This is a genomic window from Streptomyces albiflavescens, assembly GCF_014645835.1.
Classification (GTDB): Bacteria; Actinomycetota; Actinomycetes; order Streptomycetales; family Streptomycetaceae; genus Streptomyces; species Streptomyces albiflavescens.
On record NZ_BMMM01000007.1, the window covers coordinates 1 to 55,146 of the forward strand.

At 70.5% G+C, this 55,146-nt stretch carries 56 protein-coding genes (1 of these 56 only partly in view); 27 read left to right on the forward strand and 29 right to left on the reverse strand.

What is annotated here, in order from left to right; all coding sequences use genetic code 11:
* Positions 1–351 precede the first annotated feature (351 nt).
* Entirely contained in the window at positions 352–993 is a 642-nt protein-coding gene (locus tag IEY95_RS19765) for a DNA-3-methyladenine glycosylase (RefSeq protein WP_189187385.1), read from the reverse strand.
* Positions 994–1,190: 197 nt separating this feature from the next.
* On the opposite strand from IEY95_RS19765, the gene IEY95_RS19770 reads away from it, so the two are divergent.
* From IEY95_RS19770 to IEY95_RS19780, 3 genes are all read left to right on the forward strand, one after another.
* Entirely contained in the window at positions 1,191–1,976 is a 786-nt protein-coding gene (locus IEY95_RS19770) for a sporulation protein (protein WP_189187386.1), read from the forward strand.
* A gap of 40 nt (positions 1,977–2,016) precedes the next feature.
* Positions 2,017–2,556: a YbhB/YbcL family Raf kinase inhibitor-like protein gene (locus IEY95_RS19775; protein WP_189187387.1), complete on the forward strand. Its 540-nt coding sequence runs from the start codon at positions 2,017–2,019 to the stop codon at positions 2,554–2,556.
* Positions 2,557–2,714: 158 nt separating this feature from the next.
* Positions 2,715–3,221, forward strand: a complete 507-nt coding sequence (locus IEY95_RS19780; protein WP_189187388.1) for an HNH endonuclease — start codon at positions 2,715–2,717, stop codon at positions 3,219–3,221.
* Positions 3,222–3,278: 57 nt separating this feature from the next.
* Here the strand turns inward: IEY95_RS19780 and IEY95_RS19785 are convergent, their stop codons facing one another.
* From IEY95_RS19785 to IEY95_RS19795, 3 genes are all read right to left on the reverse strand, one after another.
* A complete protein-coding gene (locus IEY95_RS19785; protein WP_189187389.1) occupies positions 3,279–4,214 on the reverse strand; it encodes an SPFH domain-containing protein in 936 nt (311 codons plus the stop codon).
* A 130-nt stretch (positions 4,215–4,344) separates the two neighbouring features.
* Positions 4,345–4,779, reverse strand: a complete 435-nt coding sequence (locus IEY95_RS19790; protein WP_189187390.1) for an NfeD family protein — start codon at positions 4,777–4,779, stop codon at positions 4,345–4,347.
* Positions 4,780–4,901: 122 nt separating this feature from the next.
* On the reverse strand, positions 4,902–5,693 hold the full coding sequence (locus IEY95_RS19795) for an ABC transporter ATP-binding protein (RefSeq protein ID WP_189187391.1): 792 nt from the start codon (positions 5,691–5,693) through the stop codon (positions 4,902–4,904).
* Between the two features lie 121 nt (positions 5,694–5,814).
* Here IEY95_RS19795 and IEY95_RS19800 point away from each other — a divergent pair, with 121 nt between their 5' ends.
* Entirely contained in the window at positions 5,815–6,603 is a 789-nt protein-coding gene (locus IEY95_RS19800) for an Rv1486c family protein (protein ID WP_189187392.1), read from the forward strand.
* A 309-nt stretch (positions 6,604–6,912) separates the two neighbouring features.
* Here IEY95_RS19800 and IEY95_RS19805 read toward each other — a convergent pair whose 3' ends face one another.
* The 4 genes from IEY95_RS19805 to IEY95_RS19820 form a co-directional block, all read right to left on the reverse strand.
* Positions 6,913–7,152, reverse strand: coding sequence for a chaplin (locus IEY95_RS19805; RefSeq protein ID WP_189187393.1), 240 nt, complete (start codon positions 7,150–7,152; stop codon positions 6,913–6,915).
* 197 nt (positions 7,153–7,349) lie between these two features.
* Entirely contained in the window at positions 7,350–7,595 is a 246-nt protein-coding gene (locus IEY95_RS19810) for a chaplin (protein ID WP_189187394.1), read from the reverse strand.
* A 202-nt stretch (positions 7,596–7,797) separates the two neighbouring features.
* Positions 7,798–8,439: a response regulator gene (locus IEY95_RS19815; protein WP_189187395.1), complete on the reverse strand. Its 642-nt coding sequence runs from the start codon at positions 8,437–8,439 to the stop codon at positions 7,798–7,800.
* Positions 8,432–9,577 (reverse strand): GAF domain-containing sensor histidine kinase, encoded by a 1,146-nt coding sequence (locus IEY95_RS19820; protein ID WP_189187396.1) that lies wholly within the window; start codon positions 9,575–9,577, stop codon positions 8,432–8,434. Before IEY95_RS19820 ends, IEY95_RS19815 begins: the two co-directional genes overlap by 8 nt.
* A gap of 187 nt (positions 9,578–9,764) precedes the next feature.
* Between IEY95_RS19820 and IEY95_RS19825 the strand changes: the two genes are divergently transcribed.
* The 3 genes from IEY95_RS19825 (at position 9,765) to IEY95_RS19835 (ending at position 12,685) form a co-directional block, all read left to right on the forward strand.
* Positions 9,765–10,460: an SDR family NAD(P)-dependent oxidoreductase gene (locus tag IEY95_RS19825; RefSeq protein ID WP_189187397.1), complete on the forward strand. Its 696-nt coding sequence runs from the start codon at positions 9,765–9,767 to the stop codon at positions 10,458–10,460.
* A complete protein-coding gene (locus IEY95_RS19830) occupies positions 10,457–11,578 on the forward strand; it encodes an S-adenosylmethionine:tRNA ribosyltransferase-isomerase (protein ID WP_189187398.1) in 1,122 nt (373 codons plus the stop codon). The genes IEY95_RS19825 and IEY95_RS19830 overlap by 4 nt, the downstream gene beginning before the upstream one ends.
* Before the next feature lie 300 nt (positions 11,579–11,878).
* Positions 11,879–12,685 carry a transglycosylase SLT domain-containing protein gene (locus tag IEY95_RS19835; protein ID WP_189187399.1) on the forward strand — a complete coding sequence of 269 codons (807 nt, stop codon included), beginning with the start codon at positions 11,879–11,881 and terminating at the stop codon, positions 12,683–12,685.
* Positions 12,686–12,764: 79 nt separating this feature from the next.
* Here the strand turns inward: IEY95_RS19835 and IEY95_RS19840 are convergent, their stop codons facing one another.
* Complete coding sequence (locus tag IEY95_RS19840) at positions 12,765–15,266, reverse strand: ABC transporter ATP-binding protein/permease (protein WP_189187400.1); 2,502 nt, start codon at positions 15,264–15,266, stop codon at positions 12,765–12,767.
* A gap of 241 nt (positions 15,267–15,507) precedes the next feature.
* Between IEY95_RS19840 and IEY95_RS19845 the strand changes: the two genes are divergently transcribed.
* Both IEY95_RS19845 and serB read left to right on the forward strand, forming a co-directional pair.
* On the forward strand, positions 15,508–17,370 hold the full coding sequence (locus IEY95_RS19845) for a streptophobe family protein (RefSeq protein WP_189187401.1): 1,863 nt from the start codon (positions 15,508–15,510) through the stop codon (positions 17,368–17,370).
* Between the two features lie 280 nt (positions 17,371–17,650).
* Entirely contained in the window at positions 17,651–18,862 is a 1,212-nt protein-coding gene (gene serB, locus IEY95_RS19850) for a phosphoserine phosphatase SerB (protein ID WP_189187402.1), read from the forward strand.
* 63 nt (positions 18,863–18,925) lie between these two features.
* On the opposite strand, the gene IEY95_RS19855 is transcribed toward serB, so the two are convergent.
* From IEY95_RS19855 to IEY95_RS19865, 4 genes are all read right to left on the reverse strand, one after another.
* Positions 18,926–19,444, reverse strand: a complete 519-nt coding sequence (locus tag IEY95_RS19855) for a SixA phosphatase family protein (RefSeq protein ID WP_189187403.1) — start codon at positions 19,442–19,444, stop codon at positions 18,926–18,928.
* Between the two features lie 101 nt (positions 19,445–19,545).
* A complete protein-coding gene (locus IEY95_RS19860) occupies positions 19,546–19,761 on the reverse strand; it encodes a hypothetical protein (protein WP_189187404.1) in 216 nt (71 codons plus the stop codon).
* A 168-nt stretch (positions 19,762–19,929) separates the two neighbouring features.
* Positions 19,930–20,046: an SGM_5486 family transporter-associated protein gene (locus IEY95_RS50170; protein ID WP_268240483.1), complete on the reverse strand. Its 117-nt coding sequence runs from the start codon at positions 20,044–20,046 to the stop codon at positions 19,930–19,932.
* Between the two features lie 31 nt (positions 20,047–20,077).
* The gene (locus IEY95_RS19865; protein ID WP_189187405.1) at positions 20,078–21,442 is read right to left on the reverse strand and encodes a CynX/NimT family MFS transporter; all 1,365 of its coding nucleotides are present in this window, start codon (positions 21,440–21,442) and stop codon (positions 20,078–20,080) included.
* Positions 21,443–21,544: 102 nt separating this feature from the next.
* On the opposite strand from IEY95_RS19865, the gene IEY95_RS19870 reads away from it, so the two are divergent.
* On the forward strand, positions 21,545–22,252 hold the full coding sequence (locus IEY95_RS19870; protein ID WP_189187406.1) for a FadR/GntR family transcriptional regulator: 708 nt from the start codon (positions 21,545–21,547) through the stop codon (positions 22,250–22,252).
* Here IEY95_RS19870 and IEY95_RS19875 read toward each other — a convergent pair.
* The 3 genes from IEY95_RS19875 to fabG all read right to left on the reverse strand — a co-directional run bounded on the left by IEY95_RS19875 (position 22,236) and on the right by fabG (position 24,210).
* Entirely contained in the window at positions 22,236–22,580 is a 345-nt protein-coding gene (locus tag IEY95_RS19875) for a hypothetical protein (protein ID WP_189187407.1), read from the reverse strand. The genes IEY95_RS19870 and IEY95_RS19875 overlap by 17 nt on opposite strands.
* Positions 22,581–22,732: 152 nt before the next feature.
* Positions 22,733–23,500, reverse strand: coding sequence for an enoyl-ACP reductase FabI (gene fabI, locus IEY95_RS19880; RefSeq protein WP_189187408.1), 768 nt, complete (start codon positions 23,498–23,500; stop codon positions 22,733–22,735).
* Between the two features lie 5 nt (positions 23,501–23,505).
* Positions 23,506–24,210, reverse strand: a complete 705-nt coding sequence (gene fabG, locus IEY95_RS19885; RefSeq protein ID WP_189187409.1) for a 3-oxoacyl-[acyl-carrier-protein] reductase — start codon at positions 24,208–24,210, stop codon at positions 23,506–23,508.
* 207 nt (positions 24,211–24,417) lie between these two features.
* On the opposite strand from fabG, the gene IEY95_RS19890 reads away from it, so the two are divergent.
* The 3 genes from IEY95_RS19890 to tyrS are packed head-to-tail and all read left to right on the forward strand — an operon-like array spanning position 24,418 to position 28,683.
* Positions 24,418–25,980: a TldD/PmbA family protein gene (locus IEY95_RS19890; protein WP_373294495.1), complete on the forward strand. Its 1,563-nt coding sequence runs from the start codon at positions 24,418–24,420 to the stop codon at positions 25,978–25,980.
* On the forward strand, positions 25,977–27,371 hold the full coding sequence (locus tag IEY95_RS19895) for a metallopeptidase TldD-related protein (protein ID WP_189187411.1): 1,395 nt from the start codon (positions 25,977–25,979) through the stop codon (positions 27,369–27,371). The genes IEY95_RS19890 and IEY95_RS19895 overlap by 4 nt, the downstream gene beginning before the upstream one ends.
* Before the next feature lie 43 nt (positions 27,372–27,414).
* Positions 27,415–28,683, forward strand: coding sequence for a tyrosine--tRNA ligase (gene tyrS / locus IEY95_RS19900; RefSeq protein WP_189187412.1), 1,269 nt, complete (start codon positions 27,415–27,417; stop codon positions 28,681–28,683).
* A gap of 99 nt (positions 28,684–28,782) precedes the next feature.
* Here the strand turns inward: tyrS and IEY95_RS19905 are convergent, their stop codons facing one another.
* Positions 28,783–29,058 carry a GlsB/YeaQ/YmgE family stress response membrane protein gene (locus tag IEY95_RS19905; RefSeq protein WP_189187413.1) on the reverse strand — a complete coding sequence of 92 codons (276 nt, stop codon included), beginning with the start codon at positions 29,056–29,058 and terminating at the stop codon, positions 28,783–28,785.
* Positions 29,059–29,303: 245 nt separating this feature from the next.
* On the opposite strand from IEY95_RS19905, the gene IEY95_RS19910 reads away from it, so the two are divergent.
* Positions 29,304–29,714 (forward strand): DUF3099 domain-containing protein, encoded by a 411-nt coding sequence (locus tag IEY95_RS19910; RefSeq protein WP_189187414.1) that lies wholly within the window; start codon positions 29,304–29,306, stop codon positions 29,712–29,714.
* Positions 29,715–29,925: 211 nt separating this feature from the next.
* Positions 29,926–30,180: a hypothetical protein gene (locus IEY95_RS19915; RefSeq protein ID WP_189187415.1), complete on the forward strand. Its 255-nt coding sequence runs from the start codon at positions 29,926–29,928 to the stop codon at positions 30,178–30,180.
* A 59-nt stretch (positions 30,181–30,239) separates the two neighbouring features.
* On the opposite strand, the gene moaA is transcribed toward IEY95_RS19915, so the two are convergent.
* From moaA to IEY95_RS19930, 3 genes are all read right to left on the reverse strand, one after another.
* A complete protein-coding gene (gene moaA, locus IEY95_RS19920; RefSeq protein WP_189187416.1) occupies positions 30,240–31,229 on the reverse strand; it encodes a GTP 3',8-cyclase MoaA in 990 nt (329 codons plus the stop codon).
* Positions 31,230–31,399: 170 nt separating this feature from the next.
* Positions 31,400–33,019 (reverse strand): monocarboxylic acid transporter, encoded by a 1,620-nt coding sequence (locus IEY95_RS19925; RefSeq protein WP_189187417.1) that lies wholly within the window; start codon positions 33,017–33,019, stop codon positions 31,400–31,402.
* Positions 33,016–33,372, reverse strand: coding sequence for a DUF485 domain-containing protein (locus IEY95_RS19930; RefSeq protein WP_189187418.1), 357 nt, complete (start codon positions 33,370–33,372; stop codon positions 33,016–33,018). The genes IEY95_RS19925 and IEY95_RS19930 overlap by 4 nt, the downstream gene beginning before the upstream one ends.
* A 374-nt stretch (positions 33,373–33,746) precedes the next feature.
* Here IEY95_RS19930 and IEY95_RS19935 point away from each other — a divergent pair, with 374 nt between their 5' ends.
* From IEY95_RS19935 to IEY95_RS19955, 5 genes are all read left to right on the forward strand, one after another.
* Positions 33,747–35,273 carry a S8 family serine peptidase gene (locus tag IEY95_RS19935; RefSeq protein ID WP_189187419.1) on the forward strand — a complete coding sequence of 509 codons (1,527 nt, stop codon included), beginning with the start codon at positions 33,747–33,749 and terminating at the stop codon, positions 35,271–35,273.
* A 98-nt stretch (positions 35,274–35,371) separates the two neighbouring features.
* Positions 35,372–36,898, forward strand: a complete 1,527-nt coding sequence (locus IEY95_RS19940; protein ID WP_189187420.1) for a S8 family peptidase — start codon at positions 35,372–35,374, stop codon at positions 36,896–36,898.
* Between the two features lie 75 nt (positions 36,899–36,973).
* On the forward strand, positions 36,974–37,504 hold the full coding sequence (locus tag IEY95_RS19945) for a hypothetical protein (protein ID WP_189187421.1): 531 nt from the start codon (positions 36,974–36,976) through the stop codon (positions 37,502–37,504).
* A 22-nt stretch (positions 37,505–37,526) separates the two neighbouring features.
* On the forward strand, positions 37,527–38,951 hold the full coding sequence (locus IEY95_RS19950; protein WP_229703172.1) for a CoA transferase: 1,425 nt from the start codon (positions 37,527–37,529) through the stop codon (positions 38,949–38,951).
* 305 nt (positions 38,952–39,256) lie between these two features.
* Positions 39,257–40,273, forward strand: coding sequence for a CopD family protein (locus IEY95_RS19955; RefSeq protein WP_189187422.1), 1,017 nt, complete (start codon positions 39,257–39,259; stop codon positions 40,271–40,273).
* 3 nt (positions 40,274–40,276) lie between these two features.
* Here IEY95_RS19955 and IEY95_RS19960 read toward each other — a convergent pair whose 3' ends face one another.
* The 8 genes from IEY95_RS19960 to IEY95_RS19995 all read right to left on the reverse strand — a co-directional run bounded on the left by IEY95_RS19960 (position 40,277) and on the right by IEY95_RS19995 (position 48,033).
* Positions 40,277–41,320, reverse strand: a complete 1,044-nt coding sequence (locus tag IEY95_RS19960; RefSeq protein WP_189187423.1) for a zinc-dependent alcohol dehydrogenase family protein — start codon at positions 41,318–41,320, stop codon at positions 40,277–40,279.
* Between the two features lie 40 nt (positions 41,321–41,360).
* On the reverse strand, positions 41,361–42,047 hold the full coding sequence (locus IEY95_RS19965) for a lysoplasmalogenase (RefSeq protein WP_189187424.1): 687 nt from the start codon (positions 42,045–42,047) through the stop codon (positions 41,361–41,363).
* Positions 42,044–42,916 carry a sterol desaturase family protein gene (locus IEY95_RS19970; RefSeq protein WP_189187425.1) on the reverse strand — a complete coding sequence of 291 codons (873 nt, stop codon included), beginning with the start codon at positions 42,914–42,916 and terminating at the stop codon, positions 42,044–42,046. Before IEY95_RS19970 ends, IEY95_RS19965 begins: the two co-directional genes overlap by 4 nt.
* A gap of 122 nt (positions 42,917–43,038) precedes the next feature.
* Positions 43,039–43,749 (reverse strand): VIT1/CCC1 transporter family protein, encoded by a 711-nt coding sequence (locus IEY95_RS19975; RefSeq protein ID WP_189187426.1) that lies wholly within the window; start codon positions 43,747–43,749, stop codon positions 43,039–43,041.
* A gap of 84 nt (positions 43,750–43,833) precedes the next feature.
* A complete protein-coding gene (locus IEY95_RS19980) occupies positions 43,834–45,060 on the reverse strand; it encodes an amidohydrolase family protein (protein WP_189187427.1) in 1,227 nt (408 codons plus the stop codon).
* Positions 45,057–46,340, reverse strand: a complete 1,284-nt coding sequence (locus IEY95_RS19985) for an amidohydrolase family protein (RefSeq protein ID WP_189187428.1) — start codon at positions 46,338–46,340, stop codon at positions 45,057–45,059. The genes IEY95_RS19980 and IEY95_RS19985 overlap by 4 nt, the downstream gene beginning before the upstream one ends.
* Positions 46,341–46,351: 11 nt before the next feature.
* On the reverse strand, positions 46,352–47,236 hold the full coding sequence (locus IEY95_RS19990; protein WP_189187429.1) for an SDR family NAD(P)-dependent oxidoreductase: 885 nt from the start codon (positions 47,234–47,236) through the stop codon (positions 46,352–46,354).
* Positions 47,236–48,033 (reverse strand): acetoacetate decarboxylase family protein, encoded by a 798-nt coding sequence (locus IEY95_RS19995; protein ID WP_189187430.1) that lies wholly within the window; start codon positions 48,031–48,033, stop codon positions 47,236–47,238. The genes IEY95_RS19990 and IEY95_RS19995 overlap by 1 nt, the downstream gene beginning before the upstream one ends.
* A gap of 123 nt (positions 48,034–48,156) precedes the next feature.
* Here IEY95_RS19995 and IEY95_RS20000 point away from each other — a divergent pair, with 123 nt between their 5' ends.
* The 7 genes from IEY95_RS20000 (at position 48,157) to IEY95_RS20030 (ending at position 54,544) form a co-directional block, all read left to right on the forward strand.
* Positions 48,157–48,774 (forward strand): TetR/AcrR family transcriptional regulator, encoded by a 618-nt coding sequence (locus IEY95_RS20000; protein ID WP_189187431.1) that lies wholly within the window; start codon positions 48,157–48,159, stop codon positions 48,772–48,774.
* 200 nt (positions 48,775–48,974) lie between these two features.
* Positions 48,975–49,202 (forward strand): hypothetical protein, encoded by a 228-nt coding sequence (locus tag IEY95_RS20005; RefSeq protein ID WP_189187432.1) that lies wholly within the window; start codon positions 48,975–48,977, stop codon positions 49,200–49,202.
* 199 nt (positions 49,203–49,401) lie between these two features.
* The gene (locus IEY95_RS20010) at positions 49,402–50,403 is read left to right on the forward strand and encodes a DEDDh family exonuclease (RefSeq protein WP_189187433.1); all 1,002 of its coding nucleotides are present in this window, start codon (positions 49,402–49,404) and stop codon (positions 50,401–50,403) included.
* Between the two features lie 245 nt (positions 50,404–50,648).
* On the forward strand, positions 50,649–50,882 hold the full coding sequence (locus tag IEY95_RS20015; RefSeq protein ID WP_054232337.1) for a metallothionein: 234 nt from the start codon (positions 50,649–50,651) through the stop codon (positions 50,880–50,882).
* A 140-nt stretch (positions 50,883–51,022) separates the two neighbouring features.
* Positions 51,023–51,814, forward strand: coding sequence for an SURF1 family cytochrome oxidase biogenesis protein (locus tag IEY95_RS20020; protein WP_189187778.1), 792 nt, complete (start codon positions 51,023–51,025; stop codon positions 51,812–51,814).
* A gap of 82 nt (positions 51,815–51,896) precedes the next feature.
* Complete coding sequence (locus tag IEY95_RS20025; RefSeq protein WP_189187434.1) at positions 51,897–53,783, forward strand: glycoside hydrolase family 15 protein; 1,887 nt, start codon at positions 51,897–51,899, stop codon at positions 53,781–53,783.
* A 5-nt stretch (positions 53,784–53,788) separates the two neighbouring features.
* On the forward strand, positions 53,789–54,544 hold the full coding sequence (locus tag IEY95_RS20030; RefSeq protein WP_189187435.1) for an SDR family oxidoreductase: 756 nt from the start codon (positions 53,789–53,791) through the stop codon (positions 54,542–54,544).
* Between the two features lie 89 nt (positions 54,545–54,633).
* Here the strand turns inward: IEY95_RS20030 and amaP are convergent, their stop codons facing one another.
* On the reverse strand, positions 54,634–55,146 hold the 3' portion of the coding sequence (gene amaP, locus IEY95_RS20035; RefSeq protein WP_189187436.1) for an alkaline shock response membrane anchor protein AmaP. The gene runs 75 nt beyond the window's last position; 513 of the gene's 588 nt are visible here — the last part of the coding sequence; the start codon falls outside the window, past its right edge — the gene reads right to left on this strand; the stop codon is at positions 54,634–54,636.

Sequence of the window (55,146 nt, forward strand, 5' to 3'; positions counted from 1 at the left end):
TCTTTTTCCGATCCGATTTCCTCGGTGCTTTCCAGGTTTCCGCTTTCGCGTTTCCCTTTCCGGCGGGCCCGACTCTATCAGACTCTTTCGTGTCCGATTCCCGGTCGGCGGGTTGTCTTTCGGCCTTTGAGCGCTTTCGCCTCGCGGCCTTTCGACATTCACTACGTTAGCCGATTCCCTCCGCAACTCATAATCGAGTTCCGCGAGTTTGAATTCAGGCATGCGGGCACGCCGAATTCGCCCCCGCCGAGGGGAAGTCGTAGGTAGTGGGTTGGCCACTCTCGGCTGCTGGCTGAACGCCGTAACCGGTTCAAGCGGCTCGGGCTACATTACGGATCCCCCAGGGACGCGTCAAGTTGAGCGACGGCGTGGCGCATGGGCCCGATAAGGGCTCACCGTCGGGTCGTTGGCGATCCAGTAGCGCCATGGGTGGACGCCCCCGTCGCCGGCCACTCCTGTGCGGGGACCACTGCGTACCTGGTCGGAGTGGACGGGGGTGCCCGTCAGGAGGGTCAGTGGGGAGCCCACGGGGGCGCATGCATCCGTGCCGTCGAGCGACTGGTCCACCCCGAGTGCCGTGGCGAGGCGTGCGGGCCCTTTGGCCAGTTCCTTGTCATTTCGGGCCGAGAGTCGACGTTTGCGGGCCAGTTCGACGCCCTCGATGACCTCGCCGGCCCGAAGCAGGACCGCGCTGGCCCGGCCCTCCGGACCGCACACCAGGTTCATGCAGTGCCACATGCCGTACGTGAAGTAGACGTACACGTGGCCTGGCGGACCGAACATCACCTCGTTGCGGGGTGTGCGGCCGCGATAGGCGTGGGAGCCGGGGTCGTTCGGGCCGTCGTACGCCTCGACCTCTGTGAGACGGAGTTCGATCGGACCGTCCGGGGTGGTACGTACGAGGATGCGCCCCAGGAGGTCGGGGGCGACGTCCAGCACGGGGCGGTCGAAGAACTCGCGCAGGAGGGGCGTACGGTCAGGGGCCGCGATCATGGCGTACGAGCGTAGTCCACCGGTCCGGAGTAGTTCTGAGTAGTCCGGACGGATGCTTGTCGGTGGGGTGGCCAGGGGTCCTCTCTCTTGGAAGGGTGAGGACGCGGAACCGGCCGCGGTCGGATCGCGTTTGTAGGGATCAAGGAATACAGACGGACACGGCAGAGGGAACAGGCGCTGCCTGGGGAGGAAGTGACATGGGGTTCAAGCGACTGCTGGCGAGCATGGGGGCCGGTGGGGCTTCGGTCGAGACGGTGCTGACGGAGGTCAACACCGTTCCGGGCGGCGTCGTCCAGGGTGAGGTGCGGATCCAGGGCGGGTCGGTGAACCAGGCGATCGAGGGTCTGTCGGTCGGTCTGCAGGCCAAGGTCGAGGTCGAGGGCCACGACGACCAGGAGTACAAGCAGGACATCGAGTTCACCAAGCTGCGGCTCGGTGGCGCCTTCGAGCTGCAGGCGGGCGCGGTGCACGCGGTGCCGTTCGGTCTGGAGATCCCGTGGGAGACGCCGATCACCATGATCGACGGGCAGAGCCTGCGCGGGATGCACATCGGTGTGACCACGGAGCTGGAGATCGCGCGCGCTCTGGACTCCGGTGACCTGGACCCGATCAACGTGCACCCGTTGCCGGCGCAGAAGGCGATCCTGGACGCCTTCATTCAGCTGGGCTTCCGCTTCAAGAACGCGGACATGGAGCGCGGTCACATCCGTGGTACGCGGCAGAAGCTGCCGTTCTACCAGGAGATCGAGTTCTTCCCGCCGTCGCAGTACCGCGGGCTGAACCAGGTGGAGCTGAGCTTCGTCGCGGACGACCGCGCGATGGACGTCATCCTGGAGATGGACAAGAAGCCGGGCCTGTTCAGTGAGGGCAGCGACTCGTACCGGTCCTTCCAGGTGGGGCTGCACGACTACCAGGGCACGGACTGGGCCGCGTACCTGAATCAGTGGCTGTCGGAAGTCGGCAGCAAGCGCAGCTGGTTCTAGGCTACGGACGCAGGTAGTCGGCCGAATCGGAGGTTGAGACGTGACTGAGGCGAAGAGGGCCCCGCTTCCCCATGACTTCCATCCGCCGGTGCCGTCGTTCACCGTGGTGAGCGACGACATCGCGCCGGGTGCGGTATTGGCGGACGCCCAGGTGTACGCGGCGGGCAACACGTCGCCGCAGCTGCGCTGGGAGGGCTTCCCTGCCGCTACGAAGAGCTTCGCGGTGACGTGCTTCGATCCGGATGCCCCGACGGGCAGCGGGTTCTGGCACTGGGTGCTCTTCGACATCCCGGTGTCCGTCACGGAACTGTCGGCGGGTGCGGGCAGCGGCAAGTTCGAGGGGCTTCCCGAGGGCGCCGTGCACGTCCGCAACGACTACGGGTCGAAGGACTTCGGCGGGGCGGCGCCGCCGCCCGGGGACGGACCGCACCGGTACGTCTTCACGGTGTACGCCGTCGACAGCGAGAAGCTCGGGCCGGACTCCGGGGTGTCACCGGCCGTCGTGGGCTTCAACCTGCGGTTCCACACACTGGCGCGTGCCCAGCTGATCGGCGAGTACGAGAATCCGTCGAAAAGCTGAGCGAGCCAAGCGTTCACTGAACGTTTGCCCGCCTCTGGTCTTGGAAGTGATCAGAGGCGGGCATTTTTTATTGCGTTGTCCATCTCGGCGCGCCCGGCCAGAGTTGATCCAAGCCCGTCCGCCAGGGGGTGGGCCGGTGCACACGGGAGGTGGGCTGGATGCGGGACACGCTGGTACTGAACGCGAGCTTTGAGCCGCTGTCGACGGTGACGTTGAACCGAGCCGTCGTTCTGGTGCTGCAGGACAAGGCCGTCGTGGAGCAGGCCCACCCCGAACTCCGTATGCGCGGAGCAGCGCTCGACATACCCGTGCCCCGGGTGATCAGGCTCTGCCGTTATGTCCGGGTGCCGTTCCGAAGACAAGCGCCGTGGTCGCGCCGCGGTGTGCTGGTACGCGACCGGCACAGGTGCGCGTACTGCGGTCGGCGCGCCACGACCGTGGACCACGTGGTACCGCGGGCGCACGGCGGCCAGGACTGCTGGCTGAACACGGTCGCCTCGTGCGCGGAGGACAACCACCGCAAGGCGGACCGCACGCCGGAGCAGGCGGGTATGCCGCTGCTGCGGCAGCCCTTCGAGCCGACGCCCGCGGACGCGATGCTGCTGGCGCTCGGCCAGGACGACTTCGACTCGCTGCCGGAGTGGCTGGCACAGCCCGCGGCCTAGCTCGTACGAGGATGGGGCCCATCTCCCGGCGGAGGTGGGCCCCATCGTCGTACGACATCAGTCGGTGACGGACGGCTTCTCGCGGCGCTCGGTGCCTCCGTTGCCCGAACCGCCGCCCATGGAGCCGAAGTTGCCCATGGCGCCACTCAGGCCCTTGAGGGCGTCGCCGATCTCGCTGGGCACGATCCAGAGCTTGTTGGCGTCGCCTTCGGCGATCTTGGGGAGCATCTGGAGGTACTGGTACGAGAGGAGCTTCTGGTCCGGGTCGCCGGCGTGGATGGCCTCGAAGACCGTACGGACGGCCTGGGCCTCGCCCTCGGCCCGCAGAGCGGCCGCCTTGGCCTCGCCTTCGGCGCGCAGGATCGCGGACTGCTTCTCACCTTCGGCGGTGAGGATCTGCGACTGGCGGATACCTTCGGCGGTGAGGATCGCGGCGCGCTTGTCACGGTCGGCGCGCATCTGCTTCTCCATCGAGTCCTGGATGGAGGTGGGCGGCTCGATCGCCTTGAGCTCGACGCGGTTGACGCGGATGCCCCACTTGCCGGTGGCCTCGTCGAGGACGCCGCGAAGGGCCGCGTTGATCTCCTCGCGGGAGGTCAGCGTTCGCTCCAGGTCCATGCCGCCGATGATGTTGCGCAGCGTGGTGACGGTGAGCTGCTCGATCGCCTGGATGTAGCTGGCGACTTCGTACGTGGCCGCGCGGGCGTCGGTCACCTGGTAGTAGATGACCGTGTCGATGTTGACGACCAGGTTGTCCTGGGTGATCACCGGCTGCGGCGGGAACGGCACGACCTGTTCGCGCAGGTCGATGCGGTTGCGGATGGAGTCGATGAACGGGACCACGATGTTCAGGCCGGCGTTCAGGGTGCGCGTGTAGCGCCCGAAGCGCTCGACGATGGCGGCGCTGGCCTGTGGGATGACCTGGATGGTCTTGATCAGGGCGATGAAGACCAACACCACCAGAATGATCAGGACGATGATGACCGGTTCCATCGTTGCTCCCCGTACCCTTCTCCGCTCGGTAATTCCTGAAGATCTTATGGCAGTTGAAGATCTTGCTGGACGAGTCTGACAGACCGCCGTCTGCAGCGTGGGGCGTTCGGTTCACTTGCGTCGTGGGAGGTCACATGACGATCGCCGTAGCTCCGTCGATGTCCACGACGTCCACTTCCTGGCCCACCTCGTAGGCCTGTCCGGCGTCGAGGGCACGTGCCGACCAGATCTCTCCGCCGAGTTTGATCCGACCACCACCCGAACCGTCCACCCGTTCCAGGACGATGGCCTGCTTGCCCTTCAACGCCTCTACGCCCGTGGCGAGTTGGGGCCGCTGGGCGCGGTGCCGAGCGGCGACGGGTCGTACCACGGCGATGAGGGCGACCGAGACGACGGCGAAGACGAGCACTTGGAGGACCACACCAGCGCCGAGGCCCGCAGAGACCGCGGCGGCGACGGCGCCCACGGCGAGCATGCCGAACTCCGGCATCGCGGTCACGACGAGCGGGATGCCGAGCCCGGCTGCCGCAACAAGCCACCACACCCACGCGTTGATGTCGTTCACGTGGTCATGGTAGGACCGCGCTCCTCTGTCGGACAGGGCGCGCGATCAACTGGGACACGCCCGGTCCGCGGCGCGGGGTGCGGGCGCTCCGCGGCTCACAGGGGTCGGGGGCTCTTAGGCGTTCAGGCCATCGGCAGGCCCTGCGCGGTCCAGCGCTCGCCGACCTGTTCGACGACGAGCGGGAGGCCGAAGCAGAGGGAGAGGTTGCGCGAGGTGAGTTCGAGCTCCAGCGGGCCCGCGGCGAGCACCTTGCCCTGACGGATCATCAGGACGTGGGTGAAGCCGGGGGCGATCTCCTCGACGTGGTGCGTGACCATGATCATGGAGGGTGCGATCGGGTCGCGGGCGAGTCGGCCGAGGCGACGGACGAGGTCCTCGCGCCCGCCGAGGTCGAGGCCCGCGGCGGGTTCGTCGAGCAGGAGCAGCTCGGGGTCGGTCATCAGGGCGCGGGCGATCAGGGTGCGCTTGCGCTCGCCCTCGGAGAGGGTGCCGAACTTGCGGTCCAGGTACTCGCTCATGCCGAGGCGGTCGAGGAAGGCGCGGGCGCGCTGCTCGTCGACGTCCTCGTAGTCCTCGTGCCAGCCGGCGGTCATGCCGTACGCGGCGGTCAGCACGGTCTGCAGCACCGTCTGACGCTTGGGGAGCTTCTCCGCCATGGCGATGCCGGCGATGCCGATGCGCGGGCGCAGCTCGAAGACGTCGACCTTGCCGAGGGTCTCGCCGAGGATGGTGGCGGTGCCCTGGCTGGGGAAGAGGTAGCTGGAGGCGACGTTCAGAAGGGTCGTTTTTCCGGCACCGTTGGGGCCGAGGATGACCCAGCGCTCCCCCTCCTTCACCGACCAGGAGACCTGGTCCACCAGAGCCCGGCCCTCGCGGACCACGGATACGTCCACCAGCTCCAGTACATCGCTCATGAGCGCGTTGTCTCCCATTGCAGTCTCGGCCGTCGCTTACGTCTGTGGACGCAGCCCCCAGGGAAAACCTACGCCACCGGTCGGTCGCTCCCATCCATCGGTCGGTCCTTAGGGTGGGGGCATGCTCTCGGAACCACGCTCAGGACGGTTGGCCGCATGGGGAAATGCCCTTTTGGCCGGACTTATTTCGCCGGATGACGCGGTACTCGCCATCGTCGGCGAGGACGCGGTGCACCGGGTCGAGGGGCTGCCGGGCGAATCGGGGCCCGTGGGGCTCACACTCGCCCTCGGCCGTCTGCGCGCGCTCGGGGCGACCGGGCTGCGGGTCGCGCTGCCCGCGCCGGGGCATCCGCTCGGGCTGAGCGGGCCGCCGGACTTCAACACGCGCGCCCTCGATGCCGAGGAGGCCGTCGTCTGTCATGGCGCTGCGCTGGGTCTGGTGCCTGAGGTGCACGAGGCGGGGCCTGACGGCGATGTGCACGTGGAGGTCGTCTGGCACTGCCTGCCGGTACGGCAGGCGCCGCCCGCCGATGTGCCCTCGCTCGGGGAAGCCGAGCGGGAGCTGGCGGAGGCGTTGCGCGAGGCGACGGAGGTGTTGTCGCGGCTGGATGTGGCGGGGTCGGGGCCGGTTGCCGAGGCGGCGATCGACGCGTATCGGGCTCGGGCGGAGCGGGGGCGGGAGGTTCTCGCTCCCGGGTATCCGCCGCGGGCGGTGCGGGTGCTGGAGCTCGCTCAGCGGGTGGGGTTGCTGATCTCCGTCGCGTACGAGAACGGGCACGGTGGGGCGGTGAGCGCCTCGGAGATGGCGGCTCGGGCGGAGGCCTTGCGGCCGGTGGAGCGGACGGCTCGGCGGGCACAGGTGGCTGCCTACAACGCGTTTGTGGAGGAGCGGGAGCGCGGGGCTCGCTGAGCGGTGTTCCCGTCGCCCCCGGGTGGGGGCTGAGCTCGGGGTGGGTGCGCGCTCACCGGCGCTCACCAGGGCCCGCTCCCTGCGGGACGGGTGCCGACACGGCGGCACGATCACCCACAGCCACGACGGCTGCGGCGGCACCCGAAACCCACCTCACGCCGCCGCGCCGCTGCGGGTGGGCCGGCCCCCCTTGCGGCACACAGGCCCACAGCGTCGGCGGCTGCGGCTGCGGCTGCGGCTGCGGCGGGCGACGTGGAAAGGCCCCGCGAACTGTTTCCCTTCGCGGGGCCCCTTTGCAGCTGGTGCGGGTCAGTCGTTGGTGGCCTGGCTGCCGAAGGCCGGGTTCAGAAGGCCGACGACGTTGACGGTGTCGCCAACGGCGTTGACGGGGACGTGCACCGGGGCCTGGACGACGTTGCCCGAGGCGACGCCCGGGGAGTTCAGGGCCGCGCCGTCGGCACCCGAGTTGGCAACGGCGGCACCGGCGGAAGCGCCCGCGGCGATACCGGCGACAGTGATGGCCAGAGCGGCCTTCTTGGCGATGTTCATGGAAAGCGTTCCTCCTGCGTGTACGGGTCCGACCCGGCCGCGGGTCGTACGCTGAGCAACGTCGGGGAGATCGCTGACGGCACGGGATGCCGCCCCAAAGGGCCCGTTCGGTTCAGTCGGGCGATGAGGCGACAACCTGACCGGCCTCCCAGGGGATCCCTGGAAGGCCGGTGGTCATGACGGTTCCGGTACGGAACTCAGCGGTTGACGCCTAGGTTGCCGAAGGCCGGGTTCAGAGCGCCGATGACGTTCACGCTGTTGCCGACCGCGTTCACGGGGACGTGCACCGGGACCTGGATGAGGTTGCCCGAGACGACGCCCGGGGAGCCCTCGGCGTGACCGCCCGCCCACGCACCGTCGGTGGCGGAGGCCATACCGGCACCGGCGGCAACCAGGCCGCCGGCCACCATCGCGACAGCAGTGGCCTTCTTCAGGTTCTTCACTTCGAAACCCCTCCTTGCGATCACTGCGGCAAGTCGCCGCAGCACGCATGGAGAACGGCCGAGATCCACGGAGGATGTGCCATCTGGGGGACATACACCCGACGGTATGAATCTCATCCCGGAGCGGAACCCTCCGAATTGCCGCCGCCGATGTGCCCCAGGAGTGCGCTGGAGCGCGGATCCGTCGCGTATCCGCTGGTGATCAGCCCGCCACGCCATGCCGTACGGCCCAGAGCGCGGCCTGGGTCCGGTCGGCGAGGTCGAGTTTCATCAGGATGTTCGAAACATGCGTCTTGACGGTCTTCTCGGAGAGGACGAGCGCGCGGGCGATCTCGCGGTTGGAGCGGCCGTCCGCGATCAGGCCGAGCACCTCGCGCTCCCGCTCGGTGAGCGAACCGCCTCTCCCCTGCCCCGAGTTGGCCTCCTCCTGGGACAGCAGCGCGCCCGCGACCTCGGGCTGCAGCAGGATGTGCCCGGCGTGCACAGAGCGGATGGCGCCCGCCAGGGCGTCGGGGTCCACGTCCTTGTACACATACCCGGCGGCGCCCGCACGCAGGGCCGGGACGACCGTGCGCTGCTCGGTGAAGCTGGTGACGATCAGCACGCGCGCGGGGTTGGCGAGTTCACGGAGCTTGCGCAGCGCGTCGATGCCGTCCATGCCCGGCATCTTGACGTCCATGAGGACGACGTCGGGCTTCAACTCCTCGGCGCGGGCGACTCCTTCGGCGCCGTCGGACGCCTCTCCCACGACCTCGATGTCGTCCTGTACTTCGAGGAAGGTGCGCAGGCCCCGGCGGACCACTTGGTGGTCGTCGACGAGCAGCACCTTGATTGCGTCAGCCACCAGGGACCTCCATCTCGATCGTGGCGCCCTTGTCGGGCGCCGATTCCACGGTGAGTGTGCCGCCGACTCCGCTCGCCCGGTCGCGCATCGACACGAGCCCGAGGTGGCGGCCCGCGCTGCGTATCGCGGTGGGTTCGAAGCCGCTGCCGTCGTCGGTGACGCGCAGCACGGCACCCGGTCCACGCTTTTCCAGGGTCACGTCGACGTGGGCGGCGCCGGAGTGCCGCAGCGCGTTGTGCAGGGCCTCCTGGGCGACGCGCAGCATGGCCTCCTCCTGGGCGGCGGGCAGTGCCCGTACCCCGCGGCCGGCGAAGGTGACGCGCGCGGCGTGGGCGCGGTCGAGGACCTGGATGTGGGTACGCAGAGTGGCGACCAGGCCGTCCTCGTCGAGGGCGGTGGGGCGCAGCTCGACGACGGCGGCACGCAGTTCGTCGGCGGCCTCCGCGGCGAGCGCGGCCACCTGATGGAGTTCGCCCTTGGCGCGCGACGGGTCGCGGTCGACGAGGGCGGCGGCGGCCTGCGCGGTGAGACGCAGGGAGAACAGCTTCTGGCTGACCGCGTCGTGCAGCTCATGGGCGAGCCGGGAGCGCTCCTCGGCGATGGTGAGCTCCCGGCTGCGCTCGTAGAGGCGGGCATTCGTCAGGGCGATCGCGGCGTGCTGGGCGAGGATCGTGAGCAGCTCCTCGTCGTCCTCGGTGAAGCCGCAGCTGCCGTCCGCCTTGGGGCAGTTCTTGTTCGCGAGGAACAGTGCGCCGATGACCTCGTCGCCGTCGCGGATCGGCAGGCCCAGGAAGTCGGACATGTCGGGGTGAGCCGAGGGCCAGCCCTCGAAGCGGGGGTCCTTGCGCACGTCGGCCAGGCGCTCGGCGCGGGCCTCGTGCAGCATCGCGGCGAGGATGCCGTGCTGGCGCGGGAGCGGGCCGATGGCCTTCCACTGGGCGTCGCTGACGCCGTCGACGACGAACTGGGCGAAGCCGCCGTGGTCGTCGGGCACGCCGAGGGCCGCGTACTGCGCGTCGAGCAGCTCTCGGGCCGAGGCGACGATCGTCTTGAGCACGTCGCGCACTTCGAGATGCCTACTCATGGCCAGCAGCGCGGAACTCACCGCGTACAGGCCCGACCGTGGTCCTTGGCTCATGACCCCAAAGTACCGGCGGGGTGTGACAACACGTATCGGACCTGTGATGGCGGTCGCCTGGGCCCGGAGGACTAGGACGAAGGGCCCTGGATCATTGCGGCCCGCGCACGAGGCGGCGGGGCGGCCGGGTTCCTACGTTGATGACACCCGCCGGGAGCGGCGGTCACGGGACGAGGGGACGGACGTCATGCCGGTAGCGATCATCACGGGGGCTTCGAAGGGGCTGGGGCGGGCGCTCGGCAGGGCCCTGGCGGAGCGCGGCTGGGATCTGGTGCTCGACGCCAGAACGGCCGGGGTTCTGGAGGAGACGGCGGTGGCACTGTCCGGGTACGGGACGCGCGTGGAGGCGCTCCCCGGGGACGTCACGGACGCCGGGCACCGCGCCGAGCTGGTCGCGGCGGCTCGGAAGCTCGGTGGTGTCGACCTCCTGGTGAACAACGCGAGCGCATTGGGGGCCGAGCCGCTGGTGCGCCTGGAGAAGCTGACCCTGGACGGACTGCGGCAGGCCCTCGAGGTCAACGTCGTCGCCGCACTGGGCCTGATCCAGGAGGCGCTGCCGCCGCTGCGGGCCGCGCCGGCGGGCACGGTCATCGACATCAGCTCGGACGCCGCCGCCGAGGCGTATCCGACGTGGGGCGGCTACGGAGCGTCGAAGGCGGCCCTCGACCACCTCTCCGCCGTCCTCGGCGAGGAGGAGCCCGGCCTTCGGGTCTGGGCGGTCGACCCCGGGGACATGGCCACGGACCTGTACGCGGCGGCCGTACCGGACGACGGCGATCCACGGCCGACGCCGGACAGTGTGGTTCCGGCCTTGCTGCGGCTGCTCGACGAGCGGCCGGCCAGTGGTCGTTACGGCGCCCCGGCTCTGCTGGAGGAGCGATGACGACCGCGATGCGGGTCCCCCCGTCCGAGCGCAGTCGAGAGTGGGGGAGGGTTCCGGAGGAGCTGTCGGCGCGGGTGCCGGCCGAGCAGCGGGGGCCCGGGCTCGACCGGGATTCCGTACGGCTGCTGGTTTCGCGTGGCACCGAGGTGTCGCATCACGAGTTCGTGGAGCTGCCCCGGCAGCTGAAGGCCGGGGATCTGCTGGTCGTCAACACCTCCGCCACCCTGGCGGCCGCCGTCGACGCACGGATCGGGCACGCGCGCGTGGTGGTGCATTTCTCCACGCGCGGCGACGACGGGCGGTGGGCGGTCGAGCTGCGGGATCCCGACGGTAGAGGAACCACGCGCGCGCGTGCGGGCGGGCCCGCGGGAACAGAGGTGCGCCTCGCCGGGGACGTACGCCTCGTACTGGAGGAGCCGCTGGCCCCGAGGAGCCCACGGCTGTGGTGGGCGCGGGTGTCGGACGGGGACGTCCTGGGGCTGCTGCGGCGGCACGGGCGGCCCATTCGCTACTCCTATACAGACAAGGACCAGCCGCTGTCCGTGTACCAGACGGTGTTCGCGCTGCCGTCCGCCGATGGCGCGGGCAGCGCGGAGATGCCGAGCGCTGCGCGCCCCTTCACCGCGCGCATGGTGGCGGAGCTGGTGAGCCGGGGTGTGCAGTTCGCGCCGATCACGCTGCACACGGGAGTGGCGTCGGCCGAGGCCCATGAGCCGCCGTATCCGGAGCGGTACGGGGTGCCCGAGGCGTCGGCGCGGCTGATCAACGCGGCGAAGGCCGGGGGCGGCCGGATCATCGCGGTCGGCACGACGGCCGTGCGTGCCGTCGAGTCCGCGACGGGCCCCGACGGGGTGGTCCGGGCGGCGACGGGCTGGACCGATCTCGTGGTGACGCCGGAGCGCGGGGTGCGGGTCGTCGACGGGCTGCTGACCGGGCTGCACGAGCCGGAGGCCTCGCATCTGCTGATGCTGGAGGCGATCGCGGGAGGGGCGGCGATCGACCGCAGCTACGACGAGGCACTGCGCGGGCTCTACCTCTGGCACGAGTTCGGGGACGTGCACCTCATCCTCCCGAGCGAGGCCCCTCACTCTGAGCATTGCTCCAGCAACTGCTGGTGAGATGGGCACCCGGCCGATGTGAGCCCGCACATAGGGCGCACATCACGTACGAACGGACATAGGAGATAAAGCGACCCCCCATGAGCGGGGCAGACGTGACAGTCTGCCCCGTTTTGCCCTTTCCGCGTCCACTACCCGGCTTCGTACGTCACACCTTTGCCACAGCATTTTGCGGCCGCTAAGAATTGCCCCTGTCGCTCAGCGCACCGCGGGTTCCGCCCCGGGGCGCTTGTTCCGGAAACACTCTGTCCCCGCCGGACCGAGAGCGACCTCCGCGCTATTCGAAGAGGTCCATCAGTGATGTCCAAGAACGTCAACACTCCTGGTCATAGTCCGAAGCTGTCCAAGGCTCACAAGCTTTCGATCGCCGGTCTCTCGACCCTCGGTGCCGCCGCTCTCGCCTTCTCTCTGGTCCCCGCCAACTCCCAGACCGTCATGACCGACGCCGCCTCCACGGCTCAGGTCGCCTACAGCGAGCAGCCGATCAAGGATGTGAAGGCCAGCATCACGGACCAGCTGGCCGGCGCCGACCTGAAGGCCCAGGCCATCGCGGCGAAGAAGAAGGCGGCCGCCGACGCCGCTGCCGCCGCGAAGAAGAAGACTGCCGACGCAGCCGCTGCCGCCGCGAAGAAGAAGGCCGCCACCGACGCCGCTGCCGCCGCGAAGAAGAAGGCCGCCGCCGAGGCCGCCGCGGAGAAGAAGGCCGAGGAGGCCCGCGTCACCGTGCAGGCCGTGAGCCGCTCCGCGCAGCGCCCCACGGTCCAGACCGTCGCGGTGAAGACGTACGCCAACAACCTCGACGGCTGGATCCGCCAGTCCCTGGACATCATGAAGAAGCACGGCATCCCGGGTTCCTACAACGGTCTGCACCGCAACATCATGCGTGAGTCCTCCGGCAACCCGATGGCCATCAACGACTGGGACATCAACGCCATCAACGGCATCCCGTCGAAGGGCCTGCTCCAGGTCATCCCGCCGACGTTCAAGGCGTACCACGTGCCTGGCACCTCGTGGAACATCTACGACCCGGTCGCCAACATCACGGCCGCCTGCAACTACGCGGCCGACAAGTACGGCTCGATGGACAACGTCAACAGCGCGTACTGAGGCGAGCGCGGAGCTCCGACACGTACGCGGAAGGGCGGCACCCCCGATGGGGTGCCGCCCTTCCGCCGTGCCTGAGCGATTACTTCCGCATGACTTCGGGCTCGTGGCGACGCAGGAAGCGAGCCACGAAGAAGCCGCAGAGCACGCCGAGGACGATCAGGGCGACCATGTCCAGGGTCCAGGCCCCGGCCGTGTGGTCCCACAGCGGGTCCGTGCTGCTCGGGTCGTCCTGGTTCGGGAAGATGTTGTTGAAGTCCAGCGTGGTACCGGAGGCGGCGACAGCCCAGCGGGCCGGCATCAGGTATGAGAACTGGTTGACGCCGGGCGTGCCGTTCAGGATGAACAGACAGCCGGTGAAGACGACCTGGACGATCGCGAACATGACCAGCAGCGGCATGGTCTTCTCGGCGGTCTTCACCAGCGAGGAGATCACCAGGCCGAACATCATCGACGCGAAGCCGAGGGCCATGATCGGGATGGTGAGCTCGACCTTGGGCAGGCTCGTCAGGATCAGGCCCTCTTTCGGGACCGTGCGGCTGCCGAAGCCGATGGCGCCGATCAAGGCACCCTGCAGCATGGTGATCACGCCGAGGACGATGACCTTGGACATCAGATACGCGGAACGCGACAGACCCGTCGCGCGCTCCCGCTCGTAGATCACCCGCTCCTTGATCAGCTCGCGGACGGAGTTGGCGGCGCCGGCGAAGCACGCACCGACCGCGAGGATCAGGAGCACCGTCGTGGCCGTGCCGTTGGCAACGTGGAAGCCCTGCTTCGTGATGATCGGGTTGACCAGCAGGGTCTTGTCCGAGTCGATGAGCAGGCTCACCGCGCCCAGCACCGCCGGCAGGATCACCGTCAGCGCCAGGAAGCCCTTGTCGGAGGCGATCACCGAGACATAGCGGCGGATCAGGGTCATCAGCTGGGAGCCCCAGCTCTGCGGCTTCGGCGGCTTCATCGCCTGCGGCGGCGGCATCTGCGTCGACTGCGGGGCGACCGCGTCGATGTCCGCGGCGTACATCTGGTAGTGCTGCGAGCCCTTCCAGCGGCCCGCCCAGTCGTAGTCGCGGTAGTTCTCGAAGGCGGAGAAGACGTCGGCCCAGGTCTCGTAGCCGAAGAAGTTCAGCGCCTCCTCCGGCGGGCCGAAGTAGGCGACGGAGCCGCCGGGCGCCATCACCAGGAGCTTGTCGCAGATCGCCAGCTCGGCCACGGAGTGCGTGACGACGAGCACCGTACGCCCGTCGTCGGCGAGGCCGCGCAGCAGCTGCATGACGTCGCGGTCCATGCCCGGGTCGAGGCCGGAGGTCGGCTCGTCCAGGAAGATCAGCGACGGCTTGGTGAGCAGCTCCAGGGCCACGGAGACACGCTTGCGCTGGCCACCGGAGAGGGAGGTGACCTTCTTCTCCTTGTGGATGTCCAGCTTCAGCTCGCGCAGCACCTCGTCTATGCGGGCCTCGCGCTCCTCGGTCGTGGTGTCCGCGGGGAAGCGCAGTTTGGCCGCGTACTTGAGGGCCTTCTTGACGGTGAGTTCCTTGTGCAGGATGTCGTCCTGCGGGACCAGACCGATGCGCTGGCGCAGCTCGGCGAACTGCTTGTACAGGTTCCGGTTGTCGTAGAGGACGTCACCCTGGTTGGCGGGGCGGTAGCCCGTGAGCGCCTTCAGGAGCGTCGACTTGCCGGAGCCGGACGGACCGATGACCGCGATGAGCGACTTCTCGGGCACGCCGAAGGAGACGTCCTTGAGGATCTGCTTGCCGCCGTCGACCGTGACCGTCAGATGGCGGGCCGAGAAGGAGACCTCACCGGTGTCGACGAACTCCTCGAGGCGGTCGCCGACCAGACGGAACGTCGAGTGACCGACGCCGACGATGTCGTTCGGGCCGAGCAGCGCCGAGCCGCCCTTGGCGATCGGCATACCGTTGACGTACGTGCCGTTGTGCGAGCCGAGGTCGCGGATCTCGAAGCGGCCGTCGGGTGTCGCGTGGAACTCGGCGTGGTGGCGCGAGACCTGGAGATCGGAGACGACCAGCTCGTTCTCCAGCGCACGACCGATGCGCATCACGCGGCCGAGCGAGAACTGGTGGAACGTGGTGGGGCTGCGGTCGCCGTAGACCGGCGGCGCCCCCGCGCCACCACCGGGTCCCTGCTGCGGCGGGATGTTCGCCGCCTGTTGCGGCTGTTGCCAGCCCTGCTCCGGTGCCTGCTGCTGCGGCGTCGGCTGCTGAGCCCAGCCGGGGCTCGCGCCCTGCGCCGCGTACGGCTGCTGCTCGGGCTGCGCGACGGAGGCCGCGGCGCCGGACAGGTTCAGGCGCGGTCCGTCGGTCGCGTTGCCGAGGTGCACGGCTGAGCCGGGGCCGATCTCCATCTGGTGGATCCGCTGCCCCTGCACGAACGTGCCGTTGGTGCTGCCGTGGTCCTCGATGACCCAACTGCGGCCGCCCCAGCTGATCGTGGCGTGACGCCAGGAGACCCTGGCGTCGTCGAGCACGATGTCCCCCTGCGGATCACGTCCGAGGGCGTATGGCCTGGACGCGTCGAGCGTCCAGGTCCGTCCATTCAATTCCAGTACGAGTTCCGGCACTCCATGCCCCACTGAGTAGTCCCCCGAGTTACCCCCATCACAGGGAGTCTAGGGATGTCGAACATCGTCGGGAACTATTTCAGTAGGAGCCCCCTGACCGAAAGTCGGGCTATGTGAAGGAAGCGTTCGGGCGGGTTGCCCGTTTCCGTTGACGGGGTTGAAACCGGCCCGGAGAGTGGTAATCCCACGCGAGGGGGACATCCGCGGTGGATCGCCGCGGCGCGGATCGGGGGGTCTGACGATGAGTATCGAGACCGCGGACCACGGCGGGAGCGCCAGTAGTGTGCCCTGGGGGGACGTACTGCTGTCCGCGATCGCCTCTGTGAGCTGGGCGTTGATCGGAATGGCGGGCACGGCCGCGCTCGGGCTGCATCTGCTCGGGGCCGACGCGGCGGGCTCGCTCGGGCCGATGACCGCAGCGGTGGTGGCACTTGGGGCCAATGGCGCGGTCAAGCCGTCCGGCGACGTGTCGGCCTTCGGCCTGAAAGGAGCGGAGGCGCACACGGCGATGCAGATCACGCCGCTGGGTGTGGGGTTGGTCGGCGCGCTCCTCATGTCCTGGTTCTTCCTACGGTCCTTGCGCGGGGCGGGAGTTGTGATCGCGCCCTTCGAACTCCTCGCGCGCGCGGGCACGGTGGTCGTGCTCTTCGTGGCGACGCTGGGCGGGCTCGCCTGGGCCGGTCACGACATCATCACGATCGACGGGAGCAAGCTCGGGCTCGACAAGGTCACGGGCGGCGGCGGGCTCGGCGACATCACGGACAAGCTCCCCGGCGGGCTCGGAGACCTCGGCGGGCTGCTGCCCGACAAAATCGGCGATCTCGTGAACGCGAAGGCCGCCGTGGGGTTCACGGTCGACACCGTGCCCACGCTGCTCGGGGGCGCGGCCTGGGCGGCCGGCATCCTGGTGATCGCCCTGCTGGCCTCCCGGCGTACGCCGCTGCCGCGCGGCTGGGAAGCCGCGCACCGGGTGGTGCGCCCCGCAGCCTCCGCGCTCGTCAGCGTGTTGCTGGTGGCGGTCCTGGCCGGGCTCGCGGCGGCTGCGTACGCGGCGATCGGCGACGCCCACCCCCAGCGGATCGCGGGCGCGGCCCTGCTCGGCGCGCCCAACGGCGTGTGGCTCGGCATCCCCATCGGCCTCTTCGTCCCCTGGGACGGCAAGGCCACGGGCGAGCTCGCCAAGCTGCTCCCCGACCCTCTGGACAAGCTGCTGAGCGTCGACTCCGACCAGCCCGTCACGCTGGGCCGACTCGCCGAACTCGACGGCCGCGTGTGGCTGTTGGGGGTGGCGACCGCGGTGATGATGCTGTTCGCGGGCGTCCTGGCCGCCGCGCGTACGCCTTTTGTACGGGGGCCGGGTGCCGCCGTCGCGGGAGCTGCGGGTGCCACAGATGTACGGGGCGGCGGTGCCCTCGGTTTCGCAGGGCGCTGCGCTCTTCGTCTGGGGGTCGTGACGGCGCTGGCACTGCCGCTGCTCGCATGGCTGACGGAGGTGTCCGCGGACGCCTCGCTGTCGGTGCTCGGCTTCGACGCGTTCGGTGCCGGGATCGAGTTGCACGGGCACCTGGGCATGGCGCTGCTGCTCGGCGCCGTGTGGGGTGCGGGGGCGGGGGCGGCGGGGGCGCTGCTGGCGTACGCGAGCGGGGCCGCGGGGCGGCGGGCGGCGCCGCTGGCACTGGGTGACGCGGGCGGCTCGGTGCCCGCGGCCGAGTACCCCGTGCTCGCCGGGGAGCCCGGACCGTACAGTCCCCAGGCCTCGTACCGTCCGCCGAATCCCCACACCAATCCGTATCTGCGACTGCCCGACGAGCTGCGCGAGCCAGGGGATGCGGGGCCGCGCAGGGGCGAGCGGCCGCCCGGGGACGCGGGGCCGCGCAGGGGCGAGCGGCCGCCCGGGGACGCGGGGCCGCGCAGCGGCGAGCGGCCGCCTGGGGATGTATATGGCGCGCCTACGGTGGTAGGGCCGATCGGGGCTCCTCCGCCGCAGAGGCCTCCGGCGCGGGGGCCACGGTCACGGGGCGGAGAGGGGCCTCCTCCTCCCCCGCCACCGCCGCCGGAGGAGGGGGCTCCTCCTTCGCCGCGGAGGCCTCGGGGGGGTCGGTGACGTGCCGCGGAGGCCTCGGGGGCGGTGACGTGCCTGCGCCGGGCGGGCGGGTTGCGCCCGCCCGGCGCTGAGGGCGAGGTCTTCGCAGGCCGATGCGGGGGGCTGACGGCAGAGCCTCCGGGGACGGGTAGGGGGCGAGAAGACCCCGGCTTGGGGCCCTCGGGTGGGCCACCCGCCGACGTACGGTGGCGGCGACGGCCGGTGTCACCCAGAGTTCACTGTCCGCAGGGCGGACCGCGCGGGCGGAGGGCACTGGGTGCCGGATACGGTGGGAGGCACCATGAGCGCTTCGCAGACCTCTGACGTCCCCACTCTCCTCGTCAAGATCTTCGGCAAGGACCGGCCCGGCATCACGGCCGGACTCTTCGACACCCTCGCCGCCTACTCCGTCGACGTGGTCGACATCGAGCAGGTCGTCACCCGTGGCCGGATCGTGCTGTGCGCGCTCGTGACCGAGCCGCCCTCCGGGCTGGAGGGTGATCTGCGGGCGACCGTCCACAGCTGGGCGGAGTCGATGAAGATGCAGGCGGAGATCATCTCCGGCAGGGGCGACAACCGGCCGCGCGGACTCGGACGTTCGCTCGTCACCGTGCTCGGGCACCCGCTCACCGCGGAGTCGACTGCGGCGATCGCCGCGCGGATCACGAAGATCGGCGGCAATATCGACCGTATCTTCCGGCTGGCCAAGTACCCGGTGACGGCCGTCGAGTTCGCCGTGTCCGGCACGGAGACCGAGACGTTGCGCACCGCGTTGGTGACCGAGGCCTCGGCACTCGGTGTCGACATCGCGGTGGTCGCGGCGGGGCTGCACCGGCGGGCCCAGCGTCTCGTGGTGATGGACGTGGACTCGACGCTCATCCAGGACGAGGTGATCGAGCTCTTCGCCGCGCACGCCGGTTGCGAGGCCGAGGTCGCCGAGGTGACGGCGGCCGCGATGCGCGGGGAGCTGGACTTCGAGCAGTCGCTGCACGCGCGCGTGGCCCTCCTGAAGGGGCTGGACGGCTCGGTGGTGAACAAGGTGCGCGAGGAGGTGCGGCTCACGCCGGGGGCGCGCACGCTGATCCGTACGCTGAAGCGGCTCGGCTTCCAAGTCGGCGTCGTCTCGGGCGGGTTCACTCAGGTCACCGATGACCTCAAGGAACGGCTCGGGCTCGACTTCGCGCAGGCCAACACGCTGGAGATCGTCGACGGCAAGCTGACCGGCAGGGTCACCGGCGAGATCGTGGACCGGGCGGGCAAGGCGCGGCTGCTGCGCCGCTTCGCCGCGGAGGCCGGCGTGCCGCTCGCCCAGACCGTGGCGATCGGCGACGGCGCCAATGACCTAGACATGCTCAACGCGGCCGGTCTCGGCGTCGCCTTCAACGCCAAGCCGGTCGTGCGCCAGGCCGCGCACACCGCGGTGAACTTCCCCTTCCTGGACACGGTGCTGTATCTGCTGGGCGTCACCCGCGAAGAGGTCGAGGCGGCGGACATGCACCTGGGCGACCACTGAGCCCCTCTGCACGGATGGGGCCCGGCACCGTCATGGTGCCGGGCCCCATCCCGTGGACGTCGGTTACTCGGTCGGTGCCCAGTAGTCGATCAGGTCGGCCACTCCGGGCTCCAGGGACTTCCAGGAGCCGTCGAAGGTGAGCACGGCGAAGGCGGCCGCGGGAAACCCGTGGTCGTTCATCCGGGTGCGGGTGTCGCCCTCGGCCCGGCCCGCCAGGACCTCGGCGAGGCCGTGCACGCCCGGGTTGTGGCCGATCAGGACCACGTTCTGCGCGTCGTCGGGGATTTCGTTGAGCACGGAGATCAGCTCGCCGGGCGAGGCTTCGTAGAGCCGCTCCTCATAGACCGTTTTCGGCCGGTGCGCGAGCTCATGGACGGCGATCTTCCAGGTCTCGCGGGTCCGGGTCGCGGTGGAGCAGAGGGCCAGATCGACGGGAATGCCGGTGTCGGCCAGCTTGCGTCCGGCGACGGCGGCTTCCATGCGGCCCCGGTCGGCGAGGGGCCGCTCGTGGTCGGACATCTGTGGCCAGTCGGCTTTCGCATGCCGGAAGAGAACAATCCTGCGGGGTTCTGCGACGCTCATGCATCCCAGCTTCGCATGAAACAGGCCATGTGGCGCAGGGAGTTGACGCGCTCCCCCAGCAGGGGTGACGAGGCAGTCCGGCACGGCCCGACGGGGGACGCTCAGGGCGCCTGGTGCAGCACCGTGTGCTGGACGTGCTCGAAGACCTGGGTGATCGCCGCGTCGCCGCCCGCGGCGTGCGCGTCCACCGGGTTGAGTATCAGAAGCAGCAGGGTGACGAAGGCGAGCGTCGGCAGGGCGAGGGCCCACCAGGGCAGCCGGATGTCGACGCGGCCCGAGGTCGCCGGGTGAGGCCGGGTGTACGTACGGGCCGACATGACGCCTCCGTGGCTTCGAGTGCTCCGTGGTCCGCGTCCTCGCGGTCACAATCTCGAAGTTACGGAATCCGCGGCCCTCAACCCATCCGGTGATCCACCCACTTGACCCTGACACTCACCCCCTAGGGGATGGGGGGTTAGCCCCACCATCGGTGGTGGGCGGGCACGTCAGGGCGAGGCGATCGTCGCGATGATGCCGATGATCACGGTGATGGCGAGGAACGTGCCGAAGACGAGCAACATCTTCTTCTGGCCGTTGGGGGGATTCGGTTCGAGCACTGGCATACCGCCAGTCTCGCACCCTTCGTCCGCCCCCTCAGGGGTGGGGTCGGCGTGCGGCCTCGTCCTCCACCGTGCGGTTGCGGCCCGCCAGAATGCCCACCCCGATCTGCGGGACCATCAGCCCGGCCATGAGCGCCAGCGGCAGGCCCCAGCCGCCGCTCTGCTGGTAGAGCACGCCTACCAGCAGAGGGCCCGGGATCGAGAGGAGGTAGCCGGTGCTCTGGGCGAACGCCGAGAGCTTGGCGACGCCCGCGCCGGTCCTGGCCCGCATGCCGACCATGGTGAGGGCCAGCGGGAAGGCGCAGTTGGAGACGCCGAGCAGCAGGGCCCAGGCCCAGGCGCCACTCGCCGGGGCGAAGTAGAGGCCCGCGTATCCGGCGAGTCCGCAGGCGCCGAGCGCGACCACGATCGGCCCCTGGTGGGGCAGCCGCGTGGCGAGGCGCGGAATGACGAAGGCCAGCGGCACGCCCATCACCATCGTGACCGCGAGGAGCAGTCCGGCGGTCCCGGCCGCGACTCCGGCGTCGCGGAAGATCTGCGCCATCCAGCCCATGGTGATGTACGCGGCGGTGGCCTGGAGCCCGAAGAAGACGGCCAGCGCCCAGGCGGTTCGGCTGCGGGTGATGCGCAGCCCGTCGGGCTCCTGTCGAGCGGGCGAGCCGGGACCGGTATCGGGACTCCGGCCGTCGGCACCGGTCCCGGTACCGGGACGCAGACCGGCGGCACCGCCCTCGGAATCGGCACCCCGCGCGCGTACGAGCAGAATCCACGGCACCACGGCCGCCGCCGCGAGCCCCGCCCACACCGCGAGCCCGGACTTCCAGCTGCCGCCCAGGGCGTCGGTCATGGGCACGGTCACCGCGGCGGCGGCCGAGGTGCCGAGCGCGAGGGCCATCGAGTACAGCCCGGTCATGGAGCCGACCCGGTCCGGGAACCAGCGCTTGACGATCACTGGCATCAGGACGTTGCTGACGGCGATGCCCATGAGTGCGAGGGCGCTGGCGGCCAGAAAGCGGGCCGTGTTCCCGGCGTACGGCCGGATCGCCAGGCCCGCCGTGATGGCGACCATGCCGGCGCAGACGACCGCGCCGGGCCCGAAGCGGCGGGCGAGCCGCGGTGCCATGACGCCGAAAACGGCGAAGCAGAGCGGTGGTACGGAGGTGAGCACTCCGGCGACGCTGCCGCTCATGCCGAGCCCGTCGCGCACCTCTTCGAGGAGGGCACCGAAGCTCGTGATGGCCGGGCGGAGATTGAGCGCGGTGAGGACGATGCCGACGACCACGAGTCGCGTCCTCCACGCGCGCGTGGAGGACGGCGGGGACTCCACGCTCTCGGCGGAGCTGCGTATCGGTGTGGACGTCATCGTCCGGGTCTCCTCGCCAGTCATGTCGCCCATCATAGAATCATGGGATGATTGGCTGTCCAATCCCCTTGCGTTAATGTCCGGAGCCTCCGGCCCCGCGCGACCGACGACCCCGGGCCGCCCGTACGAAGGACCGCCATGCCGTTGAGCCACCCCCGCCGTTCGGCACTGTCCGAGCAGGTCATCGCCGAGCTGCGGAACCAGATCGCCTCGGGCGAGTGGCCGGTGGGCTCCCGCATCCCCACCGAACCGGAGCTGGTCGAGCAACTCGGCGTCGCCCGCAACACGGTCCGCGAGGCCGTCCGCGCCCTCGCCCACAACGGCCTGCTCGACATCCGCCAGGGGTCCGGCACCTACGTCGTGGCGACCAGCGAGCTGGCGGGCGTGATGCACCGCCGCTTCGCGGACGCCGAGCCGCGGCACATCGCCGAGCTGCGCTCCACGTTGGAGTCGAGCGCCGCGAAGCTGGCCGCCGAGCGGCGCACCGAGCGCGATCTGAAGCAGCTGGACGCGCTCCTCGCGCGCCGGGAGGAAGCGTGGGAGTCGGGCGACGCGGAGGCCTTCGTGACCGCCGACGCGACGTTCCACCTGGCGGTCGTGGCCGCGTCCCACAACGACGTCATGACGGCGATGTACGCGGACCTGGGCGAGGTGCTGCGCGACTGGCTGCGCGAGGACGTCGGCGAGAAGCTGACGCCGGAGACGTACATGGACCACGCCCGGCTGGTCGACGCGATCCGGGCGGGCGACGCGCAGGCAGCCGCCACGGAGGCCGCGGGCTATCCGTTCCTGTGCCGTCCGGGACGGCTCGGCGGGCAGGACCCGGACCTCACCTCTGGTGGCTGATCCAGACCGAACTGATCTCCTTCCAGCACCGGCCGGTGAGCCGCACCGTGGCGGCGGGCGCGGTGTCGACGAGGGTGCTGTCGGTGTCGAGGTCCCACCAGCGGGCGCACTCGATGTGCAGGCTGACCCGGTCGGTCTCCGGGTACGGGTTGTGGCAGTAGGCGACCACGCGGGAGCCGGTGACGCTGGTGCGGCACTCGGCGCCGAAGAGCTGCGGGCCAGCGGGTTTTCCGGCCTCCACGCGCGCGTGGGGCGTAGCGTCGTACGGCAGAGCCATCACCAGAGCGACAGCGGCGAACACCGGGGCGAAGCGGCGGGACAGGCGCACAAGGGGACCTCCTCGGCCGTACGGCTGCGGGGCGGTGCGTACTTCCAGCGTGCGCGGTGCGGCGCCCGGGCCGCCCGGCCGGATGGGCCAAATGGGGGACGCCCCGGTCCCCGCACGCTGCGGGAAACGGGGCGTCGGCCTCGCGGAGGAAATCAGGCGCCGATGGCGTGCAGACCGCCGTCCACGTGGATGATCTCGCCCGTGGTCTTCGGGAACCAGTCGCTCAGCAGGGCGACGACACCGCGCCCGGCCGGCTCCGGGTCCTTGAGGTCCCACTCCAGGGGTGCGCGGGAGTCCCACACCGCGGCAAGCTCGCTGAAGCCCGGGATGGACTTCGCGGCCATCGAGCCGATCGGGCCCGCCGAGATGAGGTTGGAGCGCACGTTCTGCTTGCCCAGGTCGCGGGCGAGGTAGCGGTTGGTGGCCTCCAGCGCGGCCTTGGCCGGGCCCATCCAGTCGTACTGCGGCCAGGCGTACTGCGCGTCGAAGGTCAGGCCGACGACGGAGCCGCCGTTCTGCATCAGCGGCAGGCAGGCCATGGTCAGCGACTTCAGGGAGAACGCCGAGACGTGCATGGCCGTGGCGACCGACTCGAAGGGCGTGTTCAGGAAGTTGCCGCCGAGGGCGTCCTGCGGCGCGAAGCCGATGGAGTGGACGACGCCGTCGAGGCCGCCCAGCTCCTCGCCGACGACGTCGGCCAGGCGGGCGAGGTGCTCGTCGTTGGTGACGTCGAGCTCGATGACCTTGGTGGGCTTGGGGAGCTTCTTGGCGATGCGCTCGGTCAGCGTGGGCCGCGGGAACGCGGTCAGGATGATCTCGGCGCCCTGCTCCTGGGCCAGCTTGGCGGTGTGGAAGGCGATGGAGGACTCCATCAGCACACCGGTGATCAGGACGCGCTTGCCCTCGAGAATTCCGCTCATGGTGTTCAGTGACCCATTCCCAGTCCGCCGTCAACGGGGATGACGGCTCCAGTGATGTACGAGGCGTCGTCCGAGGCGAGGAACCGCACCGTCGCGGCGATCTCCTCGGGCTGCGCGTACCGGCCCAGCGGCACCTGCGACACGATGTTCGCACGCTGGTCGTCGGTGAGTGCCTGGGTCATGTCCGTGTCGACGAAACCGGGCGCGACGACGTTGAACGTGATGTTGCGCGAGCCGAGCTCTCGGGCGAGTGAGCGCGCGAAACCGACCAGGGCGGCCTTGGAGGCCGCGTAGTTCGCCTGCCCCGCCGAGCCGAGCAGCCCGACGACCGACGAGATGAGGACGACGCGGCCCTTCTTGGCGCGCAGCATGCCGCGGTTGGCGCGCTTGACGACGCGGAAGGCGCCGGTGAGGTTGGTGTCGATGACCGAGGTGAAGTCCTCCTCGGACATGCGCATCAGCAGTTGGTCCTTGGTGACGCCGGCGTTGGCGACGAGGACCTCGACCGGGCCGTGCTCGGCCTCGATCTCCTTGTAGGCCTGCTCCACCTGCTCGGTGTCGGTGATGTCGCACTTGACGGCGAGGAAGCCGGCCGGCGGCTCACCGGAGCGGTATGTGATCGCGACCTTGTCGCCGGCATCGGCGAACGCGCGGGCGATGGCGAGGCCGATGCCCCGGTTGCCTCCGGTGACGAGAACCGAGCGGCTCAACGGATCACCCTTTCAATAGCGGAATGGAACCCTGCAAGTCAGGCGCCTTCATCGAAAACCTATCGGTCCCGTCCGCCTCGTGGAGAATCGGGCACCGACAGTGGGATCGGGGACTCACTGTCGGATCCCTACAGAAAGCCATGGTCGACCGACCGAAAGTTGCGGCCTGCCCGGGAAAGACGTGGCCGCCGGGCCCGCCCGCGCGACATGATCGGACCGACAGGCCACGACAGCAGGGAGACCTCGGTGCCTCATTCCATCGACGAAGCCTTCACGGCGCTACCGCTGCGCGCCCTGGCCGACGCCGCGCTCGCGCGGGCGCGGGCGCTGGGCGCCGAACACGCGGACTTCCGCTTCGAGCGGGTGCGCAGCGCGGCCTGGCGGCTGCGGGACGCCAAGCCCGCCGGGTCGTCGGACACCACGGATCTGGGGTACGCGGTGCGCGTGGTGCACGGCGGGACCTGGGGGTTCGCGTCGGGCGTGGATCTGACGATGGACGCCGCGGCGAAGGTGGCGTCGCAGGCCGTGGCGATGGCCAAGCTGTCCGCCCAGGTGATCAAGGCGGCCGGGTCCGCCGAACGCGTGGAGCTCGCGGACGAGCCGGTGCACGCCGAGAAGACATGGGTCTCCGCGTACGACATCGATCCCTTCTCCGTGCCGGACGAGGAGAAGGCGGGGCTGCTCACGGACTGGAGCGCGCGGCTGCTGGCGGCCGACGGCGTCAATCACGTCGACGCCTCGCTGCTGACCGTGCACGAGAACAAGTTCTACGCCGACACCGCCGGGACCGTGACCACTCAGCAGCGCGTGCGGCTGCACCCCCAGCTCACCGCCGTCTCCGTCGACGAGTCCAGCGGCGAGTTCGACTCCATGCGGACCCTCGCGCCGCCGGTCGGGCGCGGCTGGGAGTACCTGACGGGCACCGGCTGGGACTGGGAGTCCGAGCTCGGGCAGATCCCTGAGCTGCTGGCCGAGAAGATGCGGGCGCCGAGCGTCGAGGCGGGCGTGTACGACCTCGTCGTCGACCCCTCCAACCTGTGGCTGACCATCCACGAGTCCATCGGCCATGCCACCGAGCTGGACCGGGCGCTCGGCTACGAGGCCGCGTACGCCGGGACCTCCTTCGCCACCTTCGACCAGCTGGGCAAGCTGAAGTACGGCTCCGAGATGATGAACGTCACCGGTGACCGGACCGCCGAGCACGGCCTCGCGACCATCGGGTACGACGACGAGGGTGTGGCGGGGCAGTCCTGGGACCTCGTCAAGGACGGGACGCTCGTCGGCTACCAGCTGGACCGGCGCATCGCGAAGCTCACCGGCTTCGAGCGGTCCAACGGCTGCGCATACGCCGACTCCCCCGGGCATGTGCCCGTGCAGCGCATGGCCAATGTGTCCCTGCAGCCGGATCCGGCCGGGATGTCGACGGAGGACCTCATCGGGGGCGTCGACCGCGGCATCTATGTCGTCGGCGACCGGTCCTGGTCCATCGACATGCAGCGCTACAACTTCCAGTTCACCGGGCAGCGCTTCTTCAAGATCGAGAACGGCCGGATCACCGGTCAGCTGCGCGATGTCGCGTACCAGGCGACGACCACCGACTTCTGGGGTTCGATGGCCGCGCTGGGCGGCCCGCAGACGTATGTCCTGGGCGGTGCCTTCAACTGCGGCAAGGCCCAGCCGGGCCAGGTCGCGGCGGTCTCGCACGGCTGCCCGTCCGCCCTCTTCAAGGGTGTCAACATCCTCAACACGACCCAGGAGGCCGGTCGATGAGCGCCCGTACGAACAAGCCGCACGAGGTCGTCGAGCGCGCCCTCGAACTCTCCCGCGCCGACGGCTGCGTGGTGATCGCCGACGAGGAGTCGACCGCCAACCTGCGCTGGGCCGGCAACGCGCTGACCACGAACGGGGTCACGCGCGGGCGCACACTGACCGTGATCGCCACCGTCGACGGCCGCGAGGGCACGGCGTCCGGGGTCGTCTCGCGCTCGGCGGTGACCGCCGACGAGCTGGAGCCGCTGGTGCGGGCCGCCGAAGCCGCCGCGCGCGGCGCCGGTCCCGCCGAGGACGCCCAGCCGCTGGTCACCGGCGTGCCGGAATCCCCCGACTTCACGGACGCGCCCGCCGAGACCTCGTCCGCCGTCTTCGCGGACTTCGCGCCGGCGCTCGGCGAATCGTTCGCACGCGCGGGTGCGGGCGGCCGCGAGCTCTACGGGTTCGCCAACCACGAACTCGTCTCCAGCTATCTCGGTACGTCGACGGGGCTGCGCCTGCGGCACGACCAGCCCAAGGGCACGCTGGAGCTCAACGCCAAGTCGCCGGACCGTACGCGGTCGGCGTGGGCCGGGCGGTCCACGCGGGACTTCAAGGACGTCGACCCGGCGGCGCTGGACGCGGAGCTGGCCGTACGGCTCGGCTGGGCCGAGCGGCGCATCGACCTGCCCGCGGGGCGCTACGAGACGCTGCTGCCGCCGACCGCCGTCGCGGACCTGCTGATCTACCAGATGTGGTCGGCGACGGCCCGGGACGCGGCGGAGGGCCGAACCGTCTTCAGCAAGCCCGGAGGCGGCACCCGTGTCGGCGAGAAGCTCACCGAACTGCCGCTGACGCTGCGCAGCGACCCGAACGAGCCGGGCCTGGAGACCGCCCCCTTCGTCCTCGCGCACTCCTCGGGCGACGACGCGTCCGTGTTCGACAACGGACTGCCGCTCACGGCCACCGACTGGATCCGCGAGGGCGAGCTGAAGCACCTGTCGAGCACCCGGCACAGCGCGGGCCTGACCGGGCTTCCGGTGACGCCGTCGATCGGCAACCTCGTCCTGGACGGCGGCGCGGATCGTTCCCTGGAGGAGATGGTCGCCGCCACCGAGCGCGGTCTCCTGCTGACCTGCCTCTGGTACATCCGCGAGGTCGACCCGGCGACGCTGCTGCTGACCGGGCTGACCCGGGACGGCGTCTACCTCGTCGAGAACGGCCAGGTCGTCGGCGAGGTGAACAACTTCCGGTTCAACGAGTCGCCGGTGGACCTGCTGGGGCGGGCCACGGAGGCGGGGCGGACGGAAAAGACGCTGCCGCGGGAGTGGAGCGACTGGTTCACCAGGGCCGCGATGCCGGCCCTGCGGGTGCCGGACTTCAATATGAGCTCTGTCAGTCAGGGCGTATAACCTCGTACCTGATTACGAGACCACCGAAGGAGATACGAGAACCGTGACGGATATCGTCGACGAGCTGAAGTGGCGGGGCCTGTTCGCCCTGTCCACTGACGAAGATGCTTTGCGCAAGGCGCTCGCGGACGGTCCCGTCACGTTCTATTGCGGCTTCGACCCGACCGCGGCCAGCCTGCACGTCGGCCACCTGGTGCAGGTCCTGACCATGCGCCGTCTTCAGCAGGCGGGCCTGCGCCCGCTCGCCCTGGTCGGCGGCGCGACGGGCCAGATCGGTGACCCGCGCCCGACGGCGGAGCGCACGCTGAACGATCCGGAGACGGTCGCGAACTGGGTGACCCGGCTGCGCTCTCAGATCGAGCCGTTCCTGTCCTTCGAGGGCGAGAACGCCGCGGTCATGGTGAACAACCTCGACTGGACGGCCGGTCTGTCGGCCATCGAGTTCCTGCGGGACATCGGCAAGCACTTCCGCGTCAACAAGATGCTGACGAAGGACTCCGTGGCCCGGCGCCTGGAGTCCGAGGAAGGCATCAGCTACACGGAGTTCAGCTACCAGCTGCTGCAGGGCATGGACTTCCTGGAGCTGTACCGGCGCTACGGCTGCACGTTGCAGCAGGGCGGCAGCGACCAGTGGGGCAACCTCACCGCGGGCCTCGATCTGATCCATCGCCTGGAGCCGCACGCCAATGTGCACGCACTGGCGACGCCGCTGATGACCAAGGCGGACGGCACCAAGTTCGGCAAGACCGAGGGCGGCGCCATCTGGCTCGACCCCGAGATGACGACGCCGTACGCGTTCTACCAGTTCTGGCTGAACGTGGACGACCGGGACGTCTCGACGTACATGCGGATCCTGTCCTTCAAGTCCCGCGAGGAACTCGAAGAGCTGGAGAAGCAGACCGAGGAGCGCCCCCAGGCCCGCGCCGCGCAGCGCGCGCTCGCCGAGGAACTGACGACGCTGGTGCACGGCGCCGACCAGACGGCCGCCGTGATCGCCGCGTCCAGGGCCCTCTTCGGCCAGGGCGAGCTGGCCGAGCTCGACGAGAGGACGCTGGCCGCGGCCCTCTCCGAGGTGCCGCACATCCAGGCCGCCGAGCTCGGCCCTGTCGTGGACCTCTTCGCGGAGGTCGGCCTGGTGGCGAGCAAGTCCGCCGCGCGCCGCACGGTCAAGGAGGGCGGGGCGTACGTGAACAACGTGAAGGTCGCCGCCGAGGACGCGACTCCCGCCAAGGAGGACCTGCTGCACGGGCGCTGGCTGGTGCTGCGCCGGGGCAAGAAGAACCTGGCCGCGGTGGAGGTCACGGGCGGCTGATCCCGAGCATGTGTGCAGGGGGCGGCGCCGTCACGGCCCGCCCCCTGAGTCATACCGCCACGTCTGCCGGTCGCAGCGCGGAACCTTCCGGTCGTGCCGTCAGGCCTGCACCTTCTTGCCCCGGATCGCCATGTAGAGCATGTCGCCCAGGAACACGATGATGATCGCGGCCACAAGCTGGAACAGATGCCGCGTCCAGTCGACGCCGCGGGTGGCGCCCACGCCGACCGCACGGGCGATCGCGTTGCCGACGATCGCGCCGAGGATGCCGAAGATGGTGGTCAGCCAGAGCGGGCTGTGCTGCTTTCCCGGGATAATCGCCTTGGCGATCAGGCCCAGCACGAACCCGACGATGATCGCCCACAACCAGCCCATGTCTGCCTCCTAGTACGGCTCTGCGCGAGCAGTACGGCAAGTCTCGGCCTGTGCGCCATACGGCGCATGTCGGGCGGAGCCATACGCGGTACGACGCATCATGTCCGGCCGGTCAGGACATGACCCGGTCTCGAATGCGACGCAGCCGCGGCGTAACGTGGAACCTGTTCGGACCCGCTTCCTTGACCGGGTTCGGACCGGGTACGGACCGGGGAGCGTCCGACACAAGCGGGTGGTGGAACGTGATGCGGAAGCACAGCAACGTCCAGGTCTTCCGGATCACGGGGGCCAGGCAGGGGCTCGACGAGGACGTACGGGGCAGGCAGCGCCGTTATGTCATCTCGATGTCCGTCCGCACGGTCGCCGTGATCCTCGCCGCCACACTGTGGAACGTCGAGCGGCATGTCGCCATCGTCGCGCTGGTGCTCGGGCTGGTTCTCCCCTACATCGCCGTGGTGATCGCCAACGCGGGCCGTGAGAACGCGCCTTCGCTCCCCTCGACGTTCATCGCCGCCCCCACCCGTCCGATGATCGCTCCGCCGCGTGAGGACGGCTTCGCGGAATCCGTCTCGGAGGACGTCCCGGAAGATGCCGCGGCCTCCGCCGGGGACGCGCCTGCGGGGCACGCCGCGCGACCTGACGTGACCCCGTCCTGACCACGGAGGATCCTCCGAAAGCGGAACCCGGCCGCGCACCAAGCTCAAGAAAAGCTCAGATCAATCATGTTGTTCCGGTGCCGGGCGACGGGTTACCCGTGACATACTTCGTATGCGCTCCGCATCCCCCGTCGGAGCGACAGACCGACGCCGGGCAGCTCCCCCCGTGGCTGCTCGGCGTCGCCTTTTCGGGGCCGTCTAGGGTTGAGTCGTGACTCTCCCGCTCCCCGATACCTCCCCCGTGACACCGCAGTGCTCGGCCAAGGGCTGCCGTGCCGATGCCGTGTGGGTGCTCGCCTGGAACAACCCGAAGCTGCACACACCGGAGCGTCGCAAGACGTGGCTCGCGTGTGAGGAGCACCGCGAGCATCTGTCCAAGTTCCTTGGTGTGCGCGGGTTCCTGAAGGACGTCATGAAGCTCGACGAGTGGGAGGACCGCCGGCCGCCGGAGTCCACCGAGGGTTAGCCCGGCCGCCGGAGTGCCGCGTGCGTTGGCGCAGCCGCCCGGGTCCCGCAAGGGTCGGCTCAGCCGCCGATCGCCGACATCGGGCGCTCCGGCTGCAGGAACGAGGGGTCGTCCAGCCCCGAGCCCGCCTTCTTGCCCCACATCGCGAGCCGCCATATGCGGGCGATCTCCTCGTCGGGGGCGTCCGAGCGCAGCGCGGCCCGCAGGTCGGTCTCCTCGGTGGCGAACAGGCAGGTGCGGACCTGACCGTCGGCCGTCAGGCGCGTACGGTCGCAGGCCGAGCAGAACGGGCGGGTGACCGAGGCGATCACGCCGACGCGGTGCGGCCCGCCGTCGACGAGCCAGCGCTCGGCCGGGGCGGAGCCGCGCTCGTCGGCGCCCTCCTCGCTGAGCTCGAACCGCGTGCGCAGTGCGGCGAGGATGTCACCGGCGGTGACCATGCCCTCGCGCTTCCAGCCGTGCTGGGCGTCCAGGGGCATCTGCTCGATGAAGCGGAGCTCGTAGTCGTGCTCCACCGCCCAGGCGAGCAGGTCCGGGGCCTCGTCGGCGTTCAGCCCCGGCATCAGGACCGAGTTGACCTTGACCGGTGTCAGGCCGACGTCGCGGGCGGCTTCAAGGCCCTCGATGACGTCCTTGTGGCGGTCGCGGCGGGTGAGGGTCTTGAAGACGTCGGGGCGCAGGGTGTCCAGCGAGACGTTGACCCGGTCCAGACCCGCCGCCTTCAGGGCGGTCGCGGTGCGCTTGAGGCCGATGCCGTTGGTCGTCAGGGACATCCGGGGGCGCGGCTCCAGCGCGGCGACCCGCTCGACGATGCCCACGAGACCGGGGCGCAGCAGGGGCTCGCCGCCGGTGAAGCGGACCTCGGTGATGCCGAGGCGGGTGACGGCTATGTCGATGAGACGGACGATCTCGTCGTCCGTGAGCAGATCGGGTTTGGCCAGCCACTGCAGGCCTTCTTCGGGCATGCAGTACGTACACCGCAGATTGCAGCGGTCCGTCAGCGAGACGCGCAGGTCGGTGGCCACTCGGCCGTAGGTGTCGATGAGCATCTAGGCCCCCTCCCTCGATCCGGATCACATCTTTCAGACACCTGCGAGCCTACGTGACGACACTGACATCGACATCGGCCGGATCACACGAGGTACGGCTCGGCCCCGTCGTAGGGACCTACCAGTAGTGATCTACCAGTGTCTACGACGGGGCCGTCGGCGGTGCGGACTCAGTGCGCTCCCGTGCCCGTGAGGGACCGAACCTCCAGCTCGGCGTACTTGCCGGTGTCCGGCTCCTCCTTGGACAGGATCGTGCCCAGCCAGCCCAGCAGGAAGCCGACCGGGATCGAGATGATGCCCGGGTTCTCCAGCGCGAACCAGTGGAAGTCGACGTCCGGGAACATCGACGTGGGCTTGCCCGAGACGACCGGCGAAAAGAGCACCAGGCCGACCGCGGTGACCAGACCGCCGTAGATCGACCAGAGCGCGCCCTGCGTGGTGAACCGCTTCCAGAAGAGGCTGTAGAGGATCGTCGGCAGGTTGGCGGACGCGGCGACCGCGAAGGCGAGCGCGACCAGGCCGGCGACGTTCAGGTCACGGGCGAGGGCGCCCAGGCCGATGGAGATGGCACCGATGGCGATCGTCGCGTAGCGCGCGGCGCTGACCTCCTGTTTCTCGGTGGCCTGCCCCTTCTTGATGACGTTCGCGTAGATGTCGTGCGCGAACGAGGAGGACGAGGCCAGTGTCAGACCGGCGACCACCGCGAGGATCGTGGCAAAGGCGACGGCCGAGATGGAGGCGAGCAGGATGGCGCCCCAGTTGGAGTCGACGCCTCCCAGATGCAGCGCCAGGAGGGGTGCCGCCGTATTGCCCGCCTTGTTGGAGGCGACGATCTCCTCCGGTTTGATCAGCGCCGCGGCGCCGAAGCCCAGCGCGAGGGTCATCAGGTAGAAGCCGCCGATGAGGCCGATCGCCCAGTTCACCGACTTCCGCGCGGTCTTGGCCGTGGGCACGGTGTAGAAGCGGATCAGGATGTGCGGCAGGCCCGCGGTGCCCAGGACCAGCGCCATGCCCAGGGAGATGAAGTCCAGCTTGGTCGTGGACGTGGCGCCGTACTTGAGGCCGGGCTCCAGGAAGGGCGTGCCCTTGCCGCTGTTGTCGGCGGCCTTGCCGAGCAGGTCGGAGATGTTGAAGTTGAACTTCAGCATCACCAGGAAGGTGAGCAGCAGTGCGCCGACGATCAACAGCACCGCCTTGACCATCTGGACCCAGGTGGTGCCCTTCATGCCGCCGATGGTGACGTACACGATCATCAGGACGCCGACGAGGGCGACGATGCCGACCTTGCCGCCGTCGCTGGTGATGCCGAGGAGCAGCGAGACCAGGACGCCCGCACCCGCCATCTGGGCCAGCAGGTAGAAGATCGACACGACGATCGTGGAGGTGCCCGCGGCCGTTCGGACCGGGCGCTGGCGCATGCGGTACGCGAGGACGTCGCCCATCGTGTACCGGCCGGAGTTGCGCAGCGGCTCGGCGACCAGGAGCAGGGCCACCAGCCACGCGACCAGGAACCCGATCGAGTACAGGAAGCCGTCGTACCCGAAGAGGGCGATCGCGCCCGCGATGCCCAGGAACGACGCGGCGGACATGTAGTCGCCGGAGACGGCGAGGCCGTTCTGGAAGGCGGTGAACTGGCGGCCGCCGGCGTAGAAGTCGGCGGCGCTCTTGGTCTGGCGGCCCGCCCACACGGTGATGACCAGGGTCGCGGCGACGAACACCGCGAACAGGGTGATGATCAGCGGCCGGTGCTCGCTCGCCTCACCGGCGGCCAAGGTGATCGCGGGGCTCATACGTCGCCCTCCATCCGGGACTTGATGGCCTCGGCCTTGGGGTCGAGCTTCGCGGCGGCGTGCCGCGAGTACCACCAGGCGATGAGGAACGTGGTGAGGAACTGGCCGAGACCGAGCACCAGGGCGACATTGATGTTGCCGAACAACTTGGTGCCCATGAAGTCGCCCGCATAGTTCGAGAGCAGGACATAGAGCAGGTACCAGGCGATGAAGGCGATGGTCAGCGGGAAGGCGAAGGAGCGGTAGGAGCGGCGCAGTTCACCGAACTCGGCGCCCTCCTGCACCTCGACGAACTCCTCGGTGGAGGGGAGTGGGGATCCGGCTTTCGAGGGTGGCGGTGCGTCGGTGGCCACGGTGTCTCCTCGCGATACGGGTGCGGTTGCGACGGTGGACGGGGGCGAGTCGGAGCTCGCGGACGGGGACGGCTCGGGTACGGACATGCGGTTCTGACCTCACAGTGATGCGGATCACGTAACCAGAAGTGACGATTCGACTTCTGTGCGTAATCCAGTAGGGGGCTCGATCGTCCTCGGGCTCCCTGCTCAAGGTCACGGCGCCACGCGTGGACCGGTTCAACTCCCCCGACTTCTTTCGGAAGTCATCGACGAAAGTCATTGCTGGCCAGGTCGGACGGGGGATAGCTTCGGCCTGCACCACTCCGTCATGTACCTGCCCGAGCACCACCTGTGTTCGGGCAGCTCCGTTTTCCGGATGATGTGGAGATCCCATGGCTCATCTGCGATCCAGACGCCGCCTCGCCCTGGCCGTGCCGGTCGTCCTGTCGCTCACCGCCTCGCTCGGCTTCCTGCCGGGCGCCGCGTCGGCCGCCCCGCTCACGGCGTCCGCCGCGACGAGCGCGGACGGTCCGAACCTGGCGTACGTGGTCAACACCAAGACGGACCACGGCACAATCGAGTCGGTGAAGAGGGCGATCGCGGCGGCCGACGGCACCGTCGTCATCGCGTACGAGAAGATCGGTGTGATCGTCGTCCATTCCGCCAACCCGGACTTCGGGAAGCAGATCCGGGCGGTACGCGGAGTGCAGTCGGCGGGCGCGACGCGGACGACGCCGCTGACGCCCGCGGGGACGACGGACGAGGGCGCGGCGCAGGTACTGTCGGCCGCGCAGGCCGCCAAGGTCTCGCAGAGCGCCACCACGGGCGAGGAGCCCCTCGAGGCCGACCAGTGGGACCTGCGCGCGATAGGCGCCGACAAGGCCGCGAAGATCAATCCTGGCAGCAAGAACGTGACGGTGGCCGTGATCGACGTCGGCGTCGACGACACCCACCCGGACATCGCCCCGAACTTCTCCGCCTCGCAGTCCGCGAACTGCGTGGGCGGCAAGCCGGACACCTCGTACGGCGCCTGGCGTCCCGTGGACGCCGACCACTACCACGGCACGCATGTCGCGGGCGAGATCGCCGCGGCCCGCAATGGCATCGGCGTGGCGGGCGTCGCGCCCGGCGTGAAGGTCGCGGGCATCACGGTGGCCGAACCGGACTCCACCCAGCTCTTCTTCCCGGAGAGCGTCGTCTGCGCCTTCGTCTTCGCCGCCGATCACGGCGTGGAGATCACCAACAACAGCTATTACGTGGACCCGTGGCTCTACAACTGCCTGGACGACCCCGATCAGCGGGCCATCGTCGACGCGGTGAACCGGGCCCAGCTGTACGCCCAGAAGAAGGGCACCCTGAACGTCGCGGCGGCGGGCAACTCCAACGACGACCTCGACTCGGACGCGCTCACCGACGCTTCCAGCCCCGACGACTCGACCCCGGTCACCCGCACGGTCGACCCGCACAAGTGCTTCGACGTGCCGACCCAGCTGCCGGGCGTCGTCACGGTGAGCTCGACCGGCGTCAAGGGCGCCAAGTCGTACTTCTCCAGCTACGGTGACGGCGTGATCGACGTCGCGGCGCCGGGCGGCGACAAGTACCAGATCCCGGACACACCGTCGATGAACGGCCGCATCCTCTCCACGATGCCGAACAACCAGTACGGCTTCCTGCAGGGCACCTCCATGGCGACGCCGCACGTCGCCGGTGTCGCGGCGCTGCTGAAGTCCAAGTACCCCAGCGCCACCCCGGCCCAGCTCCAGGCGCTGCTCAAGGCCGAGGCGGACAACCCGGGTTGCCCGACCGACCCGTACGACGGGAACGGCGACGGCGTCGTGGACGCCACCTGCGTGGGCGGCAAGCGCGTGAACGGCTTCTATGGGTCCGGGATCGTGAACGCGCTCCGAGCGGTCAAGTAATCCGTTGCCGATCGTTGGATCAAGTAACCGCCGATGACCGCCGGTTGAGCTTCCGCACGGCTCGTACAGCTCGTCCCGCGAATCGAACTGGAGACTTCATGACAGCGCCCTACAAGCGCTCCCGTCGCGCCATAGCGATCCCGCTCGGGATGGCCACGGCGACGGCCCTCGCCTTCCTGCCGAACGCCACCGCATCGGCACAGGAGGCACCCCAGCAGGTTGCCGCCACCGACGCGACCTCGCTCAGCTATGTCGTCAACGTCCGCCCCGGACACGGCATTTCCGCCTCCGTGGAAAAGGCCGTCGCCGAGGCGGGCGGCACCATCGTGACGTCGTACGACCAGATCGGCGTGATCGTCGTACACTCGTCGAACGCCGACTTCGCCAGGACGATCCGTGGCGTACACGGCGTGGAATCGGCGGGGAACACGCGCAACGCGCCGCTGCCGGCCCAGTCGACCACCGACGTGGGCACGCCGCAGGCGCTCACCGCCCAGCAGGAGCAGGTCGCGACCGCCGAAGCCGCCGATGGGCAGGACCCGTTGGAGCCCTTGCAGTGGGACCTGCCCGCCATCAAGGCGGACAAGGCGCACGAGAAGACGCTCGGCAGCAGCAAGGTCACCGTCGCCGTGATCGACACCGGTGTCGACGACACGCACCCCGACATCGCGCCCAACTTCGACCGCGACGCCTCCGTCAACTGTGTGTCGGGCAAGCCGGACACGGCCGACGGGGCCTGGCGGCCCACCGCCGCGGAGAGCCCGCACGGCACGCACGTGGCGGGTGAGATCGCGGGCGCCAAGAACGGCGTCGGCATCACCGGTGTCGCGCCGGGCGTGAAGGTCGCCGGCATCAAGGTGGCCACCACGGCCGGCTACTTCTACACGGAGGCCGTGGTCTGCGGCTTCGTGTGGGCGGCCGAGCACGGCGTCGACGTCACCAACAACAGCTATTACACCGACCCCTGGTACTTCAACTGCAAGGACGACCCGGATCAGAAGGCCCTGGTCGACGCGATCACTCGCGCCTCGCGGTACGCGGAGAAGAAGGGCGCGGTCAACGTCGCGGCGGCGGGCAACGAGAGCTACGACCTGGCCGCCGACTCGATCACCGACCCGGTCTCCCCGAACGACGGAACCCCGTCGGACCGGGTGATCGACCCGTCCAAGTGCTATGACATTCCGACCCAGTTGCCGGGCGTCGTCACGGTCGCGGCGACGGGTGCGAAGGGCATCAAGTCGTCCTTCTCCAACTACGGCCTGGGCGTCATCGACATCGCCGCACCCGGCGGCGACTCGACGCGCTACCAGACGCCGGCCCCGCCCGCCACGAGCGGTCTGATCCTGGGCCCGCTGCCCGGCGGCAAGTGGGGCTACATGGCCGGTACGTCGATGGCGACCCCGCATGTCGCGGGCGTGGCAGCCCTCATCAAGTCGACGCACCCGTACGCCCCCGCCGCACTGGTGAAGGCCCTGCTGTACGCCGAGGCCGATGCCACACCGTGCACCGACCCGTACGACATCGACAGCGACGGCAAGGTCGACGCGGTGTGCGAGGGGTCGAAGAACTACAACGGCTTCTACGGCTGGGGCACGGCGGACGCGTTGGACGCGGTGACGAAGTAGGGCTCTTGTGCAGATGGTTCGGGCCGGGCGGACGATCCGCCCGGCCCGGCCGTCCCGTACGGCAGGATCTTCGGCATGCATGTGTACGAAGATCCCGCGACCTGGACTCCCGAACCGGTCCGGCCCAGGTGGCAGTTGGTGCTCCGTTTCATGGCGACCGTGGTGTACGTCCCGGTGCTGTGCGTAGTGGGCGTGGCGACGGTGCTCGCCTTCTTCGCGATCGGTCTCCTGGTGGAGGTGATCGCCGCGTTCAGCGAGCGCGTCGAGCACGACTTCACAGAGTTCATGGGCCGGACGCTGGACCGGCTCGGTGACCTGGCCTCCTGGTGCGTGTGGTGGCCCGAGGTGCGGCACGAGGGCGACACCGACTACTACAGGGCGCGGGTCGACAAGGCGGTCGCCGGGTGGACCGCGGCGGCCTCGGCGCCGCGCAGGCCGAAGAAGGCGAAGCCGCCGGTCGAGTGCGCGATACCGCTGCACATCTACCGGGGCGTCGGCGGGAGTTACGTCGCCGAAGTCGCGCTCGCCCAGGGATGGGAGCTGCGCCCGACGGACGCACGCAAGGAGGTGCGCCTGTGGTGGGCGGCCGCCTCTCATGTTGATTGAGTCCACCCGGCATAGTGCCTGTATGACGCATTCACCGATGGTTGCCGTGTGGGAGGAGTTGGGCGGAGATCCCGCCCTGCTCCCCCGGGTTTCGACCGTTGCGCGGGAGGGAGCGCTGGAGGCCCGGCTGCCCGTGCGGGAGTTGGCGAGGGCCTGTGTGGCGGCGTGCGCGCTCGCGGCCGCCGAGCTGGGTGCGCGGCGGGCCGGACTCCCGGAGGTGCCCGCGGTGCGCGTGGACGACGGGGCCGTGGCCACCGCGTTCGTCAGCGAGCGGCATCTGCAGATCGACGGCCGGGCGCCGGTCAGCTTCGCGCCGTTGTCGCGGTTCTGGCGGACGGCGGACGGCTGGGTGCGGACGCACGCGAACTATCCGCATCACCGGGCACGGCTGCTGGCCGCGTTGGGGCTGGCGGACGACGCGACGGTGGCGGACGTCGACGGCCTGTTCGCCGAGCGGTCCGCGGCGGAGGTGGAGGAGACGGTGTACGGCGCCGGAGGCCTCGCCGTCGCGCTGCGCACGGCCAAGGAGTGGGCCGCGCACGAGCAGGGGATCGCGGTGGCCGGGCGGCCGTTGATCGAGCGTGAACGCGTGGGCACCGCACGCGTGCGTGTGCTCCCCCCGCTCGACGGCGACCCGCTGCTGCCCGCCGCCGGGGTGCGCGTCCTGGACCTGACCCGGGTCATCGCGGGCCCGGTCGCCACCCGCACACTCGCCCTGCTGGGCGCGGACGTGCTGCGCGTGGACGCACCGCGGCTTCCCGAAGACCCCGACGCGCACGCGGACACCGGGTTCGGGAAGCGGTCGACGACGCTGGACCTGGCGACCGACCGGAGCACGTTCGAGAGGCTGCTCGCCACGGCGGACGTCGTCGTCACCGGGTACCGGCCCGGCGCGCTGGACCGGTACGGGCTCTCTCCCGAGGCACTGGCCGAGCGCAAACCCGGGCTGATCGTGGCGCAGTTGTCGGCGTGGGGAGCCTACGGGCCGTGGGGTGAGCGGCGGGGTTTCGACAGCCTGGTGCAGGTGGCCACCGGGATCGCCGCGACGGAGGGCTCGCCGGACCAGCCGGGTGCGCTGCCCGCGCAGGCCCTCGACCACGGGACGGGCTATCTGCTGGCGGCGGCCGTGCTGCGCGCGCTGACCGAGCGGTCGGAGCAAGGGGACGGCCGCGTCGTGCGACTGGCGCTGGCGCGGACGGCGGCCTGGCTCACGGACGGGATCGAGCAGGACGAGGCAGGGCCGGTCGAGCGAGATGAGGCGGCGCCCGTCGAGCGGCAAAGGGCGCAGGACCTGGCGTACCACCGGCCCGATGCCTGGCTCGCCGAGCGGGACAGCGGGATCGGACGGCTGCGGTACGCCCTGCCGCCGGTCTCCTTCGCGGGCGGACCCGCCGACTGGGCGCGACCGCCGGGGCCTTGGGGAACGGACTCGGCCCGGTGGGCCTGAGTCGGAGCCGGACGAACCCGGACCTGGCGCGGTCCGTCCTGGACCGGCCCCGGTCCGGCCCCAAAGGGGCTCGGTGCGACCCGGAGTGGGCTCGGTCCGACCCGGAGTTCGCTCGGTCCGACCCGGAGTTCGCTCGGTGCGACCCGGAGACAGCTCGGTGCGACGCCGAATGGGCTCGGTCGGCCTGAGTCTCGGAGCGGGCTGAGTCTCGGAGCGGCCCGAAACGTACCTATGGGCGGAATGCCGTCCCACCAGTTGTTTCCGTCCACTTGCCCAGATCTGTAACGCCTGTTGAAGATCGTGAGGTGACGTTGACACGACGCCCAGCCGATGTGGCGGACGCCAGTGAGCCGGCGCGGCGCCGCGCCACCGGCCGGGCCGTCGCCGTGCTCGCCCTGGTGGCCGTCGCGGCCCTGCTCCCGCTGCTCGGCCCGCGTACCGCGCTGCAGGGTACGGGCGAGGCCGCGGCGCCCGGCGTCGGCGGCATCGCCGTGCTGCGTACGGTGCTGTTCGCGGCGCTGTGCGTCCCCGTGGGCGAACTGTTCGCGGCCCGGCTGGCCCGCCGCGTGCCGGGGGCGCCGCTGGAGGATGCGCCCCGCAGTTGGGCGCCCTACACCGCTGCCGCCGGTTTCGTCGCAGCGTTGGGGCTCGCCTCCGTCGTGGCGACCGGCAATCTGCTGCCGCACCACCTCTCCGACATGGACGTCGGCGGGCTCTACCGGACCCGGGAGGGCAAGCTGGCGCTGCTGGAGGTCAACGCGTTCGCGGTGGCATGGCTGTGCGCCCGCTCGCGCCGCCCGGGCACCCAGGTGTGGCCGCTGGCCGCGCTGGTGGTCGCGGAGGCGCTGCGCGCCCACCCCACGACGGAGCACAGCCCGCTGGTCGGCTCCGGCCTGACCCTCATTCATGTCACGTGCGCCGCGCTGTGGGCGGGCGGTCTGCTGCACGTCCTGCGGATGCTGCGGAGGTGGCGTGTCACGGCTTCGGAGGCAGGTGCCGCGCTGCTCGGCCGCTACGCGCGCGTGGCGGCCGTCCTGTTCGCGGCGATCACCGCGACGGGCATCTGGAGCGCGCTGCGCCGTATGCCGCCCGGCACGGTCCTGGACCAGCTGACGTCGACGGCGTACGGGCGCACCCTGCTCGCCAAGGTGCTCGTGGTGGCCGCCGTCGCCGCCCTGGCCGTGTGGGCGCGACTGCGGCTGCGCCGGGCGGCGGACCCGCTCAGCGCCTGCTCCCCCGCGCGTGCGGAGGTCGTGGCACTGGGCGTGGTCGTCGCCGTTTCGGGTGTGCTGACGGCACTGCCGCTGCCGATCAGATGGTGACCGTCAGTTGGTGACGAGCACCTTGAGGGCAGTCCGCTCGTCCATCGCCTTGTAGCCGTCGGGCACACCCTCCATGCCCACGGTCATGTCGAAGACGGGCGACGGATCGATGGTCCCGTCGAGGACGTCGGGCAGCAGCTCCGGAATGTACGCGCGCACGGGCGCGACACCGCCGCGCAGGGCGATGTTCCGGTCGAACATGACGCCCAGGTCGAGGCCCGTACCGCTGCCGTGCGGAACGCCGACGAAACCGATGGCGCCGCCGTCGCGGGTGATGTTCACGGCCGTCTTCATGGACTGTTCGGTGCCGACCGCCTCGACGACACAGTGCGCGCCCTGGCCCCTGGTCAGCTCTCGCACGGCCTCGACCGCCGCGTCGCCGCGCTCGGCGACCACGTCCGTGGCGCCGAAGCGGCGCGCGATGTCCGTACGCACCTGGTGGCGTCCGAGCGCGATGATCCGCTCGGCACCGAGCCGCTTGGCGGCCAGCACTGCGCACAGCCCGACGGCCCCGTCGCCGACGACGGCGACGGTGGCGCCCTTCCGGGCCCCGGCGCCGAAGGCCGCGTGATGGCCGGTGCCCATGACGTCGGACAGCGTCAGCAGGGCCGACAACAGGTGGTCGTCGGAGGCCGCTTCCTTGGGCAGCTGGACGAGGGTGCCGTCGGCGAACGGCACGCGCACGGCCTCGCCCTGCCCGCCGTCGTACCCCACGGAACCCCAGAAGCCGCCGTGCTCGCACGACGTGGTGAGCCCCTCGCGGCAGTAGTCGCACACGCCGTCGGACCACATGAAGGGCGCGACGACCAGGTCACCGCGCCGGACGCCGGTCACCTCGGACCCGGTCTCCTCCACGATGCCGAGGAACTCGTGCCCGATCCGCTGCCCCGGCTGCCGGGCCGCCTCGCCGCGGTAGGCCCACAGGTCGCTGCCGCAGATACAGGCGCGCAGCACCCGTACCACCGCGTCGGTGGGCAGCTGCGCAATGGGCTCGGGCACGTCCTCCACACGCATGTCGTACGGGGCGTGGATGGTGGTGGCGCGCATGTCGAGGGTCCTTCTCGTGCGGGGCGTCGGTGAGATGCGCTCAGGGGGTGGTTGAGCGCATCTCACCGTACGCCGCCGTCGGCGCGGGGCGCGCGCCGAGGGTGCCCAGCACGCCTCGGACCAGTAGATACTGTGCCGCGGCGTAGGTGAGCATGATCCAGAAGTCCGGCCTCGGGAGCTGCGGCCAGTCGGCGACTCCGGTGGCGATGAGCGTGTCCGAGAGCATGAAGAGGGCGCCGCCGAGACCCGCGACGAGCCCGAGCCTGCCGGCCCCGTACGCCATCGCGGTCAGCAGCAGACTGTAGCCCGCGACGGGGATGCGCAGACCGGAGGGCAGGTCGGGCCACATGAGGGCGACGGTGGCGACCAGAGCGACGACGTAGCCCCCAGCGAGCCAGTCTCCACGCGCGCGTGGAGCGCCTTTTCCGACACGGGGCTTGAAGAGGGCGAGGTAGCACATGTGTCCCGCCGCGAAGGAGGCCATCCCCAGGAGGAACGCCGGGTCGGCGTCGGACAGGAGCAGTACGTCGCCGCCCCAGCCGCAGAGCAGGGCCGCGACCAGGAGCCGCGGGCCGCCGCGTACGCCCGCGTGGGCGGCGAGCAGCGGCATCAGGAGCGGCTTGGCGATCCCGTGCCCGAGGTCGTACCCGGCGGCCAGGGAGACGACGTCGACGACCACCGCGAGAGCGAAGGCGACGAGCAGCACGCGCGCGAGGCGTGGTCTCACGCGACGGGCTCCGTGACGGGCTTCTTCGGGGTGACCGCTGCGGCCGGCTGCCAGCCGGGCCCGCGGAAGACCCGCCCCGCCCCCTCGCGCCAACTCGCGGCCTCCTTCAGGTCCCTGGCGATCGCGGCGTACTCATGCGTGGCCACCCGCAAGGGGTTGTACGTCGAGATGTTCTTGGTGAGCCCGTAGACGGGCCGCTCGGTCTCGGCGGCGAAGGATCCGAAGAGCCGGTCCCAGACGATGAGGATCCCGCCGAAGTTGCGGTCCAGGTAGCCGCCTTGGGAGGCGTGGTGGACACGGTGGTGGGAGGGCGTGTTGAACACGAACTCGAAGGGGCGGGGCAGCTTGTCGATGCGCTCGGTGTGGATCCAGAACTGGTAGACGAGGTTCACCGACGAGCAGAACGCGAGCGCCGCCGGGTGCACTCCCAGGGCGATCAGCGGGACGTAGAAGGGCCACCCGGTGAGGGACGTCCACGGCTGGCGCAGGGCGGTGGTGAGGTTGAACTTCCGGCTGGAGTGGTGGACGACGTGGCAGGCCCAGAGGATGCGGATGACGTGGTGCCCGCGGTGGGACCAGTAGTAGAAGAAGTCCTGGGCGAGCAGCATCAGCGGCACGGTCCACCACAGGACGGGGACGCGAAGGGGTGTGAGTCCGTAGACCGCCGTGTAGATCACGACGATCGGGATCTTCCACACGAAGTCGAAGACGAGGCTTCCGAGCCCCATGCCGACGCTCGTCGCGGCGTCCTTCGCCTCGTATCCCGCGGCGTCCTCGTCCGGATGGATCCGGACGCTCACCATCTCGATCACGGTGAGCAGCACAAAGGCGGGTATCGACCACAGCACGGCATCGGGCAGGTTCGGCATGGGTGCACCGTAGAACCGCTGGTCCGCTGCGACTAGGGGTTGTTACCCACAAGTATTACCAGCGGTACGCGCTTGCTTCTTGGTGATCTCCGCCAGTGGTCATGCGGCACCGGGCAGCGCGCTCACGCGCCGGCCGCCCCCAGCAGGGCCCCCGCCGCGTACGTCACCGCCATCGCCAGGGCGCCCCCGGCCACGTTCCGCAGCACCGCTCGCCCCGTGTCCGCCGACCCCAGCCGCGCGCTGCTCCAGCCGGTGACGACGAGCGCGGCCAGCACGGACACGACGGTGACCGCGAGCCGCCAGTCCGCCGGGGGCAGCACGATGGCCAGCAGCGGCAGCAGCGCGCCCACGGTGAACGCCAGGAAGCTCGCCCAGGCCGCGTGCCACGGGTTGGTGAGGTCGTCGGGGTCGATGCCGAGCTCCACGCGCGCGTGGGCCTTCAGAGCGTCCCGCTCGGTCAGCTGGACCGCCGCCTCCCGGGCCACGTCCCGTGACAGGCCCCGCTCCTGCAGCAGCTCCGTCAGCTCCTCGAGCTCTGCCTCCGGCTGCTCCTTGAGCTCCCGTTTCTCCACCGCCAGGGCGGCCAACTCCGAGTCCCGTTGGGTGGAGACGGACACATACTCGCCCGCCGCCATCGACATGGATCCGGCCAGCAGTCCCGCGAGCCCCGCCGTGAGCAGCGCGGTGCGGTCGCTCGTGGCGCCCGCGACGCCGACGACAAGGCCCGCGGTGGAGACGATGCCGTCATTGGCGCCCAGGACCGCGGCCCGCAGCCAGTTCAGCCGCGAACCGAGCGCGCCCCCGTGCGTCTCGTCGTGCGTGGGTTCCGTCACACGGGGAGGATGGCACTCCGGGCGCCCCCGGCCACGCACCGACCCGTCCGACCCTCGTCACACCCGCACCGGCCTGTCGGGGTGTCACCACACCCGTACCGACCCTCCCCTCGCGAACACCGGGCTCGTCGCGTCCGCCGGCGGGGTGCCCAGTGGCTCGGCGATTTCCTCCACTGTCGGGCCGACCTTCGCCGCGATCCCGTCCAGGTAGGCCAGGTCGAAGCCGTAGACGCGGGCCGCGTTGCCGCCGACCATCGCCGCGATCTCCTCCCGGGGCAGGCCCGCGTAGGCGATGCGCAGGCCTTCCCGGGAGTACGGGTGGGTGCCCTCGTCGTGGGGGTAGTCGCTGCCCCACATGATCTTGTCGAGGCCGATGCGGTCGCGCAGCGGCACCTCGTGCGGGCGCATGAAGCTGGCGCCGACGAAGCAGTTGTCCCGCCAGACTTCGGAGGGACCCTTGCCCATCGCGGCGGCCAGACCGGCGCCGAACTTCGACTCCGCCGTCGACGCCTTCGTGGCGGCCGCCACCAACCGCCCGTGGTAGTAGTCCAGCATGTCGAGCACCCCGGGAATCCAGCCCGAGCCCTGCTCGGTCAGCACCAGCTTCAGGTCGGGGTGACGGCGGAAGGCGCCGCCGAAGATCAGGTGCCACAGCGCGCGGTGCGAGAACCAGGTCGTCTCGACCATGAACACCGCCCGGGCGGCAGGTTCGTCGCCCAGCGGGGGCGACGCCGAGCCCGCGTGATGGTTCACCGGCACGTCCAGCTCCGCGCAGACCGCCCAGATCGGGTCGTACGTCGAGGCGTACAACTCGGGCAGGCCCGAACCCGGGGGTGTGCCGGGCAGGAGCAGGCCGCCCCTGAGGCCCGCGTCCGCCGCCCAGCGGATCTCCTTCACCGCCTCGTCCACGTCGTTCAGGAGGATCTGGAACACGCCCGCCCGGCGGCCCGGCGCGGCCGCGCAGAAGTCCGCGAGCCAGCGGTTGTGGGCGCGCAGCCCGGCCCACCGCTGCTCGAACTCCTCCGCCGTGGGGGCCGGCGCCATCAGGGAGGCCGACGGGAAGAACGGCGGGATCGTGTTGGGGAAGACGACCTCCGCGACGATCCCGTCGTCCTCCAGCTCCGCGAGGCGCCGCTCGGAGTTCCAGTTCTTGTCGGCCGTGTCGGCGAGCAGGTCCGCGTACGGGTTGACGTACGTGGCCGCCCACGCGTCGAACGCCTCGTGGTGCCGCCTCTCCACGTACGGCTTGTAGTCGAGAAGATCGGCGCCCGCGTGGCAGTCCGCGGAGATCACCGTGTACCGATCGCTCATGACGCGGCTCCAAGGACCGGGAAGTCGTGGTCGGTCAGCCAGTGGCGGCCCACCTCGCGCGAGCGGGCCCAGGACGCCTCCACGGCCGTCTGGTCGTCGCTCTGGCCGAGGTCGGCGGGGGTGGGGCCGATGCGCCGGGCGAGCGGCGTCAGCTTCTCGATGTCGAAGCCGAAGACGTCCGCGGCCGCCAGTCCGAGCATGCGGCGCGTCTCCTCGACCGGGATGTCGTGGAAGGTTTTCGCCAGCCACGCGCGCGTGTCGGGCCAGGTGCCCTCGGGGTGCGGGAAGTCGCTGCCCCAGAGGATGTTGTCGACGCCGATCTCGTACCGCTGGGCCAGTTCGCGGCGCTTGGTGTTCGTCGCGCAGATGAAGAGCTGCCGGTCCAGGTACTCGTGCGGGGGCCGCTTCAGCTCCGCGAAGGGCGACAGCTTCTTGCCGCCGTGCGCGCCCAGGTAGAGGCGGTCCATGAACCAGAGGAGGTTCGGCAGCCACCAGCAACCCGACTCCGCGATCCCGAACTTGAGGCCCGGGTGCCGCTCGAAGACTCCCGACCACAGGAGGAACCAGAGAGGGCGGGCGGGCCACCAGGTCACCTCGCTGACATAGATGCCGAGGTGGTCGCCGTACTCGTGGCGCGGCGCCGCCCCGGAGTGGGTCACCACCGGCATCCCGCACTCGGCGGCCGCGGCCCACACGGGGTCGTAGCGGCGGTCGTGGTAGGGCTCCTTGTCGACCCACATGGAGGGGATCATCAGGGCGCCCAGGCCCGACTCCTTCGCCCGGTACACCTCCGCGACCACCTTGTCGGGCGCCGCCGTGAGGGGCAACAGGGCGACCCCGCAGTGGCGTTCGGGGTTCGCGGAGACGAAGTCGGCGAGCCAGCGGTTGTGGGCCTGCGCGCCCGCCATGCCGAGTTCGGGGTCCAGGTCGCCGGAGAGACCTAGGCCCACACCGAAGGGGGCGGCCGTCTGGCTGTCCACGGCGTCCGCGTCCGGGAAGACCACCTCCGCGGCCACGCCGTCGCCGTCCAGCTCCTTGAGGCGCTGCGCGGTGTCCCAGCCGCCGCGCAGGCCTTCCTCGTTGTCCTGGAACCATTTGTTCGCGAACGCCTCGTTACGGACCCCGAGCCGCGTCATCTCCTCGCGGCGCCGGTCGCGGCCCGCGAGGAACTCGTCGAAGTCCCGGTGGAAACGGGGGTCCAGATAGGGCCGGTACTCCTCGGTGGGGAGTCCGGCGTGGCAGTCGGAGGAGATGATCAGGTAGGGGTCCTGGCCGGCCATCGCCTGCCTCCTCAGTCGAGAATGAAGTTCTCCAGGTACGACGGTTCGGAGCGGTCGAGCATCGACTGCGACCGCGCCCGGATCTGCCGGTCGCTGTGCTCGCTCTCGGGCAGCAGCCAGAAGCGGTCCTGTCGGATCCCCTCGGCGACGAGGTCGGCGACCTCCTCGACGGGCGTGAACCGCACCTCGTGGCCCGCCTCCTTCATCGCGGCCTCCCACTGGTCGAGGCTGCGGTACGGGGTCTTTCTGGGCCGCTGCTTCGCGTACCGCGTCGGCCGGTTGCGGTGCGACTCCCACAGGCCCGTACGGAGCATGTGGGGCCCCGGGAAGAGCACGGACGCGCCCACGCGCGCGTGCTCCGCCTTCAGGTGGGCGTACAGCGATTCGGTCATCGTCACCACGGCCGCCTTGGTGATGGCGTACACGGAGGCGGTGGGCAGCGGGGCGATTCCGCCGTCCCCGGAGGAGGTGTTGACGACGTGGCCCGGCTCTCCCTGGGCGATCATCCGCGGGACGAACGCCTGGATGCCGTGGAAGACCCCCCAGACATTGACGGCGAACGCCCACTTCCAGTCGTTCGGGTCGTGCTCCCACATGCGGCCCTCGGCGCCGGATCCGACCCCGGCGTTGTTGCACAGCACGTGCACGGCGCCGTACTTCTCGTACGCGGCCTCGGCGAGCGCGACGACCTCGGAGCGCTCGCCGACGTCCACCACGCGCGCGTGCACGTCGGCGCCGTCCTCCCGCAGCTCGGCGGCGGCCTTCTCCAGGGCGCTCTCCTCGACGTCCGCGAGGACCACCTTCAGACCGTCCGCCGCGAACCGCCGTGCCATCGCGAGCCCGATCCCGCTCGCCGCGCCGGTGACGACGGCGACCTGTCCTTCCCCGAGCTCCATCAGACGCTTCCCTCCGGCGGCCCGTCGAGGATCTGCTGCGGATCGTCGTAGCGCTGGTGGATGTACGGCAACAGAGCCTGGGCGCTGACCCGTTCGACGACCTTGCCCTGCTGGTCCGTGGTCTTCTCGCCGATGGTGATCTCGACGAGTTCGCGTACCGGGAGATCGGCGACCGGGTCGTACATCGACTCGCGCAGGACCACGTCCCCGGTGACGCGCTCCAGCTTGCGCACCTTCTCGTTGCGCAGGCAGTGCACCAGGACGGGGTCGGCGTCGAAGCCCGAACCGTCCACCGCGGGAAGGAACTTGAAGTAGAAGTCGGTCTTCTGGGCGGGCTCGGGCAGCGGCAGGTCACCACTGACCGCGCCGCGCACCTCGACGAACGCGATGCCGTGCCGGGCGAGTGCGGCGCGGACGACCAGGCCGTCACGCTCGACCGTCACCTCGCCGAGCTTCTTGGGTTCCCCGAAGACCTCGCGGCCGCCGATGAGGGCCCGCTCATGGGTCATCGGCATGACGAGCGGGTACCAGCCCTCGACGCCGTCGTGCGCGGCGGCCACGGCGAACGAGCCCGCGCCCAGCGGGTATCCCGGCAGATCGACCTTGCTGATGTTCACCCGCACCAGGGGCCGCCCGGTGGGTTTCAGCGGAGGCGGCAGCACCGCCGCGACCGCGTCCGGATCGCTCTCCCAGACGGCCACCACCCCGGTGGACCAGATGTCGGGGAGCTTGGAACTCGCGGTGCGCGCGGCGGCGATCTCCGCCTCGGTCCGTGCTCCGTACCTCACTCGTGACATGTCGTACCGCCCTTCACCCAAGGCATCGACGGTTCCTGATGGTTCGTCACTGGCACCTGTAACACAGTTACAGCAGACTCCGCGAAGGGTAAATACACGTGCGGACACGGACTTGGGAGCACCATGGGAAGACCGGCACTCACGCGCGACGAGGTCCTGGAGACCGCCGCCGGGCTCGTGAAGCAGCACGGCCCGGACGCCCTGACGATGCGCAAGCTCGCCGCCGAGCTGGGCACCGCGGTGACCTCGATCTACTGGCACGTCGGCAATCGGGAGTCGTTGCTCGACGCACTCGTGGAGCGGACCGTCGCGGACCTCGGCGTGATCCGACCCACCGGGCGCACGCCGGCGCAGCGCATCGTGTCGGTGGCCCGCGCCCTGCGCCGACAGCTGCGCGACCATCCGCACCTCGTCGCGATGGTGCACGAACGCGGCCTGACCGAGCGGATGTTCCTGCCCGCCCAGCGGGCCCTGGTGCACGAGGTGCACGCCACGGGGCTGCGGGGCGCCCGCGCGGCCGAGGTCGTACGGGCCGTGCAGTTCCAGGTCGTCGGCTTCGTCCTGGTCGAGCGCAACCGCGAGCGCGCGCCGGTCCAGCAGCCCGCCGAGGAGCAGCTGTGGGACAGCGAGACCGCGGAGGACGATCCGGGCCTGGCTCGTGCGCTGGCCGCGCCGGTCGACCAGGAACGGCTGTTCGTCACCTCCGTACGGGCGTTGGTGGAAGCACTGCTCGCACGCTGATCCGGACGTCGAACAACAACCGTCCCCTGCGAGCGGCTCCTCGGCACCTTCACCGGCTTCTCGGCACCTTCGCCGGCTCCTCGGCACCTTCGTCGGCTCCTCGGCGCTGCCCTCGAAGGACAGCCGCCAACCGTCGCGGGACCCTCGGACGATACGCCGGCGCCACGACCTGGAGGGCGAGCCGTGCATCCACGATGCCGATGCCGGTGGATCCGGAGGGCCGCACGCTCGCCTCACGCGTCCGCCGTCCGGAGCCCCGGGAGTGGGGACGCCCCCGGGAGGGCGCGGAGGCGCTCGCCGCCGAGACGGCCGTCGAGAAGCATGCGCCGCTCGCCCTCGTGCACGGTGGCGCAGCCCCGGAGGGCGCGACCGGGTCCGCGTACCGGCCGCTGCGGGACGGGGCGAGGGCCGCGGTCCGGAGCCGCTGACGGCGGGTGACCCCGCGGCGGCACGAGGCCGAGAGCTCGCGGCGACGCCGGGCCGATGGGCGGGCGCGCGTCAACTCCGTGGCCGAGCGGTGCCCTTGCGGGGTCCACGCGCGCGTAGCCGTGTCCGGGGCCCTGGGAGCCCCGCGTTCCGGGAAGGCGACGGCCTGACTGTCAGTCGTGGCCCGTATCCTCAGTGACCATGCTCGAAGACCTCACGACCGCAGCGTCCCCAGCCTCCTGGCCGGCCGCGTATCCGCAGGGGTACGCGGTCGTTGACGTGGAGACCACAGGCCTGGCCCGCGACGACCGGATCATCTCGGCCGCCGTCTACCGGCTGGACGCACGCGGTGAGGTCCAGGACCACTGGTACACGATGGTCAACCCGGAGCGGGACCCGGGCCCGGTGTGGATCCACGGCTTGACGAGCGAGATGCTCGAGGGGGCACCGCTCTTCCATGACATCGCCGAGGAGTTCGCCGACCGGCTCGCCGACCGCGTGCTGGTCGCTCACAACGCGGTCTTCGACTGGTCGATGATCGCGCGGGAGTACGCGCGCGCGGAGCGCGAGGCGCCGGTCCGTCAGCGGCTGTGCACCATCGCCCTCTCCAAGGAGCTGGGGCTGCCGCTGCCCAACCACAAGCTGGAGTCGCTGGCCGCGCACTTCGGAGTCGTCCAGCAGCGGGCGCACCATGCGCTGGACGACGCACGCGTGCTCGCGGAGGCCTTCCGGCCGAGCCTTCGCGCGGCCGCGCGCGGCGGGGTGCGGCTGCCGCTGCTGGAGTGCCGGCCGCTCAAGGAGTGGTCCGACAGCCCCGCGACGCCGCGGATCGTGCGCCAGGCGGGCGGTTACCCGTCCGGGAGCGGCTACCCGTCCGGGAGTTGGCGCCCTTCCCGTAAACGCCCCGCATGCCCCTATCCCAACCCAGGTCGCTACGAAGAGGGCAGACCTCTCAAGCAGGGCATGCGGGTCGCGTTCTCCGGGGACACCTCCGTCGACCGCGAACTGCTGGAGGACCGTGCCGTCGAGGCCGGGCTGCATGTCGCGACGAGCCTGTCCCGCCTCACCAGCCTGCTCGTCACCAATGACCCGGATTCCAGTACGTCGAAGGTGGTCAAGGCCAAGCAGTTCGGCACACCGGTGATCGACGAGGCGGCGTTCGGCCAGCTGCTGCGGGACGTGGAGCCGGCGACGGAGAGGTGACCCGGCGGCCGCCGACGGACGAGCGAAGGCCACTGACGAACGACGGGCGGCCACCGGCGGAGGACCGAGGGCCGGTGACGGACACCCCGCGGCCACCGACGGACCGCCGGAGCCCTGACGGGCGGACCGGGAACCGCCGAGGCCTCCGACGGGCGGAAGAGGGCTGACGGACGTACGGGTGATTGGCGGGCGACTCGCCCGGCGCTCGCTCGCCCGGGCCGCGTCGGCCCCCCACCCTGTGGCGCATGGCGAGATGTGAAGTATGTGGCAATGACTACGGCATGACGTTCGAGGTGCACGCGCAGGGCGCGGTGCACGTCTTCGACTGCTTCTCCTGCGCGATCCACCGGATGGCCCCCATCTGCGAGCACTGTCGCGTCCAGATCATCGGCCAAGGGGTCGAGGTCGAGGGCCACTGGTTCTGCGGCGCGCACTGCGCCCGCGCGGAGGGGAAGGTGGGGATCATCGACAAGGTCTGAACCTCGCCACCCGGCCCGGCACGGGGTGGCGCCCCGAGCCCGGCACGGAGCGGTGCCCCGAGCCCGGCACGCGGCATCGGCACGGCCCTCGTCGGGACCCTCCCGTCGGGGGCCGAATCATGCCGAGTACCGTCAATGGGGTGTACCGCTTCCTGTTGACCCGGCAGTGGGTGATCCTCACCCTCGTGACCCTCGCGCTCATCCCGACGATGATCCGACTGGGCTACTGGCAGCTGCACCGCCATGAACACAAGGTCGCGCTGAACAAGGTGATCTCCGACTCACTGGCCGCCGAGCCGGTGCCCGCCGAGTCGCTCAGCGCGCCGGGACAGCACATCAAGCACGACGACCTCTACCGCCGGGTGACGGCGAAGGGGCACTTCGACACCGCGCACGAAGAGGTCATACGCCGCCGTACCAACTCCGACGGCGAGGTCGGCTACCACGTCCTGACCCCGTTCGTCCTGGACGACGGCCGGGTCCTCATCGTCAACCGGGGCTGGATTCCGGCGAACGGCGCACAGACCGCGTTCCCGAAGATCCCGGCGCCCTCGACGGGCGAGATCACCGTCACCGGGCGGCTCATGGCCGACGAGACGACCGCCGACAGCGGCATCAAGAACGTCCAGGGCCTGCCCGACCGTCAGGTCATGCTGATCAGCAGCGAGCAGCAGGCGCAGCGGCTCGGTAAGCAGGTCCTCGGCGGCTACATCGAGCAGACCGCACCGGAACCCAAGGGCGACTCCCCCGAGCTGATCCCCGACCCCGAGCACAGCGACATCGGCCCGCACATGGCGTACGCGATCCAGTGGTGGCTGTTCTCGGCGGGCGTTCCCGTGGGCTGGGTGATCCTGGTCCGCCGCGAGCGCCGCGACCGGACGGAGGCCGCGGCAGCGGAGGCCACACCGGAAACGGCCGCGGCGGCCGTCTAGGAGCTGGGCCGCTCCCTGACGGAGGGTTCGCGCCACTCTGGCGGCCCGATTGACCGCCGCTCCCCTTGGGAACCCGTCCACCGTGCAGCAACGCATCGAGGACTACGCGCTCATCGGCGACGAACAGACCGCGGCTCTGGTGGGCCGTGACGGCTCCGTCGACTGGCTGTGTCTGCCCCGCTTCGATTCCGGGGCCTGTTTCGCCGCGCTCCTTGGCGACGAGGACAACGGACACTGGCGCATCGCGCCCAAGGACGCGGGCGCCTGCACCCGGCGCGCGTACCGTCCGGACACGCTCGTGCTCGACACCGAGTGGGACACGGACGAGGGCTCGGTCCGGGTGACCGACCTGATGCCACAGCGCGAGCACGCGCCCGATCTCGTACGCGTCATCGAGGGGCTGAGCGGCCGGGTCACGATGCGCAGCCTGCTCCGGCTGCGCTTCGACTACGGCTCGATCGTGCCCTGGATGCGCCGGGCGGACGGCCACCGCGTGGCGGTCGCGGGCCCCGACTCGGTCTGGCTGCGCAGCGAGCCGCCCGTGCACACCTGGGGCAAGGACTTCTGTACGTACTCGGAGTTCACGGTCGAAGAGGGCGAGAAGGTCGCCTTCGTCCTGACCTGGCACCCCTCGCACCAGCCGCGTCCGCCTCTCTGCAACCCCTTCGAGGCGCTGCGCACCAGCGTCGAGGACTGGCAGGCGTGGGCGGCGCGCTGCCGCTACGACGGGCCGCACCGGGACATCGTCATGCGCTCCCTGATCACCCTCAAGGCCCTCACCTATGCGCCGACCGGCGGCATCGTGGCCGCCCCCACCACCTCGCTCCCCGAAGAGCTGGGCGGCGTCCGCAACTGGGACTACCGCTACTGCTGGCTGCGCGACTCCACGCTCACACTCGGCGCGCTCGTGGAGGCCGGCTACCTCGAGGAGGCCGAGGCCTGGCGCGACTGGCTGCTGCGCGCGGTCGCGGGCGACCCGGCCGACCTGCAGATCATGTACGGCCTCGCCGGCGAGCGTCGGCTGTCCGAGTACGAACTGCCGTGGCTGCCCGGCTACGCGGGCTCGTGCCCGGTCCGGGTCGGCAACGACGCCGTGCAGCAGCTTCAGCTCGACGTGTACGGCGAGGTCATCGACTCGCTCACGCTGGCCCGGCGTTCGGGCCTGCCCTCCAAGCCGCACATGTGGCGGGTGCAGGTCGCGCTGATGGAGTTCCTGCGGACGGCGTGGCGGCAGCCGGACGAGGGGATCTGGGAGGTACGCGGCCCGCGCCGGCACTTCGTGTACTCGAAGGTCATGGCCTGGGTGGCCGCCGACCGCGCCGTACGCGCCCTGGAGGACGACCCGAAGCTGGAGGGCGACCTGGAGGGCTGGCGCGCGATGCGCGACGAGGTGCACCGGGAGGTGTGCGAGCGCGGCTACGACGCGGAACGGAACACTTTCACGCAGTCCTACGGTTCATCCGAGCTGGACGCCTCGCTCCTGCTCATCCCCCATGTCGGCTTCCTGCCGCCCGACGATCCGCGGGTCCTCGGCACGATCGCCGCGGTGCGCGAAGATCTCGGTCACAACGGCTTCCTGCGCCGCTACAGCGTCGAGCAGACCCGGATCAGCGTGGAGGAGCAGACCCGGGTCAGCATCGAGCAGACCGGCACGGACTCGACCACCATCAGCGCCGAGCAGACGGGCGTCGGCACCGAGCAGTCCGCCCTGGACGGGCTGCCGGGCGGGGAGGGCACGTTCCTCGTCTGCTCATTCTGGCTCGCGGAGGCGCTGCATCTGACGGGTCGTACGGAGGAAGCCCGTGAGATGTTCGAGCGGCTGGTGCTGCTGGCCAACGACGTGGGCCTGCTCTCCGAGGAGTACGACCCCGTCGCCTGCCGCCAGGTCGGCAACTTCCCGCAGGCGTTCAGCCATATCGGCCTGGTGGGTACCGCCCTCGCCCTGTTCGGGGGCGAGCAGGCAGGATAGGGGCCATGGATCTTGGACTGAAGGACCGTGTGTACGTCGTCACGGGCGCCACCCGTGGCCTGGGCAACGCCGCCGCGCGGGAACTCGTCGCCGACGGTGCGAAGGTGATCGTGACGGGGCGCGACGAGAAGAACGTCGCCGACGCCGCGTCCGCGCTCGGCCCGAACGCGGTCGGGGTCGCGGCCGACAACGCCGCCCCGGAAGCCGCGGCCCGGCTGATCGCCGCCGCCCGTGAGCACTTCGGCGGCTTCGACGGCATCCTGATCAGCGTCGGCGGCCCGCCGCCCGGGTTCGTCGCCGACAACACGGACGAGCAGTGGACGGCCGCGTTCGAGACGGTCTTCCTGGGGGCGGTGCGGCTGGCCCGTGCGGCCGCCGCGGAGCTCGGCGAGGGCGGTGTCATCGGTTTCGTGCTGTCCGGCTCGGTGCACGAGCCGATCCCCGGGCTGACCGTCTCCAACGGTCTGCGCCCCGGTCTCGCGGGCTTCGCCAAGTCACTCGCGGACGAGCTGGGCCCACGCGGAATCCGCGTGGTCGGCCTGCTCCCGTCCCGTATCGACACCGACCGCGTCCGCGAACTCGACGGCTACTCCGCGGATCCGGAGGCCACCCGCGCGGCCAACGAGGCCCGCATTCCGCTGCGCCGCTACGGCACCCCGGAGGAGTTCGGCCGCACCTCCGCGTTCCTGCTCTCGCCGGCGGCGTCGTACCTCACCGGCATCATGCTGCCGGTGGACGGCGGAATGCGGCACGGCTTCTGAGTCCCTGACCGACAGCGTCCTGGCTCCCGCGTCCCGGGCGACGGCGCCTTGGGCGACAGCGTCCTGGGCGACAGCGTCCTGGGCGAAGCTCAACTGACCCGTTGGGCACGGTGCTTGACCCCGCGGAGGCGTACCTCCGCGGGGAGAGCGGCGAGGCCCACCGAGTCCCGCGCGTGCGCCAGCGCCTCGTCCGTCAGCAGGTGCAGGGCCTGCCCGGGGTCCACATGGGGTTCCAGCAGGAGCTGCACCCGCGCCTCGGGCGCGCTGCGCCGTCCGGTCAGCAGGACCTCTGCCTGCTCGACGCCGTCCAACTGCGTCGCCTCGGTGGCCAGTACGCCTTCCAGGGCCCGCCCGCGCAGCAGCGCGCCCTCGCCGTCGCCCGTGTCGACGAGTACCTCGGCGAGCCGGCGCCGCCGCAGCACGGCCGCCAGCCACCACAGGGACAGCAGCACCAGAATCGCGAGGCCGGCGATGACGGCGGGCCACCACCAGCCCTGGTCCCGCCACCGGGTCCGCTCGGCCTGGCTGAGCAGAACGTCGTGCTGCCCGTCGTGGATCCACCAGGAAGGCGGGTTCGCGCCGAGCCCGACGGCGAGCACGGA

Bases quoted from the DNA above. Each gene is read 5' to 3' on its own strand.
- IEY95_RS19855 (WP_189187403.1), bottom strand. From the start codon at position 19,444: ATGAGCGTCGCAGAACCCCGCAGGATTGTTCTCTTCCGGCATGCGAAA.
- IEY95_RS19990 (WP_189187429.1), bottom strand. From the start codon at position 47,236: ATGGAGCTCGGGGAAGGACAGGTCGCCGTCGTCACCGGCGCGGCGAGC.
- IEY95_RS19795 (WP_189187391.1), bottom strand. From the start codon at position 5,693: ATGAGCGATGTACTGGAGCTGGTGGACGTATCCGTGGTCCGCGAGGGC.
- IEY95_RS19780 (WP_189187388.1), top strand. From the start codon at position 2,715: ATGCGGGACACGCTGGTACTGAACGCGAGCTTTGAGCCGCTGTCGACG.
- IEY95_RS19980 (WP_189187427.1), bottom strand. From the start codon at position 45,060: ATGAGCGATCGGTACACGGTGATCTCCGCGGACTGCCACGCGGGCGCC.
- IEY95_RS19960 (WP_189187423.1), bottom strand. From the start codon at position 41,320: ATGCGCGCCACCACCATCCACGCCCCGTACGACATGCGTGTGGAGGAC.
- IEY95_RS19995 (WP_189187430.1), bottom strand. From the start codon at position 48,033: ATGTCACGAGTGAGGTACGGAGCACGGACCGAGGCGGAGATCGCCGCC.
- serB (WP_189187402.1), top strand. From the start codon at position 17,651: ATGAGCGCTTCGCAGACCTCTGACGTCCCCACTCTCCTCGTCAAGATC.
- IEY95_RS20005 (WP_189187432.1), top strand. From the start codon at position 48,975: ATGCCGGTGGATCCGGAGGGCCGCACGCTCGCCTCACGCGTCCGCCGT.
- IEY95_RS19765 (WP_189187385.1), bottom strand. From the start codon at position 993: ATGATCGCGGCCCCTGACCGTACGCCCCTCCTGCGCGAGTTCTTCGAC.
- IEY95_RS19945 (WP_189187421.1), top strand. From the start codon at position 36,974: ATGCATGTGTACGAAGATCCCGCGACCTGGACTCCCGAACCGGTCCGG.
- IEY95_RS19820 (WP_189187396.1), bottom strand. From the start codon at position 9,577: ATGAGCCAAGGACCACGGTCGGGCCTGTACGCGGTGAGTTCCGCGCTG.
- IEY95_RS19925 (WP_189187417.1), bottom strand. From the start codon at position 33,019: ATGAGCCCCGCGATCACCTTGGCCGCCGGTGAGGCGAGCGAGCACCGG.
- IEY95_RS50170 (WP_268240483.1), bottom strand. From the start codon at position 20,046: ATGCCAGTGCTCGAACCGAATCCCCCCAACGGCCAGAAGAAGATGTTG.
- moaA (WP_189187416.1), bottom strand. From the start codon at position 31,229: ATGCTCATCGACACCTACGGCCGAGTGGCCACCGACCTGCGCGTCTCG.
- IEY95_RS19835 (WP_189187399.1), top strand. From the start codon at position 11,879: ATGTCCAAGAACGTCAACACTCCTGGTCATAGTCCGAAGCTGTCCAAG.
- IEY95_RS19785 (WP_189187389.1), bottom strand. From the start codon at position 4,214: ATGGAACCGGTCATCATCGTCCTGATCATTCTGGTGGTGTTGGTCTTC.
- IEY95_RS19970 (WP_189187425.1), bottom strand. From the start codon at position 42,916: ATGCCGAACCTGCCCGATGCCGTGCTGTGGTCGATACCCGCCTTTGTG.
- IEY95_RS19890 (WP_373294495.1), top strand. From the start codon at position 24,418: ATGATCGGACCGACAGGCCACGACAGCAGGGAGACCTCGGTGCCTCAT.
- IEY95_RS19825 (WP_189187397.1), top strand. From the start codon at position 9,765: ATGCCGGTAGCGATCATCACGGGGGCTTCGAAGGGGCTGGGGCGGGCG.
- IEY95_RS19860 (WP_189187404.1), bottom strand. From the start codon at position 19,761: ATGTCGGCCCGTACGTACACCCGGCCTCACCCGGCGACCTCGGGCCGC.
- IEY95_RS19805 (WP_189187393.1), bottom strand. From the start codon at position 7,152: ATGAACATCGCCAAGAAGGCCGCTCTGGCCATCACTGTCGCCGGTATC.
- fabI (WP_189187408.1), bottom strand. From the start codon at position 23,500: ATGAGCGGAATTCTCGAGGGCAAGCGCGTCCTGATCACCGGTGTGCTG.
- IEY95_RS20000 (WP_189187431.1), top strand. From the start codon at position 48,157: ATGGGAAGACCGGCACTCACGCGCGACGAGGTCCTGGAGACCGCCGCC.
- IEY95_RS19985 (WP_189187428.1), bottom strand. From the start codon at position 46,340: ATGGCCGGCCAGGACCCCTACCTGATCATCTCCTCCGACTGCCACGCC.
- IEY95_RS19870 (WP_189187406.1), top strand. From the start codon at position 21,545: ATGCCGTTGAGCCACCCCCGCCGTTCGGCACTGTCCGAGCAGGTCATC.
- IEY95_RS20030 (WP_189187435.1), top strand. From the start codon at position 53,789: ATGGATCTTGGACTGAAGGACCGTGTGTACGTCGTCACGGGCGCCACC.
- IEY95_RS19935 (WP_189187419.1), top strand. From the start codon at position 33,747: ATGGCTCATCTGCGATCCAGACGCCGCCTCGCCCTGGCCGTGCCGGTC.
- IEY95_RS19845 (WP_189187401.1), top strand. From the start codon at position 15,508: ATGAGTATCGAGACCGCGGACCACGGCGGGAGCGCCAGTAGTGTGCCC.
- IEY95_RS19950 (WP_229703172.1), top strand. From the start codon at position 37,527: ATGACGCATTCACCGATGGTTGCCGTGTGGGAGGAGTTGGGCGGAGAT.
- IEY95_RS19800 (WP_189187392.1), top strand. From the start codon at position 5,815: ATGCTCTCGGAACCACGCTCAGGACGGTTGGCCGCATGGGGAAATGCC.
- IEY95_RS19830 (WP_189187398.1), top strand. From the start codon at position 10,457: ATGACGACCGCGATGCGGGTCCCCCCGTCCGAGCGCAGTCGAGAGTGG.
- IEY95_RS19940 (WP_189187420.1), top strand. From the start codon at position 35,372: ATGACAGCGCCCTACAAGCGCTCCCGTCGCGCCATAGCGATCCCGCTC.
- IEY95_RS19910 (WP_189187414.1), top strand. From the start codon at position 29,304: ATGCGGAAGCACAGCAACGTCCAGGTCTTCCGGATCACGGGGGCCAGG.
- IEY95_RS19905 (WP_189187413.1), bottom strand. From the start codon at position 29,058: ATGGGCTGGTTGTGGGCGATCATCGTCGGGTTCGTGCTGGGCCTGATC.
- IEY95_RS19865 (WP_189187405.1), bottom strand. From the start codon at position 21,442: ATGATGGGCGACATGACTGGCGAGGAGACCCGGACGATGACGTCCACA.
- IEY95_RS20015 (WP_054232337.1), top strand. From the start codon at position 50,649: ATGGCGAGATGTGAAGTATGTGGCAATGACTACGGCATGACGTTCGAG.
- IEY95_RS20010 (WP_189187433.1), top strand. From the start codon at position 49,402: ATGCTCGAAGACCTCACGACCGCAGCGTCCCCAGCCTCCTGGCCGGCC.
- IEY95_RS19895 (WP_189187411.1), top strand. From the start codon at position 25,977: ATGAGCGCCCGTACGAACAAGCCGCACGAGGTCGTCGAGCGCGCCCTC.
- IEY95_RS19770 (WP_189187386.1), top strand. From the start codon at position 1,191: ATGGGGTTCAAGCGACTGCTGGCGAGCATGGGGGCCGGTGGGGCTTCG.